This is a genomic window from Streptomyces sp. MK37H, assembly GCF_018035285.1.
Classification (GTDB): domain Bacteria; phylum Actinomycetota; class Actinomycetes; order Streptomycetales; family Streptomycetaceae; genus Streptomyces; species Streptomyces endocoffeicus.
In genome coordinates, this window is record NZ_JAAAYH010000004.1 from 1 (window position 1) to 57,671 (window position 57,671).

Annotated in this window: 46 protein-coding genes and 3 pseudogenes (1 of these 49 running past the window's edge); 32 read left to right on the top strand and 17 right to left on the bottom strand. The window is 68.1% G+C overall.

Annotation, left to right across the window (positions count from 1 at the left end; translation table 11 throughout):
• From GWI24_RS01405 to GWI24_RS01420, 4 genes are all read right to left on the bottom strand, one after another.
• The coding region (locus GWI24_RS01405) for a protein kinase (protein WP_210944041.1) at nt 1-2,620 on the bottom strand (2,620 nt) is incomplete at its 3' end.
• 797 nt (nt 2,621-3,417) lie between these two features.
• Nucleotides 3,418-3,567 carry a hypothetical protein gene (locus GWI24_RS01410; protein ID WP_210944042.1) on the bottom strand — a complete coding sequence of 50 codons (150 nt, stop codon included), beginning with the start codon at nt 3,565-3,567 and terminating at the stop codon, nt 3,418-3,420.
• A 31-nt stretch (nt 3,568-3,598) separates the two neighbouring features.
• On the bottom strand, nt 3,599-4,174 hold the full coding sequence (locus GWI24_RS01415; RefSeq protein ID WP_210944043.1) for a thioredoxin domain-containing protein: 576 nt from the start codon (nt 4,172-4,174) through the stop codon (nt 3,599-3,601).
• A gap of 188 nt (nt 4,175-4,362) precedes the next feature.
• Nucleotides 4,363-4,944, bottom strand: a complete 582-nt coding sequence (locus GWI24_RS01420; RefSeq protein WP_210944044.1) for a hemerythrin domain-containing protein — start codon at nt 4,942-4,944, stop codon at nt 4,363-4,365.
• A gap of 167 nt (nt 4,945-5,111) precedes the next feature.
• Between GWI24_RS01420 and GWI24_RS01425 the strand changes: the two genes are divergently transcribed.
• The 8 genes from GWI24_RS01425 (at nt 5,112) to GWI24_RS46725 (ending at nt 15,295) form a co-directional block, all read left to right on the top strand.
• Complete coding sequence (locus GWI24_RS01425; protein WP_210944045.1) at nt 5,112-5,306, top strand: DUF2795 domain-containing protein; 195 nt, start codon at nt 5,112-5,114, stop codon at nt 5,304-5,306.
• A 1,117-nt stretch (nt 5,307-6,423) separates the two neighbouring features.
• On the top strand, nt 6,424-7,233 hold the full coding sequence (locus tag GWI24_RS01430) for a 2OG-Fe(II) oxygenase (RefSeq protein WP_210944046.1): 810 nt from the start codon (nt 6,424-6,426) through the stop codon (nt 7,231-7,233).
• 53 nt (nt 7,234-7,286) lie between these two features.
• Nucleotides 7,287-11,594 (top strand): non-ribosomal peptide synthetase, encoded by a 4,308-nt coding sequence (locus GWI24_RS01435; RefSeq protein ID WP_210944047.1) that lies wholly within the window; start codon nt 7,287-7,289, stop codon nt 11,592-11,594.
• A 32-nt stretch (nt 11,595-11,626) separates the two neighbouring features.
• A complete protein-coding gene (locus GWI24_RS01440) occupies nt 11,627-12,385 on the top strand; it encodes an SDR family oxidoreductase (RefSeq protein ID WP_210944048.1) in 759 nt (252 codons plus the stop codon).
• A 204-nt stretch (nt 12,386-12,589) separates the two neighbouring features.
• The gene (locus GWI24_RS01445) at nt 12,590-14,173 is read left to right on the top strand and encodes a class I adenylate-forming enzyme family protein (protein ID WP_210944049.1); all 1,584 of its coding nucleotides are present in this window, start codon (nt 12,590-12,592) and stop codon (nt 14,171-14,173) included.
• A gap of 317 nt (nt 14,174-14,490) precedes the next feature.
• On the top strand, nt 14,491-14,730 hold the full coding sequence (locus GWI24_RS01450; protein WP_210944050.1) for a helix-turn-helix transcriptional regulator: 240 nt from the start codon (nt 14,491-14,493) through the stop codon (nt 14,728-14,730).
• Between the two features lie 3 nt (nt 14,731-14,733).
• The gene (locus tag GWI24_RS01455) at nt 14,734-14,913 is read left to right on the top strand and encodes a hypothetical protein (protein WP_210944051.1); all 180 of its coding nucleotides are present in this window, start codon (nt 14,734-14,736) and stop codon (nt 14,911-14,913) included.
• Between the two features lie 97 nt (nt 14,914-15,010).
• Nucleotides 15,011-15,295 (top strand): LuxR C-terminal-related transcriptional regulator, encoded by a 285-nt coding sequence (locus tag GWI24_RS46725; protein ID WP_374103252.1) that lies wholly within the window; start codon nt 15,011-15,013, stop codon nt 15,293-15,295.
• A 64-nt stretch (nt 15,296-15,359) separates the two neighbouring features.
• Here GWI24_RS46725 and ispG read toward each other — a convergent pair whose 3' ends face one another.
• The 3 genes from ispG to ispH all read right to left on the bottom strand — a co-directional run bounded on the left by ispG (nt 15,360) and on the right by ispH (nt 19,535).
• Nucleotides 15,360-16,502: a flavodoxin-dependent (E)-4-hydroxy-3-methylbut-2-enyl-diphosphate synthase gene (ispG, locus tag GWI24_RS01465; protein ID WP_210944053.1), complete on the bottom strand. Its 1,143-nt coding sequence runs from the start codon at nt 16,500-16,502 to the stop codon at nt 15,360-15,362.
• Complete coding sequence (locus GWI24_RS01470) at nt 16,499-18,322, bottom strand: 1-deoxy-D-xylulose-5-phosphate synthase (RefSeq protein ID WP_210944054.1); 1,824 nt, start codon at nt 18,320-18,322, stop codon at nt 16,499-16,501. Before GWI24_RS01470 ends, ispG begins: the two co-directional genes overlap by 4 nt.
• 262 nt (nt 18,323-18,584) lie before the next feature.
• Nucleotides 18,585-19,535: a 4-hydroxy-3-methylbut-2-enyl diphosphate reductase gene (gene ispH, locus GWI24_RS01475; RefSeq protein WP_210944055.1), complete on the bottom strand. Its 951-nt coding sequence runs from the start codon at nt 19,533-19,535 to the stop codon at nt 18,585-18,587.
• Between the two features lie 464 nt (nt 19,536-19,999).
• Between ispH and GWI24_RS01480 the strand changes: the two genes are divergently transcribed.
• Nucleotides 20,000-20,914 (top strand): methyltransferase domain-containing protein, encoded by a 915-nt coding sequence (locus tag GWI24_RS01480; protein WP_308343320.1) that lies wholly within the window; start codon nt 20,000-20,002, stop codon nt 20,912-20,914.
• Nucleotides 20,915-21,032: 118 nt separating this feature from the next.
• A complete protein-coding gene (locus GWI24_RS01485) occupies nt 21,033-22,052 on the top strand; it encodes a methyltransferase domain-containing protein (protein WP_247615716.1) in 1,020 nt (339 codons plus the stop codon).
• A gap of 319 nt (nt 22,053-22,371) precedes the next feature.
• Here the strand turns inward: GWI24_RS01485 and GWI24_RS01490 are convergent, their stop codons facing one another.
• Complete coding sequence (locus GWI24_RS01490; RefSeq protein WP_247615717.1) at nt 22,372-23,619, bottom strand: cytochrome P450; 1,248 nt, start codon at nt 23,617-23,619, stop codon at nt 22,372-22,374.
• Between the two features lie 104 nt (nt 23,620-23,723).
• Complete coding sequence (locus tag GWI24_RS44720; protein ID WP_247615718.1) at nt 23,724-23,933, bottom strand: hypothetical protein; 210 nt, start codon at nt 23,931-23,933, stop codon at nt 23,724-23,726.
• Nucleotides 23,934-24,518: 585 nt separating this feature from the next.
• On the opposite strand from GWI24_RS44720, the gene GWI24_RS01500 reads away from it, so the two are divergent.
• The 8 genes from GWI24_RS01500 (at nt 24,519) to GWI24_RS01535 (ending at nt 33,995) form a co-directional block, all read left to right on the top strand.
• On the top strand, nt 24,519-25,556 hold the full coding sequence (locus GWI24_RS01500; protein ID WP_247615719.1) for a polyprenyl synthetase family protein: 1,038 nt from the start codon (nt 24,519-24,521) through the stop codon (nt 25,554-25,556).
• Nucleotides 25,557-25,751: 195 nt separating this feature from the next.
• Nucleotides 25,752-26,906, top strand: a complete 1,155-nt coding sequence (locus GWI24_RS01505) for a cytochrome P450 (RefSeq protein WP_247615720.1) — start codon at nt 25,752-25,754, stop codon at nt 26,904-26,906.
• Nucleotides 26,907-26,985: 79 nt separating this feature from the next.
• Nucleotides 26,986-27,813 carry a 4-hydroxybenzoate octaprenyltransferase gene (locus GWI24_RS01510; protein ID WP_247615721.1) on the top strand — a complete coding sequence of 276 codons (828 nt, stop codon included), beginning with the start codon at nt 26,986-26,988 and terminating at the stop codon, nt 27,811-27,813.
• A 14-nt stretch (nt 27,814-27,827) separates the two neighbouring features.
• Nucleotides 27,828-28,658, top strand: coding sequence for an arylamine N-acetyltransferase (locus GWI24_RS01515; RefSeq protein WP_210944058.1), 831 nt, complete (start codon nt 27,828-27,830; stop codon nt 28,656-28,658).
• The gene (gene pabB, locus GWI24_RS01520) at nt 28,658-30,778 is read left to right on the top strand and encodes an aminodeoxychorismate synthase component I (protein WP_210944093.1); all 2,121 of its coding nucleotides are present in this window, start codon (nt 28,658-28,660) and stop codon (nt 30,776-30,778) included. The genes GWI24_RS01515 and pabB overlap by 1 nt, the downstream gene beginning before the upstream one ends.
• A gap of 8 nt (nt 30,779-30,786) precedes the next feature.
• Entirely contained in the window at nt 30,787-31,602 is an 816-nt protein-coding gene (locus GWI24_RS01525) for an aminotransferase class IV (RefSeq protein ID WP_210944059.1), read from the top strand.
• A gap of 13 nt (nt 31,603-31,615) precedes the next feature.
• Nucleotides 31,616-32,545 carry a diiron oxygenase gene (locus tag GWI24_RS01530; protein ID WP_210944060.1) on the top strand — a complete coding sequence of 310 codons (930 nt, stop codon included), beginning with the start codon at nt 31,616-31,618 and terminating at the stop codon, nt 32,543-32,545.
• A 40-nt stretch (nt 32,546-32,585) separates the two neighbouring features.
• Nucleotides 32,586-33,995: a class II 3-deoxy-7-phosphoheptulonate synthase gene (locus tag GWI24_RS01535; RefSeq protein ID WP_210944061.1), complete on the top strand. Its 1,410-nt coding sequence runs from the start codon at nt 32,586-32,588 to the stop codon at nt 33,993-33,995.
• 153 nt (nt 33,996-34,148) lie between these two features.
• On the opposite strand, the gene GWI24_RS01540 is transcribed toward GWI24_RS01535, so the two are convergent.
• Genes GWI24_RS01540 through GWI24_RS01550 form a run of 3 tightly spaced genes read right to left on the bottom strand, consistent with a single transcriptional unit; the run spans nt 34,149 to nt 37,857 of the window.
• Nucleotides 34,149-35,159, bottom strand: a complete 1,011-nt coding sequence (locus GWI24_RS01540; RefSeq protein ID WP_210944062.1) for a 1-aminocyclopropane-1-carboxylate deaminase — start codon at nt 35,157-35,159, stop codon at nt 34,149-34,151.
• A 14-nt stretch (nt 35,160-35,173) separates the two neighbouring features.
• The gene (locus GWI24_RS01545; RefSeq protein ID WP_210944063.1) at nt 35,174-36,454 is read right to left on the bottom strand and encodes an MFS transporter; all 1,281 of its coding nucleotides are present in this window, start codon (nt 36,452-36,454) and stop codon (nt 35,174-35,176) included.
• Nucleotides 36,451-37,857: a M20 family metallopeptidase gene (locus GWI24_RS01550; RefSeq protein ID WP_308343325.1), complete on the bottom strand. Its 1,407-nt coding sequence runs from the start codon at nt 37,855-37,857 to the stop codon at nt 36,451-36,453. The genes GWI24_RS01545 and GWI24_RS01550 overlap by 4 nt, the downstream gene beginning before the upstream one ends.
• Before the next feature lie 176 nt (nt 37,858-38,033).
• On the opposite strand from GWI24_RS01550, the gene GWI24_RS01555 reads away from it, so the two are divergent.
• Entirely contained in the window at nt 38,034-38,942 is a 909-nt protein-coding gene (locus tag GWI24_RS01555; protein ID WP_210944065.1) for a LysR substrate-binding domain-containing protein, read from the top strand.
• 147 nt (nt 38,943-39,089) lie between these two features.
• On the opposite strand, the pseudogene GWI24_RS44725 reads toward GWI24_RS01555, so the two are convergent.
• Nucleotides 39,090-39,194 (bottom strand): annotated as a pseudogene (locus GWI24_RS44725) (integrase); the annotation flags it as partial.
• Nucleotides 39,195-39,223: 29 nt separating this feature from the next.
• Entirely contained in the window at nt 39,224-40,288 is a 1,065-nt protein-coding gene (locus tag GWI24_RS01560; protein WP_210944066.1) for an LLM class flavin-dependent oxidoreductase, read from the bottom strand.
• Between the two features lie 21 nt (nt 40,289-40,309).
• Here GWI24_RS01560 and GWI24_RS01565 point away from each other — a divergent pair, with 21 nt between their 5' ends.
• The 7 genes and pseudogenes from GWI24_RS01565 to GWI24_RS01595 all read left to right on the top strand — a co-directional run bounded on the left by GWI24_RS01565 (nt 40,310) and on the right by GWI24_RS01595 (nt 50,545).
• Entirely contained in the window at nt 40,310-40,615 is a 306-nt protein-coding gene (locus GWI24_RS01565) for a hypothetical protein (RefSeq protein ID WP_210944067.1), read from the top strand.
• A gap of 659 nt (nt 40,616-41,274) precedes the next feature.
• Nucleotides 41,275-42,177, top strand: a pseudogene (locus tag GWI24_RS01570) (non-reducing end alpha-L-arabinofuranosidase family hydrolase); the annotation flags it as partial.
• 972 nt (nt 42,178-43,149) lie between these two features.
• A complete protein-coding gene (locus GWI24_RS01575; RefSeq protein WP_210944069.1) occupies nt 43,150-44,043 on the top strand; it encodes a terpene synthase family protein in 894 nt (297 codons plus the stop codon).
• Nucleotides 44,044-44,533: 490 nt separating this feature from the next.
• The gene (locus GWI24_RS46030; RefSeq protein WP_210944070.1) at nt 44,534-45,574 is read left to right on the top strand and encodes a prenyltransferase/squalene oxidase repeat-containing protein; all 1,041 of its coding nucleotides are present in this window, start codon (nt 44,534-44,536) and stop codon (nt 45,572-45,574) included.
• A 149-nt stretch (nt 45,575-45,723) separates the two neighbouring features.
• The gene (locus GWI24_RS01585) at nt 45,724-47,322 is read left to right on the top strand and encodes a wax ester/triacylglycerol synthase domain-containing protein (protein WP_210944071.1); all 1,599 of its coding nucleotides are present in this window, start codon (nt 45,724-45,726) and stop codon (nt 47,320-47,322) included.
• A 35-nt stretch (nt 47,323-47,357) separates the two neighbouring features.
• Nucleotides 47,358-48,449 carry a beta-ketoacyl-ACP synthase III gene (locus tag GWI24_RS01590; RefSeq protein WP_210944072.1) on the top strand — a complete coding sequence of 364 codons (1,092 nt, stop codon included), beginning with the start codon at nt 47,358-47,360 and terminating at the stop codon, nt 48,447-48,449.
• 449 nt (nt 48,450-48,898) lie between these two features.
• The gene (locus tag GWI24_RS01595; RefSeq protein ID WP_210944073.1) at nt 48,899-50,545 is read left to right on the top strand and encodes a GMC family oxidoreductase; all 1,647 of its coding nucleotides are present in this window, start codon (nt 48,899-48,901) and stop codon (nt 50,543-50,545) included.
• A gap of 38 nt (nt 50,546-50,583) precedes the next feature.
• Here the strand turns inward: GWI24_RS01595 and GWI24_RS01600 are convergent, their stop codons facing one another.
• Complete coding sequence (locus tag GWI24_RS01600; RefSeq protein ID WP_210944074.1) at nt 50,584-50,862, bottom strand: hypothetical protein; 279 nt, start codon at nt 50,860-50,862, stop codon at nt 50,584-50,586.
• A gap of 480 nt (nt 50,863-51,342) precedes the next feature.
• Between GWI24_RS01600 and GWI24_RS01605 the strand changes: the two genes are divergently transcribed.
• From GWI24_RS01605 to GWI24_RS44740, 3 genes and pseudogenes are all read left to right on the top strand, one after another.
• Nucleotides 51,343-51,963: a hypothetical protein gene (locus GWI24_RS01605; RefSeq protein ID WP_247615730.1), complete on the top strand. Its 621-nt coding sequence runs from the start codon at nt 51,343-51,345 to the stop codon at nt 51,961-51,963.
• Complete coding sequence (locus GWI24_RS44735) at nt 51,903-52,268, top strand: zinc-binding dehydrogenase (protein ID WP_308343338.1); 366 nt, start codon at nt 51,903-51,905, stop codon at nt 52,266-52,268. The genes GWI24_RS01605 and GWI24_RS44735 overlap by 61 nt, the downstream gene beginning before the upstream one ends.
• A gap of 314 nt (nt 52,269-52,582) precedes the next feature.
• Nucleotides 52,583-52,720 (top strand): annotated as a pseudogene (locus GWI24_RS44740) (integrase); the annotation flags it as partial.
• A gap of 14 nt (nt 52,721-52,734) precedes the next feature.
• Here the strand turns inward: GWI24_RS44740 and GWI24_RS01610 are convergent.
• Nucleotides 52,735-54,078 carry an endonuclease domain-containing protein gene (locus tag GWI24_RS01610; protein ID WP_210944075.1) on the bottom strand — a complete coding sequence of 448 codons (1,344 nt, stop codon included), beginning with the start codon at nt 54,076-54,078 and terminating at the stop codon, nt 52,735-52,737.
• Nucleotides 54,079-54,380: 302 nt separating this feature from the next.
• Nucleotides 54,381-55,334, bottom strand: coding sequence for a LysR family transcriptional regulator (locus tag GWI24_RS01615; protein ID WP_210944076.1), 954 nt, complete (start codon nt 55,332-55,334; stop codon nt 54,381-54,383).
• Nucleotides 55,335-55,465: 131 nt separating this feature from the next.
• Between GWI24_RS01615 and GWI24_RS01620 the strand changes: the two genes are divergently transcribed.
• The 3 genes in view from GWI24_RS01620 to GWI24_RS01630 are tightly spaced (each overlapping or abutting the next) and all read left to right on the top strand, a layout consistent with a single transcriptional unit that may run on beyond the window.
• Nucleotides 55,466-56,377 (top strand): ABC transporter substrate-binding protein, encoded by a 912-nt coding sequence (locus GWI24_RS01620; RefSeq protein ID WP_208522301.1) that lies wholly within the window; start codon nt 55,466-55,468, stop codon nt 56,375-56,377.
• Nucleotides 56,374-57,309 carry an amino acid ABC transporter permease gene (locus GWI24_RS01625; protein WP_210944077.1) on the top strand — a complete coding sequence of 312 codons (936 nt, stop codon included), beginning with the start codon at nt 56,374-56,376 and terminating at the stop codon, nt 57,307-57,309. Before GWI24_RS01620 ends, GWI24_RS01625 begins: the two co-directional genes overlap by 4 nt.
• Nucleotides 57,306-57,671: the 5' portion of an amino acid ABC transporter ATP-binding protein gene (locus GWI24_RS01630; RefSeq protein ID WP_247615722.1), read on the top strand. 399 nt of this gene lie beyond the right edge of the window; the window shows 366 of its 765 coding nt (coding positions 1-366); the start codon lies at nt 57,306-57,308; the stop codon falls past the right edge of the window. Before GWI24_RS01625 ends, GWI24_RS01630 begins: the two co-directional genes overlap by 4 nt.

Sequence of the window (57,671 nt, forward strand, 5' to 3'; positions counted from 1 at the left end):
TCCGTACGGTGCCGTCGCTCTGCCCGCTGACGGCGAGCCGGACACCCGCGGCGACACCGATCGCCGTGATGGCGCCGTAGGAGAGGTGGCCGGCGTCCAGTGGCCGCGACCAGGCGGAGCGCAGCCGTACGTGGCGCGCCGAGCGGCCCAGTTCGTGCCAGGCGGCCAGGACCTGGGGGGCGCGCTCGTATCCGGGTATCTCCCGTGCGCGGGTCAGCAGGGCGAAGGCTGACCGGTGTCGGCCGTTCGACATGGCCTGGCGTGCTTCGGCGAGCAGTTCCTCGGCCAGTCCGCCGAGCCGGCTGACCTCCGCGTACTCGCGCGGCTTGATCAGGTGCGGCTCGGCGGCGTATTCGGTATCGGGCAACCGCCAGCGATGCATGGGCAGTTCGGGATGCCCGCCGATGGAGCAGCCGAACCGGTCGTCGCTGTCGGGGAATCCGACGTGGTGCATTCCGTACGCGTGGGTGGTGAAGGTCCGCAGACACCGGCCGCTGCTCAGCTCCCAGATCTGAACGGTGTGGTCGCCGGTCGTTCCGGACAGCAGCAGCCGCCCACTGTCGGCGAAGGCCAGGTGACTGGCCGCGGCGGTCAGCCCCGTCAACGTACGCATCGTACGGACCTGCCGGCCGTCCCCCACATCCCACAACCGGATCACCCGGTCCTCGCCGGCCACCGCGACCATCCGCCCGTCGGGACTGAAGCACAGCGCATGCGTCGCCGAGCCGGCGGCCAGCACCCGGCACCGGCCATCGGCCACGCTCCACAGCCGCGCCCCGTCCTCCTCGGCGGTGAGCACATGGCGCCCGTCGGCGCTCACCTCGTACTGCGAGCCGTCCAGGTAGTTGCCCTTGAACGCTTCCCCGAGCAACCATTGGCAGGTCCCGGTCCGCGGCTCCCAGACCTGGACGCGTCCGTCCATGCCCTGCCACACACCGATGCGCCCGTCGGCGCTCAACCTGACCGGGCACCCCGTGGCGCGTGCGGCGGAGCGGATGACGCGGGTACACCTGCCCTCCTCAAGATCCCAGAACTGCACCGTGCCGTCGCGGCTCGTGGACAGTGCGTACGAGCCGTCAGGGGTGAGGTCGACGCCGAGCACCTGCGTGCGGTGGCCCTTGACCGCCAACCGCTGTGCGCCGGTCGCCGTGGACCACAGCCGCAGCACGCCGTCCCAGTGGCCGCTCAGCGCGAGGCGTCCGTCGGGAGTGAACCGGATCGGCAGGTAGCCCATCACCTCGTGCCGGGCGAGCAGTTTCACCGGCGCGAACGGCAGCGCGAACGGCTCGCGGAATTCGCGGGTGCCGGTGTGGCGGGCATCGGCCACGGTTCCGGAGGCCGCCACCCGCAGCGCCGCCCGTACGTCGGTGTCGTCGGGCCGTTCGCGTGCGAGGGCGTCGAGCAGGTCGCGTGCCGCCGCGAGGTCGCCGCGTTCGAGGTGGACCCGGGCCAGAAGCAGCCGCACCTGCCAGGAGGACGCGCCGGACCCACGCGGGATCGCCTCCAACCGGGCGACGAGTTCCCCATCGGTGATCGCCCCCGTACGCCACCGGGACAGGCCACCGTTGTACACGGCCCCGACGTGGTGCGGGTCGACCGCGAGCGCCTGGTCGAAGGCCTGCTCGGCGTCGGCGGCCCGGTCCAGGTCGAGGAGCGAGAGGCCACGGTTGTTGAGCTCGTCGGCGCGCAGATCGGCGGCCTGCGACGTGGGACGCGGATACGCCGAGCCGGTCGCCTGCTCGTAGATCCCGGTCAGTACATCCGCGATGTCCGCCATCGAGGCCGGCCGGTGGGCCGGGTGCTGCCGCAGGCAGCGCCGGAGCAGGTGGGCGACTTCCGGTGGCGCCGCGACCGGATTCGAGGGGTCGGCCAGGTATTCCTCCAGCGCGAGACCCGCGACCGAACCAGCCGCCCAATGCACACCGCCGGTGAACATCTCCAGGACCGAGACCGCGAAACTGTAGACATCGCTGCGCCGCCCGACGGGCTCGCCCGCGAGCTGCTCCGGGGACGCGTAGCCGACCGTCATGCCGCCGGACGGCACCAACACGCTGAGACCGGGCGCCACTTGGAGGTCAGCCGGGGCCGTGGCGGCCTTGGACCGGGCGAGACCGAAGTCGGTGATCTTCGCGGCGCCCGTGCCGTCGAGCAGAATGTTGGCCGGCTTCACGTCCTGGTGCACCAGGTCTCTGCTATGGGCGTGCTCGAGCCCACGGGCCGCTTGGACTGCCGTGTCGAGAACACGGGCGAGGGCCTGCCGCGCATCCCCGGCGTGGAGGCGCCCGTCGCCGATCCACTCGGCCAGGCTGCCGCCGTCGACGTACTCGGCGAACACGCGGGGGACACCGTCGATCACCCGCACGTAATGGCAGGCGCAGACGTTCGGATGGAGCCCGAGGGACACCCACGTCTCCGCCTCCCTGACGAACAGCTCCTGATCGCCGGGGCTCCGGAACAGCTCGGGCCGCGAACTCTTCACCGCCATGTCGATGCCCCAGGCGAGATGCCGTACCCGGTGCACGACGCCCATCCCGCCCCGGCCAAGCTCGCCGATCACCCGGTACCGGCCGTCGACGGTCTCGCCGGTCACCCAAACGGTCGGCGACGTAGGTGCGTTCACTGCGATTCCTCATCGTGATTGCGGCAGAAGTCGCTGTCCTGGAAGGCCCGGACGCAGAAGGCCCCGTTGTCAGATTTCGACGAGGGTCAGTATGTGACGTCGTCGATCCTGGTGTCGATGTTTCAGGCTCACCGAGGGGGTACGGGAGCGCGCCGTTCAGTCCTTCGCCGAGATACCCGCCTGCGGGGAGGCCTGAAGGGTGTCATTATTCCGATCAGGTTGCTGAGCTGGGCGTTCTCTGTCGTTGGTGAGGCAATCGGAGAGGCGTGGTTGGTACTCGTCGAGCAGCCCACCGAGCACCTGCTGGCGCCTGAGGGGCGGCCGACACGGTGCGGGTAGGTCCACTTCCGTGTCACCAGACGGCGGTGCCGGCGCAGCAGCGTTCCGGGGGCGACCAGCCGGTGTGCTCGCCTACCGGCCGGTGGCCGAGGGGTGGCGCCGCCGTCTACCGCCGCCCCGGATACCCGCCGATGCACGGCCACGCCGAGCTGGAGGTGCCTCCATTTGGCAAGGCGCCGTTGTCGCCGACCGCTTCGGCATGGCGGGTCGACTCAGGGCGCGCATTTGGACCTGGCGTGCGCACGCGGCGGGCCGCCGGGGTCGCCATGCTGGAGAGACTCCGCCGGTCGTCGTCAGCGGGGGCGACCACCAACAGGGCAACGCCGCCCATGCGGTTGCCCGGCTGCCCTGACCTCAACGGCTCCAAGCGCGACCACCGTCGCTCGGTCCGCGCCTTCCACCTCGTCCCCGACGGACAGGACCCGATCGAGCGGGTCACGGCCAAGCAACCCCTCGGCTCACGCGTGAGCGGGCGTGCCGCCGTCTACCGCGGCGGGGATTCGTACGGCGCCCCGCTCGGGAGAATCACCCTCCGCCGCCACGCCCTGCCCCTTCTCGATCAGCCTCTTCGCGTGGTCGTACGCCTTGTCGTTCAGCTTCACCGTCATGCGTAACCACCTCTCACGCGCTGTCCGCCGGTCACGCCGGGTGGTGGAGGGCGGCCGCCACCGCGGTCCTGATCAGGCCCGGGTGGGGCCTTACGGCGACACCCTCGACGAGTACGGTCGGCGTGGCGCTCACCCCGCGTTCGGCCGCCCTGGCGGTGACGTACGGAGGCCAGTCCAGATGAACACCCTCGCGCACGCACGCGGCGAAGGCGTCGTTCAGCCCGACCCGCAGGCCGAGCGCGATCAGCTCCTCATCACCGAGCCCGGGCCCGCCCTCCGGCGGCTGGTTGGCGAAGAGTGTGCAGAGGTACTCCATGAATGCCCCGCCGTCGGAGGCGCAGCCCGAGGCGGCCGAGGCGCGGGTGGAGTACCGGCTGGTCGACATGGCGTCCAGGAAGGCCATCGGGTGATGGACCAACGTCACCTGCCCCTCGGTGACCATGGCATCGAGCAGTGGCCCCGATGCCTCCTCGAACATCCGGCAGAAGGGGCACTGGAAGTCGATATACGCATCGATGATCACTGGGCCGTTGCCGACGACGATGCCATCGCCTTCCTGAGGCGCGTGAGCCGGCACCCGAGCCGGGAGTGGCATCCGCGGTCGCATATGGGTTCTCCTCGCGGCTGGAAACGGCGGTGGGGGGCCGGACGTCCCGCTCTTCCGCGCCCTCGGAGTACTCGCATTCCAGTACATAAGGCGCAACGGACGCCGAGGGGGCGCGACGGGGCGGGTCGCGACGGGCGACCCGCCCCCCGGCCCGGTGTGCGGCCGGCCTCGCGGTCCGCCGCCCAGGGTCAGCCGGCGGCGCTCTTCAGGAGGTCCTTCGTCCGGTCGACGAGTGAGGCAAACGGCCCCACCGCCCACTGAGCCGCGGGGGACCCGGCCACGCCCGGGTGCGGGTGCGTCGGGGCGATCTTCTCGGTCATCTGCAGCTTCGTTCCCATGCTCCGGCGCTTGTCCTCGGAGCAATCCCGCAGGATCGCGGGGAACTCCTCCCGCTCCTCGTGCTCGGCGTGGTCGATGACCGCCTTCTCGAATCCGGCCAGCCTTCTGTCGAATTCGGCAGTTGAGACGTCCATCTTCTCGAGCTCGACGAGAACCTTGTTCGCTTCCTTCTCCTCCTTGTTGCGGGCGCCGGCCTCCTGCTCACCGGCTGTGTCCTTCGCGACCGGGCGCAGAATCATCTCCTCGCCGGTCTCATGCACCGCGAGGAGGGCTCGCAGCTCGTCAAAAGCCTGCTGCTTGTGCTTGCCCTCGGCGCCCTTCACGTCCGAGAACAGGTCGCGGATGCGTGCGTGCTGCTCGAGCAGAATGGCCACTACATCACCCTTCGGCAGCTTCGCCGCCTCCGCACGTTCGGTCTGCGCAGTGCTCATGACGCTGTCCTCCGCATTTCGATGGATGTCAGCTCATAGGGTGACCAGAATCGGGCGGCGGAAACCGGTGTGCCACCTGATTGGGTCCCTGGGCTACGGGCACTTAAGGCGAGGCACGGCGGAACCGAGCACCGTGCCACTCGAGTCTGTGAAGGGAAGGATCGGCCATGGCGAAGCCCAACCCCACCGACCTGCAGAAGGCCCTCAAGGACGCGAGCTACCCGGCCGACAAGGAGTCACTGGTGGAACGCGCCAAGGACAACGGGGCGGACCGTGAGCTCGTCGACCAGCTGTCCCACCTCAAGAAGGGCCGCTTCGAAGGCCCTGACGAGGTCCAGAAAGCCGTGTTCAAGGGGGAGTGAACGTCGCCGTAACGACACCGCACCCAGTGCTCCGCGTACTCACTGGCGACGAGGCGTAGGTGGCGCTGCCCGGTGATCAGGACGCGGTCGGTTGCCTCGTGGCGGCATGATCCGATCCAGCGTTCCGCGATCGCGTTCATCCGGGGCACCTGGGGCAGTGTCGGAATGACACGCACACCCATCGTGATCGACTCGGCGTGGTCGCCGAGGTCCATGAGGTAGTTGCGTGCCTGTTGGGTGATCCGGGGGCCAGTGGGGTGCCGGGTGATGCCGGCGATATGCACGCGTCGGGTGCTGTGGTCGATGAAGCGCCCTGTCGCTCCAGGAGCACCGAGGTCGAGGCCGGTTGCGTTGCCATCGGAAGGTCTGACAGGCGAGCAGGAAGTTCAGCCCCCCTCCTGGGGTTCAAGTCCGGTGCGTATGAAGTACGAGCATTTGCGGGCGGGTCCGTTCGGTGCCTGTTGAGCATCTGGAAGATCCTCCGTGACCGCCGCCTGAAGGCGACTGCGTCCACCACGCCATGCTCGGCATCGCCCGCCTGTGCAATTTCACGCCCTTCACGCCGGTCAGATGAGGGGCAGTGGCGCCTGTCAATCGGCATGCCGTTGATCATTTGCGTAACAACGCTTACCTATGACCCATCGGGAGAATTCCGGATGGAGAGTTACGTGAAGCTCAAACCGTGCAAGCCAGGGAAAACTTGATCAACTGCAACCGGATATCGAGCAGGTCGAACATCTGCCGGCGGGCCCGGGCGCTGGGCTCGAAAAACATCGCTCCCTATGATTTCCCCTAGTTCCCATTGCCGCGTCGTTGACACGACTGGGAGAGCTCAGCGAGACTCAAATGCCGGTAGCGCGGATTCCGGATTATGCGAAACTCGGGAGCGGCGCGCCGGTGACTTGCGGTGATGCTGACTGCTGCCGGGGGCAACTGGTTAAGAACAAGGGTTTCAACTCGCTGATCTCCGGCCGACCCTGTTGCGGCTGGAAGATTCCGTTCTTCCTGATCCGGGCTGTCTTGCCATTAATGCCGATCCGGATGAGCGCGAAATCGAGTTCCCAGCACGGTCAGCCCTTCGCGCCAGTCCTGCGCCTTTATCGAGAGGAAGCTATCCGTGACCAGCCTGCCCGACGTCGTACGGTCCGCGACAAGCACGGTCGCGTACGAACTCACCACAGAGACGCTGCTCCAGCTGGCCAACCGGGAGATCGCCGCGATCCATGTGCGCGGCTATTACCCGGTCGAGATCGCGGTCGAGGTCGCCGAAAAGGCAATCAATCACCAGGAACTCGGCCATTACCACAAGCAGCACACTAGCAGTGTCGGTCGTGTCTACATGCCCCACATCGATACCAAGTGGGACAAGGAGCTGACGGATAAGTACCACGAGCAGGCGCTCCCGGCGATCGATGACGTCCGCTCGATGTTCCATCCCTACATGGCGCCGGTGGACCGCATCCGGCTGGAGTTGCAGGAGCTGTGGCCGGCAGGCGCCAACCTGCTGCGCCTGCGAGGCCGGACCTGCTTCGTCGGTGCCCTCCGCGTCTTCCAGCCGAACACCTCGGAGTTCTGGCCGCACAGCGACGCGATTGATCAGGAGACCGACGCCCCCGAGATCGAGGGTGTGCTCAACCAGCTCGTTGCCAACATCTACTTGCAGTCCGCGGATGAGGGCGGCGACCTCCAGCTCTGGTTGCGTGAGCCCACTCCGGAAGAGAAGGAGCGGATCCTCGAGGTCGAGGGCCTGGAGCCGGACTCCATCGAGAAGCCGGTGCTTCAGATCCACCCGGAAGCCGGGGACCTCATTCTCGTCAGCCCCCGTCAGCTGCACGCGGTGACGCCGGCCAAGGGCCGACACCGGGTCGGAGCCAGCGCCTTCATCGTCTCCAAGGGCCCGGAGGAACCGCTCCTGTTCTGGAGCTGACGCCCCACCACCAGCCACCCGGCCACGAGTCGACACCTGGAGGACGACAGCAGATGCTCCCGGCTCAGGTCCAAGCGCATGCGAAGGCTCACCCGAACCGCGCGGCTGTTGCCGTGGGTCACGATCGTCTGACCTACGCACAGCTCGACGTCCGGGTCTCTCGCCTGGCCCGCCGTCTGCGCCACCGAGGCGTCGGCCGCGGACACCTCGTCGGTGTGTATCTGGACCGTACGCCTGTGACTGTCGCCGCGCTCCTGGCTGTGCTCTCCGCCGGTGCGGCATACACCGTGGTCGACGTGACCGATCCGGTCTCCGAGGGGGTGGGCCGTCTCGCCGCGGCCCGCCCCGACCTGGTACTCGGTGCGGCACCGTACCTCGACGAACTACGTCGACACGGGCTCGACGTCGTCGACGTCCATGAGAACGTCCCCGGGAACATCGGGGTCATGGGGGGCATCGAGGACATCAGGGACGCCGGGGAGCCTCCCGAGGAGGGCGTGACCACCCCCGCGGTGCAGGACACCGCGTACGTGTTGCACACTTCCGGCTCCACCGGGGTGCCCAAGGGCGTCATGGTCACGCACGCCAACATCAGGCACTACACCGAGTCCTTGCTGGAGCGCCTCGACATCACCGAGCCGCTCCAGTACGCCCACGTCACCACGCTTGCCGCCGACCTCGGCAACACATGCGTCTTCCTCGCCCTGTGGACCGGCGGCACCCTGCATCTGGTGGACGACGCCACACGGCGCGACCCCGCAGGTCTGCTCCACTATCTGCATGCCGAGGGGATCGACGTCCTCAAGACCACGCCCTCGCACTGGAGCGTCCTGTTCCAGGCTTACGGGCTTGACGGCGCCACCCGACCCAGGCTTCGGCATCTGTTGCTCGGCGGCGAGCTCCTGCCCCTGCCGCTGGCCCGCAGAGTCATCGCTTCCGGCGTCACCGCCACACTGGTCAACCACTACGGCCCGACCGAGACGACGGTCGGCGTCTGCGTCCACCTCCTCACCTCCGAGACCGACCTCGACGCCCTGGGCGACGCGGAGTCGGTACCGATCGGCCGCCCGCTCGGTGCGAACCGGCTCTTCGTCCGCACGCCGGACGGGGCCTTCCATGAGCGCGATGCGACCGGCGAGCTGTACGTTGCCGGCCCTTCGGTCGCACTCGGCTACCGCGGCGCCCCGGAGGCCACCGCGGCCGCGTTCACCGAGGAAGTGGCCGCGCGACATCCCGGTCTCGGCGTGGCCTATCGCACCGGCGACCGGGTCCGGGCCGACTCCCACGGTGTGCTGGAGTTCCTCGGCCGCGGCGACCGGCAGGTCAAGGTGCGCGGCCACCGCGTTGAACTCGGCCATGTCGAAGCGGAGTTGCGACGGATGGACGGTGTCACCAACGCCCTCGCGATGGTGCTGCCCGGTGAGCAGGGCCGACTGGTCGCCGTGGTCAGCACACCTGGTACCCGCGAGCCATCGGCCTCGCTCCGAGCCCGAGCCCGGGAAGTGCTGCCTTCGTATATGGTCCCGGACCGGATCGAAGTACTCAACGCCTTCCCCCGGACCGGAAACGGCAAAACCGACCTCGCGGCGCTGCGTCAGTTAGTCGAGGAGAGCCCCACCGAGCGCCGATACACCCATTCCTCGGAGGATCCGCTGCTCGAGGAGGTGCTGACGGCTTGGCGGCGCCAACTCGGTCACGGTGACTTCACCCCGTACGACGACTTCTCGTCGGTCGGCGGCAACTCCATCGATGCCATCCAGGTGATCGCGGACCTTCAGTCCCGCGGCCATCGGGTATCCGCCGCCGCCTTTCTGGCCGAACCCACAGCGGCTGCCCTGGCCACCCGTCTGCGGGCGGGCACCGAGACCACGGAGCGTCCGGTGGTCCCGCTCCTGGCCGAGGACACCGCGCTGTCCCCCGCCCAGGAGTGGTTCTTCCGGCAGCACTTCGCCCAGCCTGACCAGTGGAACCAGGCGTTGTTGCTGGACGCCGACCCGCCGGTCCGACCGGAGATCATGGCTGCCGCGGTGGCCGATGTGGTTCGCCTGCACCCGTTGCTCCGCACCGCTTTCCGCCCCGGACCAGGCGGTGTCCGTCGCGTGCTCACCGAGCCCGGCACTCCGTTCACCAGCTCCACTCTGCCAGTGGACGCCGGAGAGGCTGAACGGCATATCGAGGAGACCGCCACCGCCTGCCAGCAGAGGATCCGGGTCGAGGACGGCACCCTGTTGCAGGCCCACCTGTTCCTCGGCACGGAACGCAGCCATCTGTTGCTGGTGGCCCATCACCTGTGCGTCGACGCCGTCTCCTGGCGCATCGTCACCAGCGACCTGGCCCACTGCTACGCCGAACGGCTGCACGGCAGAGCCCCCTCCCTTGCCTCCGCACCCACCGACTTCGGCGACTGGGCGACCCACCTGCGCGGCCAGGCCCCTGCCCTGGCAGACGACCTCGAGTACTGGGGCGACATCACCACCTCGCCCCCAGCCCCTGCCGCCATCGGCGACAACCGCGAGGGCGACGCCGAGACGGTCTGGTTCCGCTTCTCCCGCTCCCAGACCGACGCGCTGCATCACAGCAGGCTGCCCCCTCATGCTGTCCTGCTCGGCGCCTTCGCCCAAGCACTGGCCACGGCGCGCGGCACCGACGAGGTCGTGGTGGATGTCGAGAGCCATGGACGACTCCCACTTGACGAGGCCCTTGACGTCTCCCGGGTGGTGGGCTGGTTCACCTCCACTTTCCCGGTCCGTATCGCTTCCGTCGCCGACGACATGACGGCTACCGTCAAGGCCACTGAGGCCGCGCTGGCGGATGTGCCCCGACTCGGCGTTGCCTATGGGCTCCACGGCCGGCCACAGCGCACCGACGTGTGCTTCAACTACCTGGGCACGCTTGCCTTCCCTCAGGACGACGAGCTTCGGCTGTCGCCCTCACGGCATCGGCAGGGTCCGGTTCGTGGACCGGAGAATGACCGCGGTTACGCCCTGAAGCTCACCGCGCGCCTGCACGACGGCCAGTTGGTCGTCGACTTGTCCTACCCCTCACGCCTGAACGACTCCGGGCAGCTGATCGATCTGGCACGCGGTACCCGGGCGCATCTGCTGGAGGCGGCCGGACTTCCGCCGGAGGAGGGGCAGTTCGTGGTGGAGCCCGGCTCCTCCACGGGTCTGCTCGTCCAGGTCCCGCGCACGCTGTGCTTCGAGCCGTCGGCCGGTGGCGGCCTCGGAGGGACCGGCGTTCGTGAGTACGGCACCGTGCTCCTCACCGGGTCCACCGGTTTCATCGGCGCCCACCTCCTGCACCTGCTGCTCACCCGTACCAGTGGCACGATCCACTGCCTGGTCCGCGACCGCGACGGCCGCCCGGCCGCCGAGCGGCTGCGCGAGACGCTCGCCTGGTATCTGCCCGATGTTGACTTCGACCGTTACGCCGACCGGCTCACCGTGCTGGCCGGTGACCTCGCCGAGCCCGCGTTCGGCCTGTCCGACCAGGAGTACGAACGGCTGGTCCGCGAGGTCGAGGCCGTCTACCACCTCGCCGCCGATACCCGCTTGTTCGGCGACCGCGAGAGCTTCACCCATCTCAACACCGAACCGGTGCGTGCGGTCGTCGCTCTCGCCTCCACCGGTCGGCCGAAGGATCTGCACTACGTTTCCACTCTCGCGGTCTGCGGCACCGGACCGGAGGGCGAACCGGCGGTCTTCTCCGAGGAAAGCCTCAACATCGGCCAGCGCTTTCTCAACGAGTACGAGCGCAGCAAGTACGAGGCGGAGCGGATCGTCCACGAGTTCGCCGCGGCCGGGGGCGCGGGTTTCGTCTACCGGTCCGGCAACGTCACCGGCCACTCGGTCACCGGCCGCTTCCAGCGCAACGGCGGTGACAGCCGGCTGGTCCAGCTTCTGCGCGCCGCCGTCCAGATCGGCCGTGTGCCCAGGGTCGACGCGCGGACGGTGGCACTCAGCCCGGTGGATGTGGTGGCTGAAGGCATCCTGGCGATCTCGCGGAGCGAACGGGTGTCCGGCGGCACCTTCCATGTCGACACCCACCACGAGGTGCTCTACGCGGACCTGTTCGCCGCCCTGCGCGAGCTCAGGTTCGCCCTGGAGCCTGATGCGGCCGCCGACTTCGCGCCGCTGTTCGCGGACCAACTGGCCGACGGCGACGAACAGATCGCTCTGGCGCATTTCTGGGCGAGCCGTCCGGAGCGCAATGTCCGTTACGACCACAGTCGCACCCGCCGCCTGCTCGCCCGCCTGGACGTGTCGTTTCCGGCACCTGACCGTACCTGGCTGCACGCCTGGTTAACCGGTCTGATCGACCAGGGCGAGCTGCCGCACCGGCCCGTTCCGCCCTCTCCATGAGCCAGCCGATCGATGAATCACAGGGACTCTACGTGACAGACCAACGCATCGCAGTCGTGACCGGGGCCTCGTCGGGGATAGGGCGGGCCGTCGCCCACCACCTCGCCCATCAGGGCGCCTATGTGGTGGCCGCCGGCCGGCGCGCCGAACGACTGACGGAACTGGCCGAAGAGCTGGGTACGGCGCCCGGCCGGGCCGTACCGGTGGCCGGCGATATCGCACAGGCCGGCCACACCGAGGAACTGTTGGCTACGGCTGAGCGGGAGTGGGGACCGGCCGATGTGTTCGTCGCCGCCGCCGGGCAGGGCCTGCCCGGCACCGTGCTGGGCTCCGACCCGGAGCGCTGGCAGCGACTGGTGGAAGTCAACTACCTCGCCATGGTGCGCCAACTCCGGGTGGTCGGCGCCGAGTTCCGCAAGCGGGCGGAGGCCGACGGCGGCGCGCGAGTGCGTGACATCGTGGTCATCGGCTCGACCGTCGGCCGACAGGTGTCGGCGGCGAATCCGGTCTACGGTTCGACCAAGTTCGCGGTGCACTCGCTGGTGGAGGCACTGCGGCAGGAGGTGTGCCTCCACAACATCCGGGTGACCCTGATCGAGCCGGGTTTCGTACGCTCCGGGTTCCAGGAGGCCGCCGGTTACGATACGGCGTGGTTCGAGGCGGTCGCCGAGGAGAACGGGCCGCTGCTGGTCCCGGAGGACGTCGCCGACGTCGTCGGGTATGTGATCGGACGCCCGACCCATGTCCACCTCGACGATATCCGTCTGCGCCCCACGCGCCAGCGGGCCTGACCGGTCGGCCGGCCCGTCGGCCGGCCGCCTGCCCGTCCACCGGCCGACCCGGCCCGGCCTCCGCCTGCGGCGGTCGGCTCATGCTCCTCGCCCACCGGATGACGACGGCCACCGCCTCAGGGGCGTTCTCCGTTCCCGTGGAGGGCGGTTCCGGTGCGCGGGGGATCTACTTCGGCCGTGATGGGCCGGCGAAATGGAGTTCCGATGTCTTCGAACGAGAATTACGTCCGCCGGGTGCTCGAGGCGTTGGCGTCCGATCCCGACCGGATCGCCCTGTGGCGGGAAGGCGAGGAGTTCACCGCGGGCCAGTTCTCCAAGGCGGTTCTGGCGGCGGCGGAACTCCTGCGTCGGCACTTTACGGAACACCCGGCTCCGATGACGGAACACAAGGACCCGGTTGTGGCGGTGCTGACCGTCGCCAACAGCCCGGCGACCATCATCCTCCGCTACGCGGCCAACCTCGCCGGGGCCACCCTGGTCCATCTGCACTCCACGAACGCGGTGGATCCCACCGACCAGATGGCCGCCGCCGCCCGGCAGAAGATCCTCAACAGGACCGGGGCGACCTTCCTCGCCGTCGACAAGGAGAACCTCGACGCGGCCCGCGAGCTATGCGACCGGCTGCCCGAGCCACCGCCTCTCGCCGCGCTCGGCACCCTCGGTCCCGATGTCCTGGACCTCTCAACGGGCGACCCGGACGCCTTCGACCTCGACGCCGCCGAGACCGACCCCGGAAAGCCGGCCGTGGTGATCTGCACCAGCGGTACCAGCGGCAGCCCCAAGGCTGTCACGATGCCGTACCGCGTCCGCAGCCGCTACCTCGACGTGGGCCTCAAAATGGGCTTCGAATCCCCGGAACCCCTCGTGTACCTGTCGACCCTTCCGGTGAGCAACTCCAGCGGCTCCGTCGTCGACCTCGCGCTCGCCTCCGGCGGAACGGTCGTCCTGCACGACGGGTTCGAGGCGGGCGCCGTGCTGCGGGCCGTGGAGCAGCACCGCGTCTCCACGCTGGCCATCACCCCGCCGCAGCTGTACATGCTGGTCGACCACCCCGACATCGCCACCACCGACCGGTCGAGCCTCACGAACATCACCTACGTCGGCTCCCCCGCGGCCCCCGGCCGCCTGTCCGAGGCGCTCGAGGTGTTCGGCCCGGTGCTGCTCGGGATCTACGGGACCACGGAGACCAGCCCTATCAGCATCCTGCCCCCGCCGGACCACTCCGACCCGGAACTCCGCGGGACCGCCGGGCGCCTGGCCGCGGAGGTACGCATCCGCGACCTGGACGACGACCGCGACGTCCCGCTCGGCGAGATCGGCGAGGTGTGCGTGCGGAGCCCGTCCACCATGCTCGGCTACTGGGGCGAACCGGAGCTGACCGCCGCGACCATCCGCGACGGCTGGCTGCACACCGGCGACCTCGGTTCCGTCGACGAGAACGGCTTTCTGCGCTTGCATGGCCGGATGGGCGAGGTGATAAAGACCAACGGCATCAAGGTCCGTCCCACGGATGTGGAGAGCGCGCTGCTGAGCCATCCGGAGGTCGCCCAGGCCGCGGTGTACTGCGTGATCGACGACGACCGCGTGGAGCACATCCACGCCGCCGTGGTGGCGCGGCCGGGCAGCACCGCCGACTCCGGGACGCTGATCGGTCATGTCGCCGCCGAACTGTCCCCGAAGCATGTACCGGCCGTGGTGACGTTCCACGATGCGCTGCCCCTCACCGGTGCCGGCAAGCCGGACAAGCAGACGCTGGCCGCACGGCACAGCGGTGCGCCAGGACACTGACCCCCGCGTACCTGCAACGCTGTAGGCGCCGAGAAGTACGTCCGTGCGGGTCATGCGACGTGGTGGTACTCGTGGACAGCTGCATGCTGACTCAGAACGGCTTGCTACTCCTGAGGTCTGGCAGATCCGAACCAGCAGGTCAGCCCAAACCCACACTACTCCGGCGGGAGAATTCTCCCCGGCGTTATTGTCAATAGCTTTGGTCGGTCCTCACGGTGTCGGAATCGATTTGCCTTTCCTGGCCGGAAGCCCGGCTGATACGCGAACCCCACGAGGTCCGTTCGAGCGATGACGTCCTTTTGTTTTACGGACCTGGCATGGCCCAGGAAGTGAGGCGGTTCTCGATCGAGTCGGGGCACGGCGAAAGCGTACTGTCCCGGCTGTCGCACCGGGAAAAGCGGATTATGGCGCTGCTCGCCTCCGGCTTGGTGACCCGCGAAGCGGCCCTCAATATGTGCCTGACCGAAAAGACCGTCAGGAACTATCTGAGCGGCATCTACAGAAAGCGCCAGGTGCGGGCTTATGAGGCAACCGCACCATTCAGGAAGATGAGGTGAGAAATGACCGAAATGATAGGCGGGTCGTTATCTCCGGTCGAGGCGCTCCGCTCGACGCAGGAGGAGGGCCGGATCGCCGACTTCAGGGCGAAGGTGCGGGCCGCAGGGCAGGAGTGGACCGGTAACGAGCCGGACGAGCTGGTTGAGCTGCTGAAAACAAGGCCGGAATTCCGTAAAATTTAGGGGTTCACCTAGGATCTTTTTCCAGTACTTCTCGCTCTGCATTTCTCCGTTTACGGTGGAATGGATTTCTCCGTTTACGGTGGAATGGATGGGTGTCATGGATAATGATCAGAACGGCTGCGAACTTTCCCAGCCGGTCGGTGGCTGGGTTCTCAGCTCGGTCCAGGCCAGGATCCTGGAGGGTGTTGCGGCTGGTTTCTCCAGCGGGCGACTCTCGAGAGAGTTGTACCTCAGTTCGAAGACCATCGACTATCACGTCCGTGTCATGTCCGACAAGCTGCAGGCGCCGAATCGTGTCGCGTTAGTTTCGAGGGCGTTCGTCCTTCAGATTCTGCGAACAGATTCGTGGCCCCCGCGCATTGTGTGTGAAACTGTGGATTAACTCGGTGGTTCGCGAGATCGTCATGGAAGACCTCTCCTCTCGTCGTCGGACCGGGTGCGGCCGGTCATGCCTCGACGTCCACGCCCATCTCCTCGGCGATGCGTGCGGCCTCGGCCACGAGGGTGTCCACGATCTGTGACTCGGGGACCGTGCGGATCACCTCGCCCTTGACGAAGATCTGGCCCTTGCCGTTGCCGGCGGCGACACCGATGTCGGCCTCGCGCGCCTCGCCAGGCCCGTTGACGACACAGCCCATCACCGCCACCCGCAACGGCACCGGGAACCCCTCGAGTGCCGCGGTGACCCGCTCGGCGAGGGTGTGCACATCGACCTGGGCCCGGCCGCAGGACGGGCACGACACGATCTCCAGTCCCCGTGGCCGCAATCCAAGCGACTCCAGGATCTGCGCGCCGACCTTGACCTCCTCGACCGGTGGTGCGGAGAGCGAGACGCGGATGGTGTCGCCGATGCCCTCCGCGAGCAGCGCGCCGAACGCGGCCGCGGACTTGATAGTGCCCTGGAACCGGGGGCCTGCCTCAGTCACGCCGAGGTGCAGCGGGTAGTCGCACCGGCCGGCGAGCTTGCGGTACGCCTCGATCATCACCACCGGGTCGTGGTGCTTCACCGAGATCTTCAGGTCGGTGTAGCCGTGCTCCTCGAACAACGAGCACTCCCACAACGCCGACTCCACCAGCGCCTCCGGGGTGACGCCGCCGTGCTTGTGCAGCAACCGCTTGTCCAGCGACCCGGCGTTCACGCCGATCCGGATCGGGATGCCCGCGTCCTTGGCCGCACGGGCGATCGCGCCGACCTGGTCGTCGAACTGGCGGATGTTGCCGGGGTTGACCCGTACTGCGGCGCAGCCGGCGTCGATCGCGGCGAATACGTACTTCGGCTGGAAGTGGATGTCAGCGATCACCGGGATGCCCGACTTGCGGGCGATCGCCGGCAGCGCGGCCGCGTCGTCCGCCGACGGCACGGCGACCCGCACGATCTCGCAGCCCGCCGCGGTGAGCTCGGCGATCTGCTGCAGCGTGGCGTCGATATCGGCGGTGGACGTGGTGGTCATCGACTGCACCGACACCGGCGCGACGCCGCCGACCGGCACCGTGCCCACCATGATCTGGCGGGAGGTCCGCCGCGTGGCCACCGAGAGCGGGACCTCGTCCTTGCGTGGCAAGGGCATTCCCAAATCGACGGTCGTCAATGTTCCTCCCCTGAGTGAACCGGCCAGGTGCCGGGGTCGTCGATGCCTGCCGACGCCGGTGCGGCGTCGAGGCCGGTCAGCAGCTCCACCACGACCCTGGTGATGTTCTGCGCGGTCAGCCCGCAGGCGGCGAGCACCTCGGCTCTGGAGCCGTGGCTGAGGAACCGCCTCGGGATGCCGAACTCGCGCAGCGGGGTGTGCACATCGGCGTCCCGCAGCGCCTGCGCGATCGCGGAACCGACACCACCCGCGCGGCTGTTGTCCTCGACCGTGATCGCGAGCCGGTGGCGGCGGGCCAGGTCGGCCAGCGCGGGGTTGACCGGGGTGACCCACCTCGGGTCCACCACCGTCACCCCCAGGCCCTGTGCCCGCACACCGTCGGCGACGGTGAGCGCGAGCCCGGCCAGCGCGCCTACCGCGATGATCAGCACGTCCAGCCGGCCGGAACGGCGCAGCACGTCAATCCCGTTGAACGTGGCGGTGGCGGGCAGGTCCTCACCGGAGGGGCCTTTGGGGAACCGCAGCAGTGTCGGGCCTTCGTGCCACGCCACCGCCTCGGCCAGCAGTTCGGCCAGCCGGGTGCCGTCCCGCGGCGCCGCGATCCGCAGCCCCGGCACCACCTGCAGCACCGACAGGTCCCACATGCCGTTGTGGCTCGGCCCGTCGTCGCCGGTCACCCCGGACCGGTCGAGGACGAACGTCACCGGGCGGCGGTGCAGCGCGACGTCCATGAGCAGTTGGTCGAGCGCGCGGTTGACGAACGTGGAGTAGATGGCCACCACCGGGTGCACGCCGCCCATGGACAGCCCGGCGGCCATCGTGACCGCGTGCTGCTCGGCGATGCCGACGTCGATCACCCGGTGCGGAAACCTGCGCTGCAGCGGCAGGAGCCCGGTCGGCTCGGTCATCGCGGCCGTGATCGCCACGAGGTCGTCGCGCTGCTCGGCCAGTTCGACCAGCTTCTCGCCGAACACCGACGTGAACGACGGGGGCGACGCCTTCAGCGCCTGCCCGGTGTGCGGGTCCATCGGTTTGACGGCGTGGCCGAGGTCGAGGTCGTTGGTCTCGGTGTGCCGGTATCCCTTGCCCTTGGCGGTGATCACATGCACCACCACCGGCCCGCTCAGTGCGACCGCGTGGCGCAGGGAGTCCTGGACGGCGGAGAGGTCGTGACCGTCGACGGGGCCGAGGTAACCGAGCCCGAGTTGTTCGAACACGCCCGGCCCGCGCCCGGCGCGCAGGTCTGCCAGGTGCTCGGCCAGCCCGCCGACGGTCGGCGCGTAGGAGCGCTGGTTGTCGTTGAGCACGATGACGAGCGGCCGCTCCGGCCCGCCCGCGATGTTGTTGAGCGCCTCCCAGGCCATGCCGCCGGTCATCGCGCCGTCGCCGATGACCGCGACGGTCGCCCGGTCGCGTCGGCCGAGGTGGGCGTCCGCCCTGGCCAGCCCGTCCGCATAGGACAGCGCGGTGGACGCGTGCGAATTCTCCACCAGGTCGTGCTCGGACTCCTCCCGGCTCGGGTAGCCGGAGACCCCGCCCGACTTGCGCAGCCGGTCGAACCCGGCCTGGCGGCCCGTGAGGATCTTGTGCACGTAGGACTGGTGCCCGGTGTCCCACAGCAACCGGTCCCGCGGGGACTCGAACACCGTGTGCAACGCGATGGTCAGCTCGACCACACCCAGGTTGGGCCCGAGGTGTCCCCCGGTCGCGGAGACCCGCTCGATCAGGAACGCGCGGATCTCCCCGGCGAGGTCGCGGAGCTCCCCGGCGGTCAGCTCACGCAGCCGCGCCGGGTCGCGCACGGTTTCCAGCAGCGCCATGTCGAACAGTGCTCCTCACCGGGTGTGGTAGGTGGCCGCGGCCGCCCTCTCGGTCAGTTCGGGCCGACTGCCCGGCGCGATGCCGGTTCGGTCGACGGCCTCGTGTGTCGGCTGACGCCTGGAAGGACCCTCATGGCATGTGGTGGCCGCGGCTGGTCGGACAGGTCGGAACGACGGCCGACGCGGCTCACCGCCGACGCGCTCTTGCCAACAGGGTCCTTGCCGGCGCCATCAGCGACAGGGGTCGCCCGGTCTCGATCGGTCACGGCACGTCCGCCACTCCGGTCAGCCGCGCGGGCGGGGAGAACACGATGTCCTCGGTCGCCACCCGTTCCACGGACGTGTCCGCGTAACCCAGTTCGGCGAGCCGGTCGAGCAGCTGGTCGACGAGGATCTCCGGCGCGCTCGCCCCGGCGCTCACGCCGACCGTGCTCACGCCGGACAGCCACGTGGGGTCGAAGCGGGTCACGTCCGGCACCAGTTCGGCCCTGCCGCCGAGCCTGCGCGCCACCTCGACCATCCGGATCGAGTTGCTGGAGTTGGTCGAACCGACCACCAGCACCAGGTCGCACCGGTCCACAATGGCCCTGATGCCGTCCTGGCGGTTCTGGCTGGCGTAACAGATGTCATCGGTGGCGGGCCCGCGCAGGTCGGTGAACCTGCGCTGGAGCACGGCGATGATGTCCCTGGTCTCGTCCACCGAGAGCGTGGTCTGGGTGAGGTAGGCGACCGGTGCGTCGGGGGGAAGGTCCAGTGCCTCCGCGTCGGCGACCGTCTCGACGATGACCGTCTGGTCGGGAGCGTGCCCGTAGGTGCCCTCGACCTCCTCGTGGTCCGCGTGCCCGACCAGCAGCAACGTCCGCCCGTCGCGGGCGAACCGGCGGGCCTCCTGGTGCACCTTGGCCACCAGGGGGCAGGTCGCGTCGAGCACGTCCAGCCCGCGTGCGTCCGCGTTCTGCCGCACCTGCGGGGAGACGCCGTGCGCGGAGAAGACACACACCGCGCCCTCCGGTACCTCCTGCTCGGAGTCGACGAACCGGACTCCCCGGCGCTGGAACTCGCGCACCACGTGGTGGTTGTGCACGATCTCCTTGCGGACGTAGATCGGCGCGCCGTGCTGTTCCAGCGCGAGGTCGATGATGGCTATAGCCCGGCGTACACCGGCACACAAACTCCGTGGCTCGGCCAGCAGGACCTGCTTACCGCCACTCATTCCCACTCCGTTCCGTGCCATGACGTCCGCGTCGGAACGCCTGGCTTGCGTTGCCGAACAGGGCATCCACACCGGTCGGTGGAAACCGAGTCCTTCTCAGGAAGTCTTGTCTGCTGTTGGGTGCCGGCTTAATAGCCGGTCTCGAAGTACGGCCTTGGGTGCCGCCCAGCGGCTACCATTCCGCAGGGTAGTCTAATCCAATCCTTACGCCGTCTTCTTTGGGGTTTTTCCTAAAGTCGAAGACGCTCACCCCGCGTCGTTGACACGACCAGGGCCGTCCCCCAGGATGGAATCCAATAGCTGCCACTCAATTTCGGGGCGACTCAAGATTCCGGGTCGTGATGGTGGCTCTGCGTTTCGCAGTTGAATCACGTATCCTCGCCAAAATCATGACGAGCACAGCGTAACGACCAAAGCGGGTCATTCGCCAACGTCGTCGGCATCCGAGCTCTGGAGGAGTGACCGTGTCAAATCTGGATGAACTTTCAGGTTCGCCTCAAACAGTGCTGGAGCCTCAGGATGAGGTAAAAGTAGTCGGCCAATACTACGACGACAAAACGGCCAGGCTTGTTCGCAAATACGGGCCTGGACCCAGGATTCACTATCATGTAGGTCACTACCCTTCCTCCAAATCGCCACTGGATGCCCACGATGCGACGCCGGATGCTATTCGCGGCAGCATACGGACTCATCAAGAGGGTTTGCTGCGGTATGCGGCCAAGATCTGGGGCGCTGAACACCGGCTGTCGGGGCGGATCCTGGACGTCGGCTGCGGTCTCGGCGGGGGCTCGCTCTTCTGGGCGCAGGAATACGGCGCCGACGTCACGGCGGTCACCAACGCGCAGGAACACGCGCCGATAGTCGACGGGTTCGCGCGGGAATGCGGTTTGGACGGGAAGGTCCGCGCGCTGGTCAGTGACGCAATGCATCTCCCGTTGGACGGCGGCCCCTATGACGCGGCAGTAGCAATCGAGAGCAGCGGGTATTTCAACCGCCCTCAGTGGTTCGAGCGTCTGTCGCACGTGCTTCGTCCAGGCGGGAGTGTGTGCATCGAGGAAGTATTCATCACACGCCCGCACGGGGCCGATGTGTGGGCCGAATACTTCTACACAAAACCGGCTACGGTGCGCGACTACACAGAAGCCGCGCAGGCTGCGGGTTTTGAATTGGTCGATGACGTCGACGCCACGTCGGAAACCTTGCCGTTCTGGGAGGAGAGTGCCGCCTGGACGAAGGCGGTACTGGACAGTGACAGCAGCCTTTCGCCGGTTGACCGCAGGAATCTGAGGATTTCCCTGCTGGCGAACCAGGCGCTCGGCGCTGAATGGGGAGCGGGGGGCTTGCGGCTGGGTTTCCTGCGCTTCGAGCTGAAGAAGTGAGCAGGGAACTCACGACGAGCAGAGAATAGCAGCCACGCAGGCGCTGGGCTGGGGTTGCCCAGCCCAGCGCAGCGGGTTTCCGTCCGCCTTTCGATGTGACTGCCGGGTTCCAGGGCGGTTGAAGGACTACGTCAGCTGTATCCACGTCGCCGACCATCTCCTCGACGCGTTCCCCGGCATGTGGCTCGCGGTCGACCCGCAGGACCTGCGGTGGCGTATCAACACGATCATTCGCGGGCTCACCGCCGGCGGGACTGAACCGCCGCTGGCCTCCCGCCACTTTCACCATGACACGGAGTTCTTCATGACGATCGAGCAGTCTCCCACTCACAGCGACGACGTCCGTAACGTGTACGACGGGTTCGGCCGGGTCTACGGCTCCGTGTGGGGCCCCAATATTCACTACGGCTACTGGGAGAACGACGCCGACGACAGCTCCGTCGAGGTAGCCACCGACCGCCTGACCGACCTGATGATCTCGGGTCTCGACGCGCGGGCCGGCCAGCGGGTCCTGGACATCGGCTGCGGCATCGGCCATCCCGCGCGACGGCTCGTCCGCGCTTCTGATGTGGACGTGGTGGGCATCACCATCAGCCAGATCCAGGCGGCGGAGGCCACGGAACACACGGCCGAGGCTGGGCTCGCCGACCGGGCCACGTTCCAGTTCGCGGACGCGATGGACATGCCCTTCCCCGACGGCTCGTTCGACGCGGCCTGGGCGTTCGAATCGATGTGGCACATGCCCGATCGCGGCCAGGTGCTCTCCGAGGCCGCCCGCGTCCTGCGCCCCGGCGGCCGCCTCGCCGTCGCCGACGTCATCCAGCGCGAGCCGATCAGCCCCGAGGGACGCGTGGTCCTGGACCACATCTGCGAGAACTACGGGGTGAGCTCCTTGGGCACGGTGGACGAGTACCGGACGGCGTTGGCCGCCAACGGTTTCGTCGACGTGGAGATCCGTGACATCACCGACAACGTCATCCGTACCCTCGGGCTCATGGCCGACGCCTTTGAGACTGTCCGCGACAAGCTGGCCGACGTGGTCGGCAAGGAACAGGCCGACTCGCTCATCGACTTCGTGCGTAGGTTCGGGTCCATCCCGGAGAGCGGCTACCTCTACCTGACCGCGGTCCGCGCATGACCGTGGGCGCCGTCCCCGGTTTTCAGCTCGGCGTCTGACGGTATCCGCACGAAGGTACCGGCCTGTTCGCCGCACACATCCATGGCCTGCGCCACGCCCTGGCGCAGGCCAAGTGGGCTGTCCTGACGCACATGGACCCCGACGGGGTGGTGATCTCCGCCGGACGGCCGGCCGAATCACCCGCGCCCGCCACCACAAGCCCGTAACGGCCCGCCAGTTGAACTGGCGGGCCGTTATGAAATGCCGTCAGGCGAGTGAGTTCTGCGGGGTCAACGTGTCGTCCAGATCCCACAGATCCCGACCGCCCGGATGCCCGTCCTCACTGCCGTACCCGCAACTCGGTCAACGCCCGAAGCGGAAACACCGGCCGGTGATGTGGCGGCTGCCCTGGCGCCAGAGTCAGACCCGGCATCCTGGCGGCGATGGCCTGTATCGCGATCTCCAGTTCCGCGCGGGCGAATCCGGCTCCGAGGCAGAAATGGATGCCGTGCCCGAAGGCGAGATGCGTGGCGGACCGGCTGTCCGGACTGAACGCGGCCGGACATGCGTGAGCGCGACTGTCCCGGCCGGCCGCTCCGTACAGCAGCAGCAGCCGGCTCCCCGCGGCGAGGTGGACGTCACCGACCACTACGTCACGGGTCGCGGTCCGGTACATGCCCGCCAGCGGGCTGTCGAACCGCAACCCCTCCTCGACAAGGTCCCGTGTGGAGATCTTCCCCTCGACGACCTCGGCCCAGCCGCCGGGTGACCGGAGCTGCTGGTAGAAGATCGTGCCAAGCGCCTCGGCACAGGTCATGTGTCCCGCGAAGATCAGTGTGGGGACCTGGACGGAAACCTCGTCGGCGGTGAGCGTGCGGCCCGCCTTGCCGTCGTGGAGCAGCTCACTGATCAGGTCGTCCTGCGGTGCGGCCAGCCGCTCCTGTACGAGTGAACGGGCGAACGCTCCGAAGTCCATCAGCCCGCGGGCGTATTCACGCAGCTGGTCAGGATCGGCGTTGCGCTGCGACATCATGAGTTCGATGCGTTGCTCGGACCACGTGCGGCAGCGGTCGAAGTACTCCTCCGGGACCCCAAGGCGCCGGCAGATCACCTCGAGGGCGTACGGAACGGCGAACGCCGAGATGAAATCGAACTCCGTCAAGGCCGCAGTACGCTCGACGAGGTCGGTGGCGATCGCACGGATCGTGGGTTCGAACGCCCTGACCCTGGCCGGCGTGAACCCGGCGTTGAGCACTTCCCTGACCCTGGCGTGCTCGGGAGGGTCGAGTGAGCCGACGGCCACCGCATCAGCGCCGCGCCAGGTGCGGAACATCCGACTCACGTCCTCGGGCAGCGTGACCGCGGGACGAGGATTGTGGTCACGCGCCGAGAAGCTCCGGTCGTCCCGCAGCACGGCAACCATGTCCTCGCGCCGGGTGACGCACCACGCGCCGAGCAAAGGAGCGTAGAACACCGGCTCCGCATCTCCGATGTCGGCCAGGAATGAATACGGGTCGTCGCGATGTGCGCCATATGGGTCGAACGGCCTGCCTTCATGCAATTGACCAGAATCCACCGACGTAGCCATCTCGCCTCTCCAGCTTTCAGTAAACCATTCCCGGCAATGATCAGTGACGTTGCGTGATATCGCTCGGCCTGCCGGGGCCGAGGCAGACCTGCTCGGCCTGAGAGTTATTCGGCAATCTTGGCACAGTCGACCCGGTCAAAGTGTGGCAGTTCCTCGCCGTTCCATTTACGTGGTGCGTCGGGGGGAAGGTCCGGTGCCGCCGCGTCGGCAACCGTCTCGACGATGACCGTCTGGTCGGGAGCGTGTCCGTAGGTGCCCTCGGCCTCCTCGTGGTCCGCGTCCCTGGCCAGCGGCAACGTCCGCCCGCCACTCATTCCCACTCCGTTCCGTGCCATGACGTCCCAGTCGGAACGCGTGGCTTGCGTTGCCGGACAGGGCATCCACGCCGGTCGGTAGAAACCGAGTCCTTCTCAGGAAGTCTTGTCTGCCGTCGAGTGCCGGCTTAATGGACCGGACTCGAAGTACGGCCTTGGTGCCGCCCAGCGGCTACCAATCTTCAGGGTAGTCTAATCCAGTCCTTACGCCGTCTTCTTTGGGGTTTTTCCTAAAGTCGAGGATGCCCACGCCGTGTCGTTGACACGACGGGAGGGGTCGTTCAGGATGGCGGACGGAACGATCACGTGAATTCCGGTGCATCACTCCAGGTTCAGATTGTGCGTAGACGCCGGAGTTGCCTACGTATTGACCTGTTGTGATGTCGGGTGATCATGAGCTTTGCGCAAGCGTTCGTCTATCGACAGTTCGCCGAGGTGTCACCGCGCGGCGAGGTGGGGCAAGGGCTGAGAAGGTATTTACGCAACATATCCAGCACAGTGATTTTCAGTGGTGCAATTCGCGAACCCCATGCGCGTAGGTTCTGACCAGGAATTGGGAAGGCGCGCGACCGGAGGAGAATCCCGATGAGCGCACTCGACACCTCGTCGACCGAACTCCAAGCCTTCCTGTCGCCGAGGATGGTGCAATCCACGGTATCGCCCGTGATGCGGCAGCAGGTTTCCGCACTGGAGCCGACCCTGGCCCGGATCTGCTCTTACCACCTCGGTTTCATCGACGAACACGGTGACCCCGGCAGTGCGGAGGGCGGCAAGCTGACCCGTTCCGCCCTCATGATGCTGGCGGCTGTTGGAGTCGGCCTGCCGCCGGAGGACGTGCGGTGCCAGGCGGCGGCACTGGAGTTGCTGCACAACTCGACCCTGATCCACGACGACATCATCGACGCGGACGAGCTGCGTCGCGGCCGCCCGGCCGCGTGGAAGGTGTTCGGCGCCAGTCTGGCCATCCTGGCCGGGGACGCGTTGCAGGCTCTTGGGCTGCAAATGGTCGTCGACGACCCCGGTCCCGGCCGTGCGGAAATCTCCAGCGTGTTCGCCGAAGCCATCGGTCTGGTTCTCGCGGGCCAGGCTCGCGAGCTCACCGTCCGGCTGGGTCCGGGCACCGGCATCGCGGAGTACGACCGCATCGTGGAGGAGAAAACGTCCGCGCTGCTGGAGTGCGCACTGGTGACGCCCGCACTGCGGGCGGGTAAACCCGAGCACGTCCTGGCTGCCCTGCGCGGCGCGGGCAGGCATTTGGGCCTCGCTTTTCAGATCTTCAACGATGTCGAGGACATCTGGGGCGACCCCACAGTGACCGGCAAGCCCGTCCGGAGCGACATCCTGCGGCGCAACCCGACTTTTCCGGTGCTGGCGGCCTTGTCCGTCGACAGCCCGGCCGGCGAACGACTGCGCCGGCTGTGGCACGCCGACGGCACCACGGAGGCGCACCTCCAGGAGATGGCCGACCTCGTCGAGGAATCCGGTGGCCGGCACACGGCCGAGCAGCTGTCCCGCAGCCATCTGGACTCGGCTCTGGAGTACCTCGGACGAGCCGAGCTGTCCCCGGCCGCGTCCACGGAACTGACCGCCTTGTTCGACCGCATCGTCAATCGCACGCCATGACCCGTAACTCCCGACAGGGACGGCATCTGGATCGGAGTACATGATCATGGCCAGCACCCACGACAGCCCGGCCCCGCCCGTCATCCGCGGTCGAAGCACACCGGGGCGACGAGTTCCAGTACATCGTGATCGTCCTCGACCAGGTGGTCTGAACCTCGATTCCGGCGGAGGCCGTCAGTGAGTACCCCAGCTCAATTGCCTTTCGAGCAGACGAATGTGCTGCAACTCGCGCCAGGGCTGCGCACGCTCCAATCCCAGGGCGCGGTCCATCGGGTTCGTACTGCCGAGGGCGACGAGGCGTGGCTGGTCACCGGTCATGCCCAGGTGGCGCAGTTGCTCGACGATGACCGGCTCGGCCGCTCCAATCCCGATCCGGAGGCCGCGGCGAAGGACAGCGGGTCGGCGCTTCTCGCCAGCCTGCTGGGCGACTTCGCCACCGACCACGCTCGGTTGCGTGCGCTGCTGGAGCCGCACTTCTCACCCGAGCGGATGCTGGCGCTGCGGCCCCACGTCGAAAAACTGACCGGGCGACTCCTGGACGAACTGGCCGGGCAGAAGCCACCGGTGGACCTGCGCCAGACGTTGGCGCTGCCGCTGCCGATTCAGGTGATGTGCGAGTGGTTGGGCGTGCCCCAGGAGGACAAGGACCAGTTCGGCAGCTGGACCCAGGACGCCGCCAACGTCGGGGACCCGGTCAGGTCCAAGCAGGGACTGGGCGAGTTGTTCGGCTATTGCAGGCGACTCGTCGCGGACAAGCGGCAAAATCCTGGCGATGACGTGATCTCCAGGATCTGCGCGACCGAGGGGATCACCGACAACGAGGTCCTCGGGCTGACGGCGTTGTTGCTGTTCGGTGGCTATGAGACCACGGTGGCCCGGATCGGCACCTGTGTGTCGCTGTTGTTGGCCAACCCCGAGCAGTGGCAGGCGTTGCTGGACGACCCGGGCCTCGTCCCCGGCGCGGTCGAGGAAACCCTGCGGATGTCGATGCCGAACCCGCACAACGGTGGCATGCCCCGTTATGCGCTGACGGACTTCGAGATCGACGGAGTCACCATCCGGACCGGCGACTTCGTGATGCTGAACATCATCGCGGCCAACCACGACGAGACGACCTTCGCCGACCCCGGCCGGATCGATGTCGCTCGCGACACCACGGGCAGCCTCGTATTCGGGCGCGGCGCGTACTCCTGCGTCGGCGCGATGATGGCCCGGATGCAGCTACAGGTGGTGCTCACCCAGCTCGTCGCGCGATTCCCCACCATGCGTCTGGCTGTCGGTGTAGAGGAGTTGGGGCTGCGCCACAACACGCTGATCGGCGGGTTGATCCAACTTCCGGTGACATGGTGATTGGATCCTGATGCTGCATAAAATATCTACCGGCGTCGTCACGAAGAGCCCGGATTCAGCCCGCGCGTATCTCCTGTTGATGCGGCTGGACAGGCCTACGGGGTACGTGCTCTACCTGCTTCCAGGGCTGTGGGCTGTCGTCCTCGCCTCCGGGCGACGACCAGACCTGCTGACGGTGGTGGTTGTCGCTGTCGCCGCGGTGCTGGTGCGCGGCTTCGCCTGCGCGGTCAACGATGTGGTCGACAAGGACATCGACGCCCGAGTCGCCCGCACCGTGTCGCGTCCTGTCGCGTCGGGGACGATCAGCGTCGGGAACGCACTCCTGTTCGCCGCCGCACAGGCCGTGGTCGCACTGCTGGTCCTGGCGGTGGCGAACGTGGAGACAGCCCTGGTCGCCGCGGCCTCGTACCCGTTGATCGTCGCGTACCCCTTCATGAAGCGCATCTTCTTCTGGCCCACGGCGTTCCTGGCGCTGGTGATGAGCTTCTACGTGTACGTCGGCTGGACGGCGGCGACCGGGAGCGCCGACTACCCGCTCGAGGCGTACGGCCTGTACGCCGGCGGGGCCTTCTGGACCCTGATTCACGACGCGATCTACTCCCATCAGGACAAGGAGTACGACCGGAAGATCGGTGTCAAGTCTTCCGCTCTGCTGTTCGGCCAGGCCACCAAGGCGTGGCTGGCGGTTTTCGGCGTGCTCAGCGTCGGCGGCGTGCTGTGGGCCGGTTCCCAGACGTCGATCGGGTGGGCGTTCTACCTGATCGTCGTGGGCGCGGCAATCTTTCTGTCCTATCTGGTCGTACGTGTGGACCTGGACGATCCGAAATCGTGCTGGGACGCCTTTGTCGCCAACACCTACTTCGGTTGGATCATTCTCGCGGCCGTGGTCGCCGGGCAGTTCACATGAAGGATGAGCTACGGGTGACAGATTCGATGTGGCAGGGGAGTGGCGTCGACCTGGACGCCTATCTGACCCGCGTGGGCTACCAGGGCGACGTGGCTCCGGACCTCTCCACGCTGCGGGGTCTGCACGCCGCCCACGTCGACGCGATCGCCTTCGACAACCTCGACGCGGTGCTTGGGCGGCCGACGGTGCCGTTGGACCTGGACAGCGTCCAGGAGAAGATCGTGCGACAGGGCCGCGGCGGCTGGTGCCTGGAACAGGTCGTCCTGGTGGCGGCGGTGCTGGACCGGATCGGCTTCACGTTCTCGGCGTTCGCGGGCAGAACACGGATCCGCACCGGGAATAAATTCGGTCCCGCACTCCACGTCGCCCTGTGCGTGCAGCTCGACGACGAACGCTGGCTCTTCGACGTGAGTTTCGGTGCATACGGGCCGCACGTCCCCATCCGCCTCGCCGAGAACTCGCGGCTGGACGGCGATTGGCCCTTTGACCTGGTGCGGGAACCGAATGGTGAATATGTGCTGCGGTTCCTGCGGCCGGAGGGACCGGCAGAGCTCTACGGTTTCACCACCGACGCGCGCTATCCGTCGGACTTCGAGCTCCTCAACCATTTCTGCCTGACTCACCCGCGCTCGCCGTTCAACCACCGGATGGTCCTCCAGCGCACACAGCCCGAAGTGAGGCACCTCCTCGCCGGCAGCACTCTCACGGAAATACGTCCCGGGGAGCCGGCGATCTTCCGGGAACTCGACAAGGACGAGACGCTTTCCGCTCCCGAGGAGATCTTCGGGATCACCTTGGAACCGGGTGACGTCCAGGCGCTCAGGAAAATCTTGGACGGTCCGTGATGCGTACCTTGCTGCTGGACAACTATGACTCGTACACCTTCAACCTGTACCAGTTGATCGCCGACATCAACGGCCAGGAGCCCGTCGTCATGGTCAACGACGATCCGAAGTTGTCCAGCCTGCGGCTGGAGGACTTCGACAACATCGTCGTCTCACCCGGCCCTGGACGGCCGCAGAACCCCCGCGACGTCGGCCTCCTCGGTGACCTGCTGCGCCGCACCACGCTGCCCGTGCTGGGCGTCTGCTTCGGCCATCAGATGATCGCGCACCTGGCCGGAGCGTCGGTGGTCGCCGCGCCCGAACCGAGACACGGGCACCTCGCCAAGGTCTCCCACGAGGGAGATCCGCTGTTCGCCGGAATTCCGAGTGAATTCGTCGCGGTTCGCTATCACTCGCTGTGCGTGCGGGAGCCCCTGCCCGAGGAACTCGTCGCCACCGCCTGGGCGGACGACGGTGTGCTCATGGCGCTGCGTCACCGTGATCTGCCGCAGTGGGGCGTGCAGTTCCACCCCGAGTCGATCGCTTCCCAGTACGGGCGTGAGATCCTGCAGAATTTCGCCCAACTGACCCAACTGAACCAACTGACCCGCCGGACGCAGCACGGACAACGGCCGTCCGTCACCGACACCACCGCCGTCACCGCGCCGGCCGACGACACGCCCGGCGCGGTCGAGGAACTGGGAATCATCAGCACGGTCGTGCCGACCGCTGCCGATTCCGAGGCCATTTTCCTCAAGCTCTTCGACAACACCCCGTACTGCTTCTGGCTGGACAGCAGCCGGGTGGAGGAAGGCCTGTCCCGGTTCTCGTTCCTCGGTGACACATCAGGCCCGCTCAGCGAGATCCTGACCTACCGCACCGGCAGCGGGACAGTGGAAGTGCGCGATGCGAAGGGCGTCGACATCGTCCCCGGCAGCGTGTTCGACGTCCTCGAACAGCGGTTGCGCGAACGGCGCATACCCGACTCGGACCTGCCGTTCGACCTGACCGGCGGCTACGTCGGCTACTTCGGCTACGAACTCAAGGCCGAATGCGGGGCCACGGCCCGCCACACCGCCGAAACGCCGGACGCCATGTGGATGTTCGCCGATCGCGTCATCGCGGTCGACCACCAGGAGGGACTGACCTACCTGGTGGCCGTCCACGACGAGAAGACCCGGCGCGACGCGCAGGAGTGGGTGGAACGGACGTCCGCGCTCCTGATAGGCCTGAAACCGGCCGACGCCGAGCCGCCGCGCGAACCTGCCGCCGGCCCGCCCCCGAATGCCGAGAAGTACCTCGGCCGCGGCCGGAGCCAGTACCTGGCGGACATCACGGAGTGCCGACGGCAGCTGAACCTGGGCGAGAGCTACGAGATCTGCCTGACCAACCAGTTGCACATGCCGTTCCATGACGACGACACCTCCTTCTACCTGAGGCTGCGCCGGGCGAACCCGGCACCGTACGCCGCGCTCCTACGCCTCGGCGACGTCACGGTCTTCAGCTCCTCGCCGGAGCGGTTCCTGCGCGTTGAGAGAGACCGCACGGTCACCAGCAAGCCGATCAAGGGCACAGCTCCTCGCGACGCCGACCCGGTGCGCGACGCCGAACTGGCCGCCACCCTCGCCACGAGCGCCAAGACGCAGGCCGAGAACCTGATGATCGTCGACCTGTTGCGCAACGACCTGGGCCGGGTGTGTGAGGTGGGCAGCATCGAGGTCGACCCGTACCTGGCCGTCGAGAGCTACGAGACCGTGCACCAACTGGTCTCCACCGTTCGTGGACGGCTCGCCGACGGGGCCAGCGCGATGGACTGCGCCCGGCAGTGCTTCCCGGGCGGGTCGATGACCGGGGCGCCGAAGCTGCGCACCATGGAGATCATCGACCGCTTGGAGACGGAGGCCCGGGGTGTCTACTCCGGCGCCCTCGGCTACTTCGGCCTCTCCGGCGGCACGGACCTGAACATCGTGATCCGCACCGCGGTCCGCGTCGGTGACCGGTTGACCATCGGAGCCGGCGGGGCCATCGTCCTCGACTCCGACCCGCATGAAGAGTACGAGGAGATGCTGCTCAAGGCGGCAGCGTCGCTTCGTGCCTGGCGTGTGCCGACGGTGTCGGACGTGGGCGGCTCCCCACGATGAACACGGCGATGAACACAGCGACAGACCAGGGCGTCCGCCGGTGGTGGGACCCCGATGGCGGATGGTCGACGGCCGACGCCGCCGGGACGGTGCTGGTCATCGACTCCTGGCTCGTGGACGAGGGGCGGGTGCGGGGACTCGACCGGCACGCCGAACGCTTCGGAACGGCCTGCGACCGGTTCTCCGAACCGGGAGCGGAACAGACGAACCGGTTCCTGCGGGCGGTCGCCGAGTCGTTGCCCGCGCGAGGCCGATGGTTTCCTCGCGTCGAACTCGTGGAGATCGGGTCGGGAACGCGGCTGCGGATGTGGCTGCGCCCCGCGCCACCGCGCACCGCGACCGTCCGGTTGTGGACCGCGGCGGGACCCGACCGTCGTCGACTGCCGGCCGCCAAGGGCGCCGACCTGGACCACCTGGCTTCCCTGCGCGCTGCCGCGGCCACGGCGGGAGCTGACGAGGCGCTGCTGGTCTCGGCGGAAGGGCATGTGCTCGAAGGGGCGTCCACGAGCATCGTCTGGTGGCGGGGCGACACGCTGTGCGGGCCACCACCCGGCCCCGGCCTGCTCCCCGGGATCACCCGCGCCCTGCTCGGCGAGCTGGCCGGTACGGCAGGGCACCAGGTCGTCACCGAGCAGGCCACCGCGCCGGATCTCGCCGGCGTGCCCGTCTGGACGCTGAACGCCCTGCACGGCATCCGGCCGGTCACCGAGGGGCTGGGCCGGTTCCAGGACACGGACGCCGCGGCGGCCGAGCGCTGGCAGTCGCGCCTGGCCGCGCTCGCCGTTCCGGCCGGCGCCTCCCTGATTCCTGTGGTGAACCCATGAAGGAGGTTTCCCGATGACCGCGGCACGTGAAGAAGCCGAGTACGAGCGCGACTTGCTGGTGCAGCTGACGCGCCGCTGGGGGAAGCGAGTGGCCGTCAAGAAGGACGAGCTCGACCTCGACGGACACTTCGACACGGCGCTGCCGGACTTCCCCGAACACCTCGTCCCGGTGCTGGGCCTGCCGGGCGCCGACCGGCTCGACCGGGACGCTCGCGAGCGCATCCTGTCCGCGGCGTGGATCGCCTACAATGCCAAGACCGCGGCCATCGAGGACGAGATCATCCTGCCGGCCTGCCGACTGATGCTGCAGGAACGGATCCCCGTCCGCCGCGACGACGTCGCCGTCGACGCGCTGCACCAGACGATCATCGATGAGCATTACCACATCCTGATGTGCCACAACGCCGTCGGCGTCACCCGCAGGCGGCGCGGCCTGGAGGACGTGCGGTTCGCGCCGGGCGTCTGGTCGGTCGTCCAGGGACTGGACGCGGTCCGCGTCGGGCTGTCCGGGTTCGACCGCGACATCGTCGACATCGCGTTCTCCCTGGCCGCCGAGACGACGATCAGCGGTTTCCTCTCCACACTCGCCACCGCCCAGGAGATCCAGCCGATGAACCGGATCACCACCGATCTGCACCGGCGGGACGAGAGCGGACACGCGGTGGTGTTCCGCGAGTTGTGCGGCTCGCTCTACCGGAACCTGGACGGCGCACAGCGGCGGATGTTCCGCGAAGCGCTCGTCACCGGGCTGACCGCGTTCCGCTCCGCGGACCTGGACCCCTGGGTGACCGTGGCGGCCCAGGGCGGCTTCGAGATCGACACCAGTCAGTTGAGCGAGTGGGCCGCGTCACGTCCCGCGCCCGCGCGGGACACCGGACCGTTGCAGCTGCTGCTCGACGACCTGGGCATCAGCCACGACCTCGTCGAGATGGTCCAGCGCTGACCGCCCCGCACCGCCCAGCCATGAGAAGCGGACGGAGATCATGTTGACCCTCACCGGCGAAGCCGCCGCGCACTGGCGGACACTCGTCGCCCATCAGCGGCCGGAGTGGCCCAGCCTGGCTGAGCTCGGCGACGTGGCGGATCACCTGGCAGCCTCGCTCCCGTTGGTCACGCCACAGGAGTGCGACACGCTCACCGCACAACTCGCCCAGGCGGCGCAGGGCAAAGCGTTCCTGCTGCAGGGTGGCGACTGCGCCGAACGCTTCGACCGCCTCTCGACGCAGGCGATTCACAGCAAACTGCGCCTCTTGCAGCAGATGGCCGTGATCCTGACGTACGCGTCGGCGGTGCCGGTGGTCAAGGTGGGCCGGATGGCCGGGCAGTACGCGAAGCCCCGATCCCGGCCGACCGAGACCGTCGACGGGCGCACGCTGCCGGTCTACCGGGGCGACGCGGTGAACGGCATCGGCTTCAGCCAGGCCGAACGACGGCCGGACCCGGCCCGGCTACTTCGGATGTACGACGCTTCGCGCTACACCCTGGACGTCATGCGCGCATTCGCCCGTGGCGGCACCGACCTACGCCAACTGCACAAGGAGAACCAGGACTTCGTCTCACGCTCGCCTGCCGGTGAACGCTACGACGAACTCGCCAGTCGAATCGGCCAGGCACTGTCCTTCACGGAAGCGTGCGGCGGCGATCCGTCGCGCACCACGGAGTTGTTCGCCAGCCACGAGGGACTGCTGCTCGACTACGAGGCCGCGCTGACCCGCTACAACCCGCGTTCCGGCCGAAGGTATGCGGGCAGCGGCCACATGTTGTGGATCGGCGACCGCACCAGACAGCCCGACGGCGCCCACGTCGCCTACTTCGCGACCATCGACAACCCGATCGCGGTGAAGCTGGGCCCCGCCACCACGCCCGCGCAGGCGCTGGCCCTGATCGACCGCCTCGACCCCGACCGGCGGCCCGGCCGGCTGACGTTCATCGTGCGCATGGGGGCACACCGCGTGCGGTACCTGCTGCCGGAGCTCGTGGAGAAGGTCACGGCTTCCGGCGCGCCAGTGGTGTGGGTATGCGATCCGATGCACGGCAACACCTTCGAGGCGCCCAGCGGGCACAAGACCAGGCGGTTCGACGACATCCTCGCCGAGGTCGCCGGCTTCTTCGAGGTGCACGAGGCGCTCGGCACCCACGTCGGCGGACTGCACGTGGAGCTGACCGGCGAGGACGTGACCGAGTGCGTCGGCGGAGGCGCCGATCTGGGTTTCGACGACCTGCACCGCAGGTACGAGTCGGCGTGCGACCCGCGCCTCAACGGAGGCCAGGCGCTTGACCTGGCCTTCCTGGTAGCCGAGATGTTCAACCCGGGAGCGACCGGCGCCGTGGCGCCGGACGCAGCGGTGAATGCCGCGGCCTGGGGCGCAAGTCACAGCAATTCTCCCTCCTAGTCCGGCGCCCGGGGCTGAGGGGCGGCTTCGGGGCCGGCGGATCGGGCCTCATGTCCTCCATGATCGTGTCCTTCCAGATCAATGTCCGGTCCAGGAGCTCGCGGCGGCAGGTCCAGGACGGGTAGACCTCACCGACCACTCGCCGGTTGACGTCTACCCGAGCAGGGCGCTGTAGCCGTTCAGCGCCGGCTGCCCGCCGAGGTGGGCGTAGAGCACCTTGGCGTCCTTGGCGATCTCGCCTCGGGTGACGAGGTCGATGAGGCCCGCCATGGATTTGCCCTCGTACACCGGGTCGGTGATCATGCCCTCGGTCCGCGCGGCCAGCCGCATCGCGTCCATGGTGGACTCGTCCGGGATGCCGTAGGTGCCCGCGTGGTAGCGCTCGTCGAGCAGGATCTCGTCGTGGGCGAGCTCCCGGTCCAGGCCGATGAGCGACGCGGTCCCGCGGGCGATCCGCGCCACCTGGTCCCAGGTCTCCTTCGGCTTGGCCGAGGCGTCGATGCCGAGGATCCGCCGCGGCCGCCCGCCCAGCGCGGCGAATCCGGCGATCATGCCGGCCTGGGTGCTGCCGGTGACCGCGCACACCACGATGGTGTCGAAGAAGACCCCGAGCTGCTGTTCCTGCTCCGCCACCTCGAACGCCCAGTTCGCGAAGCCCAGCCCGCCGAGCCGGTGGTCCGAGGCGCCGGCGGGGATCGCGTAGGGCTTGCCGCCCGCCGCCTCGATCTCCGCGATCGCCTGCTCCCAGCTCTCCTTGAACCCGATGCCGAACCCGGCCTTCACCAGCCGCACGTCCGCTCCGGCGAGCCGGGACAGCAGGATGTTGCCGACCTTGTCGTACACCGCGTCCGGCCAGTCGACCCAGCTTTCCTGGATCAGCACGCACTTGAGCCCCGCCCGGGCCGCGACCGCCGCGACCTGGCGTGTGTGGTTGGACTGCACGCCGCCGATCGATACGAGCGTGTCGCAGTCCTGCGCCAGGGCATCGGCCACGAGGTACTCCAGCTTGCGGGTCTTGTTGCCGCCGTAGGCGATGCCGGAGTTGCAGTCTTCGCGCTTGGCCCAGATCTCCGCGCCGCCCAGGTGCGTGGTCAGGCGCTCCAGGCGGTGCACCGGCGACGGGCCGAACAGCAGCGGGTAGCGGTCGAAGTCGTTGAGAGACAAGAGGATTTCTCCGATCAGTGAACGCCGAGCCTGCGCCGCGCGAACACCACGCAGAACAGGCTGAGCACGGCCAGGAACATCAGGTAGAAGGTGGGCGCGAGCTTGGTGCCGGTCACGTCGACGAGCCAGACGATCACCAGCGGCGTTGTGCCACCGAACAGCATCACGGCGATGTTGTAGCTCACCGCCAGGCCGGTAGCCCGGTTGGTGACGGGGAACAGCTCCGCCATCATCGCGGGCAGCGGCGCGAAGTAGCCGGCCTTCAACACGCCGACCAGGAACATGACGCCGAGTATCACCGCGAAGCCCGGGGCGGCGACCAAGAACGCGAGGCTCGGGTACACCAGCGCGAGGATCAGCGTCGCGAAGATCAGCATGATGCGGGTGCGGCCGAACCGGTCCGACAGGTGACCCACCACAGGAGTCAGGCCGGTCAGCACGACCCCGGTGACCAAAGTGGACGCGAATCCGGTCGACGCCGGCAGGTCCAGCTCCTTCACCGCGAAAGTGGGCATGTAGGTGATGAAGTAGCTGATCGCGGTGGACACGGCGAGCGCGCCCATGGCCACGAGGATGCGGTCCTTCTGGGTGCGGAACGTCTCCTTCACCGGCGCGCGCTCCTGGTCCGCGGTCTCGACGAACTCACCGGCCTCGCCGACGTAACGCCGGATGTAGTAGCCGACCGGGCCGATCAGCAGACCGAAGAAGAACGGGATGCGCCAACCCCACGACTCCAGCTGCGCGTCGGACAGCGTGGCCGTGAGCACCGTGCCGAACGCCGACGCGAGCAGCGTCGCGAACCCCTGGCTCGCGAACTGCCAGCTGGCCATGAAGCCGCGCTTCTCGGGCATGTGCTCGACGAGGAACGCGGTGGCGCTGCCGAACTCCCCGCCCGCGGAGAAGCCCTGGACGAGCCGGGCGAGCAGGATCGCGATCGGCGCGACGAGCCCGATCTTCGCGTACGGCGGCGTGATCGCGATGAGCAGCGTCGCGACCATCATGAGCCGGATCGACACCATGAGCGCACGCTTGCGCCCGGCACGGTCGGCATATCTGCCGAGCACGAGTGCCCCGATTGGACGGACCACATAGGCCACCGCGAACGTGCCGAGCGTCAGCAGCAGCGACACGGTCTCGTCGGCGGTGGGGAAGAACTGTTTCGAGATCGTCGCGGCGAAGAAGCCGTAGACGAGGATGTCGAACCATTCCAGTGCGTTCCCGATGGACGCGGCGACGATGACGCGGTGCACCTTCACCGGTGCTTCGGGGGCGACTGTCTGTGTGGGTGCGGTCATGGGTGACTCCTCACGGGAGAGTCCTCGCCGAGGTCCCAGAACAGGCCGGCCATGATGCGCAGGCTCTCCCGCGCCACGGGGGCCAGCAGGTGCTCGTCCGGGGCGTGCTGGGCGCAGGCGGGGTAGGAGTGCGGGATCCAGAGCGTGCACAACCCGAGCTCGCCTGCGAAGGCGTCGTTGGGAAGGCTGCCGCCGAGGTTCGGCAGCAGCGCGGGTTCCGTGCCGGTGGTGCGGCTGATCGAGCCGAGCGCCCAGCGCACCCAGGGGTCGTCCGGATCTGTCCGGGTCGGCGGCATGGTCGGGCCGACCTCGATGTCGACCATGGGAAATCCGTGCTCGTCCAGGTGCTCACGGAGGACGACGCCGAGCTTGTCGACTTCGGTGCCGACCACGGACCGGAGCTGGCAGTGCGCGTGTGCGCTGCCGGGAATGGCGTTGACCGGGTTGTCCGGGTTGCCGGCGGCGAGCGAGAGCACCTCGATGCTGTTCCAGCCGACGAGGCGCTCGGCCGGGGTGAGACCGGGTTCGCCCCAGCCGTCGTCGATGGGCGGATCGTCCGGTCCGCCGCCGACCGCGATGTCGCGCAAGGCTTCCCGGACGTTCTCGGGGATCTCCCGCGGCCGCAGACCGGAGACGAGTATGCGGCCCCGCGCGTCGACGATGGTGGCGAGCGCGCCCGCCAGCACGGTCGCCGGGTTGCGCAGCAGACCGCCCCAGTTGCCGGAGTGGTAGGAGCCCTCGCGCAGGTCGACCCGCAGCGTGAACGGGGTGGAGCCGCGTGAACCGAGGAACAGCGTCGGCCGCTCCGCGGCCACGCGCGGCCCGTCGGACGCGATCAGCACGTCGGCGGCGAGCTCGTCCCGCAACTGGGCGCAGACCGTGCGCAGGCCCGGCGAGCCGGACTCCTCCCCGGTCTCGACCAGCACCTTGAGGTTGAAGCCGAGCCGGCCGCGCACGCGGAGCACTTGCTCGAGTGCCGCGAAGTTGATTGTGTGCTGGCCCTTGTTGTCGGCCGTGCCGCGGCCGTACCAGCGGTCGCCCTCGACCACGACCTGCCACGGATCGAGGCCGGGCCGCCACCGTTCCGGCTCGCCGAGGACGACGTCGCCGTGGCCGTAGACCAGCACCGTGGGCATCTCACCGTCCTCGTGCCGGGTCGCCACGAGCAGCGGGTAGTCGCCGGCGGGGTTGTCGAGGACGCGCGCCTCGCAGCCCAGTCGGCTGGTGAGCGCCGGGGCCAGTTCGTCGGTGAGGTAGGAACGCAGCACCCGCGCCCGCGCCTGGTCCTGGCTTTCGGTCGCGAACGCGACCCGGCGGCCGAGGTCGGCGAGGAATTCTCCGGAATCGTAGTATTCGGTGGCACGATCGATCACGGCAGCACGGGTCATCATTACCCTTAACATCGGAAACGTGCAATTTACAATGCGTCCGGCCAGTGCGTCGAGTTTATGGAGCGACGATAGCGGGGACAATTGCACGTTTTCGAAAGGTGTATTGCCCTGGCGGCAACGGCTACGGCCGGCCGCTTCCCGATCATCACCCTCAGCGGACGCGCCTCGCGCTGCAGTACATTCTCAGAATGCATCTCCTGCCCACGTCGCTGCGCTACTTCCTCGAGGTCGCGCGCACCGGTTCGATCAGCGAGGCCTCGGAGTGCCTGCACGTGGCCACGTCGGCGATCAGTCGGCAGATCGCGAAGCTGGAGCAGGACGTCGGGGCGCCGCTGTTCGAGCGCCAGCCGCGGGGGATGGTGCTGTCGGAGGCGGGCGAGATTCTCACCGCCTACGCCCGGCGCAGCGCGCTCGAGGCCGAACAGGTGCTCGCCGACGTGCACGGCGTCGATGCCCTGCACCGCAGTACCGTCAAACTCGCGAGCTCCGAGGGTTTCGCTCGCGATTTCCTGCCGACGGCTATCACATCATTTCGGCAAAAGTATCCGGGGGTGCGGTTCCGGCTGAATGTCACCGGCCCAGCGGCGGCGACGCGGCAGGTGATAGACGGCACGGTGGACTTGGCCGTCACCTATAGCCTCGGACCGGAAGGGGGAATCAAGGTCGAGTATTCGCAGCAGCAGCCGATCTACGCGCTGATGCCCGACGATCATCCGCTGGCGTACCGGGAGTACGTCGAGCTCGCGGACCTTCTGGAGTACCCGCTCGCGCTGATGGACGAGGGGACCACGATCCGGCAGCTCTTCGACGTCTGCGTCGCGCTGGAAGGGCTGAGCTTCGAGCCCGCGCTCGTAAGCAACTACTCGGGTGCGCTGCAGAGTTTCGCGCAGCTACGCGGTGGGGTCACCCTGGTCGGTCCGCTGACGGTGCGGCGGCGGCTCGGTGTCGACCGCCTGGCGATCGTTCCCATCCGCAACCCGGAGCTGAGCCGCCGGAGCATGCAGATCCAGTCGATGGCGCGGCGCGCGTTGCCCGCGGCGGTGCGGGCCTTCCTCGCGCACCTGATCGAGCAGATCGGTGATGACCTTCTCATGTAGACGGATCCTTGGTGGCGACCCAGGCCGATGGGCGAAACTCCCGGCAACAGCGACGCGGCGTCCTGACAGCTCTGCGACGATGCCTTTCGCTCAGGCAGCCTGGCGGTACTCGTTGATCAGTCCGCCGAGGACGGGCCGCCGTTGGATTCGGTGGGCGGGATCGATGCCGGTCGCGTGCAGGATCTCCCAGACCGTGGACGGGGTGATCGGGTAGCCGAGGCGTGCGAGTTCGCCCTGTATGCGGCGGTGGCCTCATGTGGACGTGCGGCGGGCGGGTCCGCTCAGGTGAGGAGTTTCGCGAGCCGGGCCATCTCGGTGGGCGGGTCGATCACCGGCTGGATGAGGAGTTCGTCGATGCCGGCCTGTTCCAGGGCGGTGATGCGGGTGAGGAGGTCGTCGCGGGTGCCGACCAGGGCCAGGGTGTTCATCAACGAGGGCAGGACCAGGTCGCGGTCCTGCGGTGCGATGTGTCCGAGGTAGTTGGGGTAGAGCTTGGTGTGCCGGTCCGGTGCGGTGGAGGTGGTGCCGCGCCGGTCAAGGAGCCGCCGCACCGCCTCGCCTTCCTCAGGGCCGAGTTGCTCGGCGAAGGCGGGTGTGTCGGCGGCGAAGGCCAGTAGCGACATGACGAGGTGGCCTGTGGCGTCCCGGGCCGGGTCGCCGTGGGGGTCCTCGTCCTCGTCGAGGAGGTGGAGCGAGGTGACCACGTAGGAGTCCGCCCGGGAGTCCGTGTGGGAGTCGGGGTCATGGGGTGTGGCCTGGGCGGCGTGGCGGCGGGCGTCGTGCAGCGCGTGCCAGGCGGTGGGGTCCAGCAGGCCGAAGGAGATGAGGCCGGTGCCGCGGCGGCCGGCGACGGCGACGGCCTTCGGCCCGAGCGCGGCCACGACGAACTCGATCGGGTCGGCGGTGTTCACGTGTGTCCCGGTGTGCAGGAACCGGATGTCGCGGACCCGGTCACCTTCGCGATACTCCGTCGAACGTCCGGCGCACAGGTCCTGCAGTGCGGCGGTGAAGTTCTCCAGTCTGGCCGCCGTGGTCGGCCGCATGCCCAGGGTGCGACGGGCGGTGTTTCCGGTGCCGACCCCGCAGATGATCCGGCCCGGTGCCAGGGCGTTGAGGCTGGCCAGCCCGCTCGCGGCGGCCGGGGCCGAGCGCAGCGCCGGTGAGGTCACGCCGATGCCGAGCCTGATGCGGCTGGTGGCCTTCGCACACAGGCTCAAGGCGACGAAGGGGTCACCGTGGACCATCGGGGTGTCGTAGACCCAGAAGCTGTGCAAGCCCAACTCCTCGGCCCGCACGGCGAGGTCCTCCACGCCGGGGTGCGCGGCGACAATGACGCCCGTACGCATCAAGACCTCCAAGGTGTGCGGATGGAACCGAACGTGCTCAGCGTGGCAGTTCATGGCGCAGGGCCCGTAGCGCTTCACCTGTGCTTCATCGGTTGTGAGCTGGGGCTTTTCCTATGGTCAGCTGGCCCGGTGGTACTCGTTGAGGAGGCTGGCGACGGCTTGTCGGCGTTTGATCCGGACTGCGGGCAGGGGGACGACGTTCGGGTTGTCCTTGGGCGCGAGTTGGTCTCGGCCTTGGTGGGGCCGGTGGCTATTGAAGTGGCGTGGGAACGCTACGCCCTCACGGGTCTGCAGGTCGTCGATCTGCGTGCGGATCGATCGGCTTGACCTGCGGCGTCATCCATAAAGCGCTGTGAAATATTTCGGTGTTGCTCGCGAACCTTGCGAGAGGTATTGACGCCGCTCGCTGGTCCCCTAGCATCCAGGTTGCTCGATACTTCGACCCTTGTTCGATATCGCGAACACGCTAGAGCCTGCTCCACTCGCCCAGCAGGGCACCTCCGTAACGCCCACCGAAACGGCCGAGCCGTAAGGGGCACGCCGATCATGCATATGTCATGGCCTCATCAGCCCTGCTCCTGTCGTCGCGCGCCGGCGGCCGCCACCGGCCGCATCCAGGGCCCCACCTCAACCTGCGGCGGGCTTGCGCCACAACGATCAACTTCCGACGCGGGCCGGTGCGTTGCGCCGCGGCCCGAAGGCGCCGGTCGCCACCGGCCGGTGTGTCAGAAGGTCTTGCAGGGCCGGAAGCCGCAAGGGATCGGCCCCGGTGCCCACGGACCGCTACGAACCGCACCACATCGACAGTCCGGACAGCCTCTGACGGGGTCAACCGGAACCGCTTACTCAAGAATCAAGAGGTCCTCATGCGCAGAGGAAGTTTCAGCCGCAAACGTCTGTCCGTGGTGATCGCCGCCGCGGTCGCGGCCCTGGTCTCGTTGGCGGCGACGCCCGTCGCCAACCCGGCTCAGGCGGCCACCAGCGCGTGTTCTCTTCCGTCGACGTACCGGTGGACGTCGTCGGGTGTGTTGGCGCAGCCGGCGAACGGGTGGGTCTCGCTGAAGGACTTCACCAGCGTGGTGTACAACGGCAAACACCTGGTCTACGCGTCGAACGTGTCGGGATCGTCTTACGGCTCGATGAGGTTCAGTCCCTTCACGAACTGGTCGGACATGGCGTCGGCCGGTCAGACCGGGATGAGCCAGGCCGCGGTGGCGCCCACGCTGTTCTACTTCGCGCCTAAGAACATCTGGGTGCTGGCGTACCAGTGGGGCGCGTGGCCCTTCATCTACCGCACGTCGAGCGACCCCACCAACCCCAACGGCTGGTCCTCGCCGCAGCCGCTGTTCACCGGTAGCATCTCCGGCTCCGGCACCGGCCCGATCGACCAGACCCTGATCGGTGACGGCCAGAACATGTACCTGTTCTTCGCCGGTGACAACGGCAAGATCTACCGAGCGAGCATGCCGATCGGGAACTTCCCGGGCAGCTTCGGCTCGTCGTACACGACGGTCATGAGCGACTCGACGAACAACCTGTTCGAGGGGGTGCAGGTCTACAAGCTTCAGGGCCAGAACCAGTACCTCATGATCGTTGAGGCAATCGGTGCGAATGGGCGCTATTTCCGCTCGTTCACGGCCTCCAGCCTGAGCGGTTCGTGGACCCCACAGGCCAGCAGCGAAAGCAACCCCTTCGCGGGCAAGGCCAACAGCGGTGCCACCTGGACCAACGACATCAGCCACGGTGACCTGGTCCGCAACAACCCCGACCAGACCATGACCATCGACCCCTGCAACCTGCAGTTCCTCTACCAGGGCAAGTCCCCCTCCGCGGGCGGCCCCTACGACCAACTGCCCTGGCGGCCGGGTGTCCTTACCCTGCAGCGCTGACCTGCCTGATCCACGGTGATCGCGATTTGGCGCGGTCTACCGGCGCGTAGACGAGCGGTTTACGGCGTGGGCAACTTCCACCTGCTGACCGATACGCACCGCCTCGAGGGAACCCCAGTCGTGCGTCGGCTGGGGTTCCTCTCCTGTGTGAAGGGGCCGCCACGACCATCCCCCTGACACAACCCTCACCCAGAAACGGACATCACCGTACGAACCGCCCACTTAGGCAAGGCCGGGGGTGAAGCGGAAGGGGCCTACTCGGTAGGCAGCGGGCCCACATCGGGGCGGTGCTGGAATGCGAGGACGGCGAATTCGATCGGTTTGGGGCAGTGGCTGCGGCCCCGGTGCACTCCTATGGGTGGTTTCTCCACGTAGCAGTCAGATATGGGTGACGTGGAGAGAAGGCGACACGTCATGATGTTGGTTCGTCGAGGAAGGGCCTTTCATGCGCCATCGTGCTGTGTCTATCGCGGCCGTGGTCTGCGTGTGGTCTTCGACCGCGGCCGTGTCCATTGCCGTAGCTGCGGACGTTCAGGTTCCCGTCGGGGGCCAGGCCAGGTGGTGTCTGTCTTCCGCCGCGGCACAGGAGTTCGCGGCGGCCGGAAACGCGCTGTCCGCTGTTGCTCCAGCGGCCCGGAACAGGTTCGGGCAAACGCCCTGCGTGCGCTGGCCGATGCGAGGAAAGATCAGTCTCGGTCTTTCATCCGGCGCGTGGCCTTTGGACGGTGGGGCCTCCTTCACCCGGTCGGGGGACAGTCAAGTCCTGCAATTCACCAACGTGCACGGTGAGCTTGCAGACCGCAGGGTGGCGGCGTGGGCAGCTGTCAGCGGGGAAGCCCCCTCGTGACCGGCGGTCCGTCCTTCCCCGAGCCCCCTGAAGGTGGCCGACCGAGCTGTGTGAGGCGGCTCCTGCTCTGGGCGCAAGAGATAGGGCTGGCGTGCGGCGCTTCGGAACAGCGGCGACTGGCGGCCATGGGGCTGGATGTGCTCGCCGAGCGGATGGTGCCGACAGCAGACGAGACGGATGTGGCGTTGACAGCGCAGTGGTCTGCGTTCATCTGCCTGGTCGACGACTACTTCGACCGTGACCTGCGGGGAACGTCGGCTTCGCGGGCCGAGTCCGTTCTGCCGTGCTTGCTCAGCGTACTCGCGGGGGAGGAGCCGCGGCCGGACAGCACAGGTCCCGAGGTGGCGTTGGCCGACCTCTGGCGACGTACAGCTCCGCGGATGTCGCCAGGGTGGCGTGATCGGTTCATCGCCGACTACACCGACTTCAGCCGGGCCACGTGCGAGGAAGCCGTCCACCGCGAGCGGCGTCATCAGCTGCCCCTGGATACTTACGTGGCACTGCGCCGGCGGACCATCACGGTACTTCCGATGACGGACATCGTGGAGTGCACGGCCGCAGCTTCTCTGCCTGATTCACCTGAACTGCTCGAGCAGTGTGCTGAAGGAGCGGGTCTGTGGGCGTTGCGGTGCGCCGGCGCCGATGTCGTCGGCTGGACCAACGATCTGGCTTCCGCCGAGGCTGACCGCAGACGGGGTCAGAACAACCTGCTGACAGTGCTGGAACGCGAGCGGGGATGCTCCTTTGCCGAGTCGCGTACGGGGGTTGTGAGCATGCGAGACGCCAGGCTGCGGGACTTCCGCAGCCTCGCCCTGAGGCTTTCAGCCGGGCTGGGCGTGCCCTCGGCGGCACGCGCTTCCGTAGCCGCCTACACCGCGGCCATCTGCGACGTGGTGAACGCTTCTTTGTACTGGCTCGACCGAACCGGGCGGTTCGACGCCCAATGGCTTCCACCGCACGCTGTGTCATCCCAGCCCGGAGCTGAAGAGGGACGGCGGGCGTCACATGAGACCTCCTGAAGTCGGACACGTCCTGCCCGACTGGCCGGCCAGGCTGTTCCCACCCGGTCTCGGCATCGCCCGGGCTCGTCTGACGGATCGTCTGCTCCGGCGCATCGGGCTGGACGGTGCCCTGCGCGAGCCCTGCGAGAGCCGAGTACTCGAATCCGCCTTACTCCTTGCTCTTTTGGACCGGACCGGACGGTCCCGCGACTTTCGATCAGCGCGCAGCGGACTCGTGTGCTACCTGCATCAGTCGCACCGTCATGGCAGTTCGTGGGACGAGGCATTCACCGCGATCGTATTGAGGAAGCGGACGCGGGCCGCATCCGCCCATCGAGCTGCTGATGATTTCGCAGCGCGAGCACCGCGGTTCACCGGGCCGCGAAAGCGCCTGGTGTTCCAGGCCATTCTCGTCATGCTGGGCTCCGAACCTCCATCTGATGGATGTGAGCCGCTCCCGCCCCACGGTCTGCATCCGTGGGCATCGATACAGGTCACCGCGGCCAAGGTGGTCCTCGCCGACGCAGCGGCCCGATCGGACATGATCGGCAGCGAGGACGTAGCCCTGTTGCTGTCCACGCAGCGTCCCGGTGAGGTGTGGGAGGGCAACCTGCTCATCCACCTCCTTGTCCTGCACGCGCTGTCTCGTCTGCCGGGCAACGCCACCATCGTGAGGGACGGCATCCGAACCGCGCTGCTGCATCAGCGTGATGATGGCGGCGTCCCGTTCGTCACGGACACCGACACATGGACCGCCGTAACCGCTGGCCTTGCTCTGCGTACCGCCGGCGCCCCGTGTGACTCCCTTGATCGGATCGCTCAGCACGTGCAGCGGCTACAGCACCCGGGCGGGGGCTGGTCCTATACGGATCACGCCCGGCTGGCCGATACCGATTGCACCACGGTGGCCCTGGAATTCCTGCACGCGTCGGATCCGCACGCCTACCGCAACCCAGTCCAGTCCGGCATCAAGGCCCTGCTCTCCGTGCGCGGAGGGGACGGCGGGTTCCCCACCTACGCCGGCACTCCTTCAGAAGCGTGCATGACCGCCGCAGTGATCAACGTTCTGGCGACGCAGGGCTCCCGGTACCAGCACGTCATTGACGAGGCCATGGCGTTCCTTGCCGGCAGTCAGAAGCCTGACGGTTCCTTCCCTCCGGGCTGGAGCGACAGCCGGCTTCACACGCTCTTCCGCGCCCATCTGGCTACCAGGCCCTTCACCACGGGCAGGGCCCCGGTTGTGCGTGAACGAATCGTCCGGCTGGTGCGCTCGATCCAGAACGAGGACGGCGGCTGGGGAAAGGGGGACGGCGCACCGAGCGACGCCATCAGCACCGCCTACGGACTGATCGTGGCAGCCGGTCTGCCCGACCATCTTCCCGCCGTCCGGGCTGCGGAGTATCTGCTCTCGCAGCAGTATTCCGACGGCAGGATCGATGCCCCGCCTGACATGGTCGGGCCCAGGCCGCTCCCCTACCACGTTCCCGTGCTCTCCGACGCCTTCCTCCTCCTCTCGTGGGCGCACCTCACCCGTCGCGTCACTCCTTGAGGAGCCTGTCGTTCCAGGGCAGCACCGCAGTTCCTCCCACCTCGGAAGGACCACATGACCTCGCTCTTCCACCGCAGGCGGCCTCGGCATCCCCGGCGGGGACCGCTGATCCGGCCTGTCGACGCCTTCCACTCTGACCCCGCGCCTGCTTGGAGAACACCGTGCCTTCACGCCCCACGCCGGTAGACCTGACCATGCATCACATGGCCCAAGTCCATCCAACGATCGCTCAGACCATCGGAGTCGTGCTGCACCTCGAAGGCACGCCCCCGCCTCTCAAGGAACTCCTCGGCCACCTTCAGGCGAACCTGCACCGTTTGCCCCGCCTCACGCATTACCTCCACGGCCCAGGGCTCAAGGCCCGATGGCAGCACGATCCTGCTCCCGACCTGCACACACGCGTCATGGAACGCGTCATCCGGCCCGGTGAGGAAACCCTCGACGCGGTCCTTCAGGCACTGGTGACCCAGCCGCTGCCCACTCATGGCCCGCTGTGGGACGTTTCACTGATCACCGGCTACTCACCCGGCCGCTACGCCATCTGCTGTCGCGCACACCACAGCACCCAGGACGGCATGGGCCTCTTCCACACCCTCCAGACCCTGTTCGGCACAGCCCCTGCACTCACCGCCGAACCCGAACCCGAACCCGCCCCCGAACCCGAACCGCGCCCCGAAGCCCGCACCTACCTGGGCGCCATGCGCGACACACTGGCCGCCTGCGCCGCCAACGGCATCTGGAACGATCCCACGCATCCCCTCATGGGCAAGCGCGTCACCAGTTGGTCACACGTACCCACCCAGCGGCTGCGCACCGCGGCCATCCCCCGCGGCGGTGACACCAACGACGCCTTCCTCACCGCCCTGAGCGGAGCCCTGCGCACCTGGTGCTCCGAACACTGGCCACGGGGCGTCGGTAAACCGCTGCCGGCCATCACGATGGTCAATCTGCGCCGACCGGCGGAGCACGACCGACCCGGCAATCTGTTCACGTTCGCGCCCGCACCTCTGCCCTGCCACGAGTCAGCGGTCGACACGCGCCTCAAGCACGTTGTCGCCGCCACCAGAGCCGTCAAAAACCCTTCACGGCGAGCCGCCATGCGCGTGCTGATGGACCGCACCCCAGCGCGGATCTTTCACTCCCTGGCCACCCGGCTCACCACTCCCGACAGGGCGGCCATCAGCACCTCTTACGTCGCCCTTCACCGGCCACTGGCCTACCGGGACGACCCCGTCACCCGTATCCAGCCGTTCAACTGGCTCCCGCGTAACCAGCCCGCATCCATCGTCGCCTGTAGTTACAACGGCACCACCAGCGTCTGTTTCATCACCGACGCGGCCGCCCCCGGCCTGCACCAACTCCCCTCCCTGTTCGAAGAGGCAGTGCAGGAGCTCTCCACGCAGCCGGGAGGCGGGCAAACCCACCTCCCTCCAGAACAACCGACGGCACCCGGCAACGACGAAGTCCCGACCTCACCCACCGCGGCTGACGGCGGACCCCCCGTCGCCATCGACTTCACCTACATCAAGAACATCCTCGTCGATCAGGCCGCTCTGCCCCCGACGCCCATCACTCCTGAGGCGACACAGGTCCAGGCGGGCATCGACTCCATGGCCATCACCGTGCTCTCCATGACACTCGAGGACCGCCTCGGCCTTGTCATCGCCGAACGTGAGCTCGCTCAAAGGCCAACCGTCACCGCACTCGTAGATTTCGTCGCCCAACGCGCCGCCCCGCACGTCCGCTGAGCGCCGGCGGACCGCGCAACGGAGAGGACGCACATATGACGTATGACGGAACAAACTCCGTACCCACTCGACGCGACAGCCCATCGTCACCTGTAGGGGCGCGACTGATTGGGCTGGGGTCCTGGCTGCCATCCCGCGTCATCACCAATGCCGACCTCTCCCTCTCCCTGGACACCTCGGACGAGTGGATCCGAACGCGTATCGGCATTGCCACCCGACGTATGGCCGACCGTGACACAGCCACCAGCGACATGGCCGTAGAGGCCGGATCTCTTGCGATGAAATCCGCGGAAGCGGCCCATGCCGACGCCGTGGTGCTGGCCACCGCCACGCCCGATCACCCTGTGCCCAGTACCGCGCCGGTTGTGGCCCACCGCCTTGGCCTGCCCTGCGTCCCGGCCTTCGACGTCGGCGCCGGCTGTTCCGGTTTCCTCTACGCAACCACGGTCGCCGCAGGACTCATCCACTCCGGCACTGCCCGAACCGTCTTGGTCATCGGTGCCGAAAAGATGTCAGCCATCACCAACCCCACCGACAGAACCACGGCACCGATCTTCGGCGATGGCGCGGGAGCGGTCGTTCTGACGGCGGGCCGGGCAGAGGATGCGGGGACACTGGGACCGGTCGCATGGGGCAGCGACGGAGCGCACACCGAAGCGCTCTGCATCCCGGACGGAGGCTCGCGTCATCCCTCACCCGGACCGACAGCCAACGCCAATGGGCGGTACGTCCACATGCGAGGCAATGAAGTGTTTCGCCACGCGGTGCGCCGTATGAGTCAGGTGGCAAAGGAGGCGGCCTCGGCCACCGGATGGCGCCCCGAAGACATCGACCGGCTCATCGTCCACCAAGCCAACGCACGTATCGGCGCAGCGGTGGCCAACACCCTGGGCATTCCACCGGATCGTGTGCCGTCCAACATCAGCCACGTCGCCAACACCTCCGCGGCTTCCATCCCCCTGCTGCTCACACACGCCGCGGCCCAAGGGCAACTGACGGCAGGAAACCGAGTCCTCATGGCCTGCTTCGGCGCCGGGTTCACCTGGGCGGCCTCCACCCTGACGTGGCCGAAGAACCTCGAACCCCTCGCTGGAAACGGCGCCGCCCCCGGCTGTGCCATCGCGTAGCCCGCGCGGGAATGACGGGTGGTCCGTGGTGGCGACAAGTGCGGCAGCCGTGCGTGCGCGAGGTCGACATGTTTTTCGCGCGTCGAGCGGGTGGTCGCACGCGTCATGTCGATGTCCGTCATGAGCCTTGCCGCTCTTCCACCCAGGGCAGTACGCTCCCCACAGAATTGAAGTTAGTTCAACCTCCGTCTTTCATGCGCGATCCGGCGCCCGGGTCGCCGTGGGACGACGACCCTCACGGCTGTCCGATCCGACCGACCACGTGCAGCATCGCGCCAAGGGGAGCCGCACATGTCCACCCAGTTGACGGATCCTTCGCTGTACCGCCTGTCCGAGTCCGCAGCGAGGCGTCTACGACGGCCGCTCTTCGGCCACGTCATCAATAGTGAGACCGTCGCCTCGCTCGACGAGGCGACGATGTCCCGCGTGTGGATGGAGGTGGGGGCACCATGACGCCGACAGTGGAAGCCGACTGGGTGGTCGTCGGTGGTGGCAGTGCCGGGAGCGTGCTGGCGGCGCGTCTGAGCGAGGATCCGGCCAGCGAGGTCGTGCTGCTGGAGGCCGGGTGCGACTGGCGGTCCGCCGACGCTCCACCGCAGTTGCGCAGTATGAACGGCTGGCGGGCGTTGGACGAGACGGCCTGCGCGGAGTTCCAGTGGCCAGGTCTTACGTCACGGCGCAGCCGCGCCCAGGCGCCGCGGCCGCATGTGCGCGGACGGGGCCTCGGCGGTTCGTCGTCGGTCAACGGCATGATCGCCATCCGGGCCATGCCGGACGACTACGACCGGTGGGCGGCGTACGGCTGTCCCGGCTGGTCGTACGCGGACATGCTGCCGTACCTGCGACGCATGGAGAGCGACGCGGACTTCGGCGACCGCCCTCACCACGGCGATCACGGACCCATACCGGTGCAGCGGCTCGGCCGCGAGGACTGGGGCCCTGCCGACCACGCGCTCGCCGAGGCCGCGCTGGGACGTGGCCATGCCTGGTGCGACGACCACAACGGGCCGACGGGGACCGGCGTCTCGCCGTACGCCATCAGCTCCCGCGACGGTGCGCGGGTCACGACCAACGACGGATACCTCGAGCCGGCCCGACAGCGCCCCAACCTGCGGGTGTTCGGCTGCGCAACGGTGGACACGGTGCTCGTCGAGGGCGGCAGGGCCGTTGGGGTGCGGCTGCGCCGGGGGAACGAATGGACGGAAGTTCGTGCCCAGCACGTTGTCCTATGCGCCGGAGCGGTGCACTCTCCGGCGATCCTGCTGCGGTCCGGCATCGGGCCGGACGGCCCGGTGGCGGCGCTCCCGGTCGGTGAGGGGATGCAGGAACATCCTCTGGCGCTGTTCTGGCTGTACGCCCGGCCCGGGATCCATCCCGACGTCGATGCCCGGCAGACCAACTGCTGTCTGCGCTACTCCTCCGGACTGGAGGGAGCGGGTGAGAACGACATGATGATCGCCTCGATCAACCAGACGCTCGCCCTGCCGGACCCCGGCGACTCGCATCTCGTTGCGGAAGCCACCGGCGGAACCTGGGGCGGCGCAGGCGGCGGCCATACGGCGGGCGGTCCTGGCCTGCTCTGTCTGTGGGCGAACCAGCAGTTCTCGCGCGGTGTGCTGCGCCTGGCCTCCGCGGACCCCGACGTGCATCCGGTGATGGACCAGGATCTGCTGAGCCACCGCTCGGACCTTGTCCGGATGCGCGACGGCGTCAGGCACTGCGTGGAGTTGCTGCGCAGCGGACCGTTCGACACCGCCTTCGAGCACATCGCCATCGACATCACCGGCCGGGGCCTCGAGGCGCTGTCCGACGACGCGACGGTCGACCGCTGGCTGATGGAGACCATCGGCGACACCGGCCACATCTGCGGAACCTGCCGCATGGGCGCGCCCGACGACCCCCGTGCGGTGGTCGATCCGTCCGGCCGCGTCCTCGGCGTCGACGGGCTCTGGGTCGCCGACGCCTCCGTGTTCCCGGAGGTGCCGCGGGCCAACACGAACCTGCCGACCATCGCCGCCGCGGAACGGCTGTCGGACCTCATCCGCGGACGCCTCGTCGGCCCCATCGCGGGCGAGAGCGCCGTCACCCCAGCGTAGTCACGATCACGACCGATGCCGGAGGGCTCACGGCCGCATCACACTTTCCACTGGCCGCTGCGCCGCTGGTCATCGGTTCGTCGACGCTGCGGAACCGGCTGGTCGCCACGGCCCACGCCAGCGGTTTCGTACGGGACGGGCTGCCGGTTGGCGGCGACGCCGAGTACTGGGGCCGTCTGGCGGCCGGTGGTGCGGCGCTGCTGGTCTGCGGCGGTACGACGGTGGCGCCGGAGTCCGCGCCGCGGCAGGGGAACATCGTTCAGATCCATCGTCCGGAGGCGGTCGAGCCGCTGCGCGGGGATGGCGAGGGCACTCATCGCCGACCCGGACCTGCCGCGCCGCTGAATCGCACCTCCGGAGGGACCACCACTGTGCCCGCGGACCGGGTCGTCGTGGTGGGGGAGCGCCGCCCGCGGGGCGCCCTGGACTGCACCGCCCTGGACTGCGCCGCCTCCCTGGTACTGACGGTTGGCGACGCCGTGGTTCCGCGACGTGTGGCGCACGCGATCGCCGAGGGGCGGGAGGCCGCGGTCAGAGTCGCCACCGCTGTGCGACACCGTATGCCGCACAGACGTGCTTAACCATTGCGCCCGATCAAACCAAATTGATATTGGTTCAATATAGTTCAACCCATGGAGCGATGTTGAAGAACGAGGGCTCCTGCCACCTCAGCGTCGGCTCGTTTCGCTTGAGTACTACGCACCGAAGCCGACACCGACCTGCTACTGGCGGGAAGCGAGCGGGCACTCTGCAACTGGATTACGCCTCATGACGCTCGTCACGGTGGTGCCGGCATGATGCGGACAGGACGGGAGGTCCGGGTCAGGACGTACCCGGCCGGCAGCGTCAGCCTGGACGACTTCGAGGTGGTCGAGGTCCCTGTGCCCCGGCCCGGGCCGGGGCAGGTGCTCGTACGCAACACGTGGACATCGGTGGACCCCGGCCTTCGGCTGCGGCTACGTCCCGACGCGCCCTCCGGCTATTTCGCCGCCTTCGCTCTCGGCCGCGCCATGGACGGCATCATGACAGTGGGGGAGGTGGTGGAGTCCCGGGCCGAGGGCTTCGCCCCGGGTGACGTGGTGTGGCACGCCCAGGGCTGGCGCGAGTACGCCGCCGTGGACGCGGTAGCCGAGCAGCTCAGCGGACTCGGCACCCCATACGGTCTGGGTCTCGGCTGCTGCGGGGGCGGTGGGCAGCTTGGCCGTGCAGATCGTACGGCTCATGGGCAACCGGGTAGTGGCCAGCGCGGGCACCGACGACAAGGTCGACTGGCTGCGCGACCGCTTGGGCGCCGACGCCTTCAACTACCGGGTGGGGGAACGTCGAGGCGAGGCTGGGCGATATCGCGCCCGACGGAATCGACGTCTATTTCGACTCCGTCGGGGGGATCCATCTCGAGGCCGCCCTGTCACACGTGAGGAGGGGTGGGCGCGTAGCGATGTGTGGCTCGATCTCGGAGTACGAGTCCGGCTCGGCTGGGCCGCGGAACCTGTTCCTCGCGGTGTCCAAGGACCTGACCCTTCGTGGGTTCCGCGGGAGCGGCAACCTGCATCTCATGGGGCAGATGCGACGCCGGATGACCGGGTGGCTTCGCAGCGGCGAGCTGGATTATCGCGAGACGGTTTTCGCGGGTCTGGAGTCCGCTCCGCATGCGCTGACGGAGATGATCGCCGGCCGAACGGCTGGAAAGACGCTCGTCAGCCTCGGCCGACTCGATGGATGAGGTGTGCTGTGCCAGCGGTAGACGAACGCATCAGGAAACGCATCAGGAACAAGGTCGTGTGCGTGACCGGCGCCACCGGGGGACTGGGCACGGCCGCGGCCGCCAGACTCGCGGAGGAGGGCGTGCGCCGTTCAGAAATGCGTCGCTGCAGGTCGTAGGCGGCCTGGCGGGATCTGTGGGCGCGCTGGGTCCATGTCCAGGTGATCGTGTCACTGGTGTATCTGGTCACGCGGAAGCTTCTCGGTCTCAGGGGTGTCCAGCGCAGCGATAGCGGAAGATGTGAAGGAGTTAGTGCTGCGGCTGGCAGGGGAGCCTTCCTCGAGCACGGCACACGCCGCCTCCACATCGTCGGCGTAACAGCGCATCCGACCGCACAGTGGACGGCCCGGCAGGCCCGCAGCCTCGCTCTTGAGGTGGGCGTGTGCCTCGAATCGTTGCGCTTCGTGATCCGCCTCCCGGTGCTCGCTCAGAACAGTGCCAGGCCCTCGCCGCTGGTGTCCGCGATGACTGGCCGGAACTGGGCGGGGAGGTCGTCCACGCGGTCGGGACCGGCCGCGGCGGCCACGGCAGGGGCCGTCTCGGCCAACCAGACACCAAACCGCTCGGCCGCTTCGCGGTAGGGGACTCGCGCCAGGACGCGGTGCTCGCCGGAGGGGCAGAAGTCGACTGCGACAGTGAGCAGGCAGGAACGGGGCGCGTTCTGACTGCCCGTCCAGGACACGCGCAGGACACCGCAGGGCTCGCGCCCGCGGGGGGCGCGGTGGGTCGGGCGCAGCGATCGGCAGGCTATGTGGGCGGTCCATGCGGCGAGGTGTGGCAGGGGCAGGGTGGTGCGTGCGCGGCAGCCGGTGCAGCGGTGCCAGTGGCGAAGCCAGTGGTCGGTGTCGGTGTGGAAGAGGCGTGTGTAGCGGTTCGCCACGCGGATGTCGTTGCTGTACAGGTGGTCGGGACGTTCCTGTGTGTTGCAGGACTGGCATACGGGCGCGCGGACGTAGCCGTGTTCGTGGCAGTGGTCGAGGACGGCGGCGGGCGCGGTGCGGCAGACGGCGCACGCCCACCCGGCCATCCTGCGGGAGGTACCGGGCTTCCTGCTGAGCACCGAGTACAGCTGGCCTTCCAGCTCTCCGTTGTACAGACGCAGTGAGGCGGTGGGGCCCTCGGGGCTCGTCGTCTGCCGATCGTCGGCGTCTCGGGCCTGCCGAGGGCGGATGGGCGGCTCGGTGGCGGCTGCGCTTGCCTGGCGGGTCCGCACGGCGTGCACCCACTGCGTTTCGGCGTGCTCGGTCGCATCGAGCAGCCTGACCACGGCGCGCGGCAGCCACCACGTCCGCTGCGTCCCGTCGCGGGTCCGCTCCACGAGTATCTGTCGCCAGTCGATCCCCGCCAGATGGTACGGCCGGCCGACTTCACCTCGTGCTGCCCGCTCGGGGCCGCCCAGCTCCCGCAGTTCCCCCGTGATGCGCTGGCGCCAACGCAGCGGCGTTTCCTCGTTGCGCTCCTGACTCGGCGCCACACGAAACGGACCGATACGGACCAAGTCCTGCCGATCCATCCCCACCGCGTTCAGTTCCGCGGCCGCCCGGCGCACCTCAACCTCCGGAACACTCCACCGACCGCCGCTCGCCCTCACCGTCGTCACCACATGGCTGCCGAGCAGGACGTACCCCACCTGGGCATGGGCAGGAGAGCAGGTGAATGCCCCAGAAGCCGTCGGCACAGCACTGTCGGCCGTCAAATCGACCCACAGAGCGTCCGCGGCACCCAGGGTGATCAGGCCGTCCGCGCGACCGGGCATGACACGCTCTGACATACCGACAGGCTAACGGCCTGCAACGCCGCAACGGGTCCCGCCGTGGGCGGTCGATGACATGTCGTCCCAGGCCTGGCCCACGGCGGGCCACCCCATCCAGCCGCTGTCCGTTGTCCGGTGGTCAGAGGTGGTCAGAGGTGGTCAGAGGTGGTCAGAGGTGGTCGGCGGGGTCGCCGCCGGGGGTGGGCCGAACTGCGTCCTGGCCTCGTTCAGCCAGGCCCTGGCGTGCCGGGCGATGTCGCCCGGCACGCCGGCACGGAGTCCGGCTACCGCGGAACGTATCGCCGCCGACGCACCGCTGTTCAGCCGGTGACCACGGGACACTCGCCTTCGCCCCGCTCGGGCAGGGCGGCCGCGGCGCTGTGCAGGAGGGCGATGGCTTGGGGGAGGAAGGGGTTGGGGTCGGTGGTACGCCGGGTGGCATAGACCCGACGGGTGTGGGTGGAGTCGGTGAGCCGGACGAGGCGGGTGCCGGATGCGTCGGGTGAGGTGGAGGTGTCCACGACGGCGAGTTCCGGTGCGATCGCCACCCCCAGGCCCTGCCGGACCAGTTCGTAGGGCAGGTTGTAGTCATTCGTACGGAAGAGCACCTCGGGCAGGAAGCCGCCGGCCGCGCAGATGTGGCGCAGGCAGTGAGCGGCGTCGGTGTCCTCGTGGTAGCTGATCCAGCGCTCGTCCCGCAGCTCGGCGAGGCGGATGTGCAGCCGTCCGGCGAGGGGGTGTTCCGCGGGGAGGAGGAGGTAGAGCGGCTCTTCCCGTACCAGCGTGTGTTCCAGGCCCTCGGGCCAGCTGTGCGGTACCACGCCGTACTCGAAGATCACGGCGAGATCCAGCCGCCCCTCCAGCACCGCGGGCACGGTGACCTGCGGGTCGCCTTCCTCGTAGCGGACGTCGACCTCGGGCCGATCGCGGAGGAACCCCGTCAGCACCGTCGGCACCAGCCGGAACCCCGCGGACCAGAAGCTGCCCAGCCGCAGTCGCCCTCGCTCGGCTGCGGCGTAGGCGCGCATCTCGTTCTCCGTCGCCGACAGGTCGGCCAGCAGCCGTCCCGCGCGCAGGGCGAGCTGGAGCCCGGCCGCAGTGGGGCGCACGCTGCGCGGTGAGCGCTCGAAGAGCGGGACGCCCAGGGCGCGCTCGACGGTGGAGATCTGCTGGGAGACGGCGGAGGGGGTGTAGCCGAGGCGCTGGGCGGCCGTACGGAACGAGCCTGCGGCGACCACCTCGCATATCGCCTGAAGCTGCGGCGGAGTCAGCATCAAATGAACTTAACACTCCGCATGGAAACGTTCATTCTCCCTGTTCTTGCCCGGGCCGCCGCCATCCCGCAGATTGGGCGTTCACCAGCCCCGCGCCGGTCCTCTGACCAGCGGCCCAGAAGGGAGGCCCCGTGCCCGGAAGGCATGCGCGAGCCCGCGCCACCGCACTTCCCCTCGCGCTCGCGACGCTGCTCACGTTGACCGTGACGGCCTGTGGCGGCACCGCGACAGTCAATCAGTCCAAAGTGCCCGAGCAGCGCGTCGACCCCGCACTCCGCGCCCTGCTCCCTCGGGACATTCGCGACAAAGGGTCCATCACTTCGGCTGTCGGCAACGACTACCCGCCGCTGTCCCTCCTGGACATCGACAACAAGACCGTCATCGGCGCCGAACCCGACCTCATTCACGCGGTCGGCCAAATCCTCGGCGTCCGCGTGCACCTGGTGCAGGCGAACTTCGACAGCATCATCGGCGGTGTCCGGTCCCAACGCTACGACGTGGCGATCCAGGCCATGCTCGACAAGAAGGAGCGCCAGTCGCAGGTCACGTTCGTCGATTACATGAAAACCAGCAGCTCGATCCTCGCCTCCGGGAAGGCCGCCGGGAACATCCGCTCCCTCACCAGCCTGTGCGGCAGCCAGGTGGCCGTCGAGCAGGGCACCTCGCAGGTGGACGATGTGGCGGCGCAGGCCGAGAAGTGTGCGGCAAACGGCAAGCCGGAGCTGGAGAAACTGGTCTTCCCCGACTCCGTCGGCTGCTTCCAGGCGCTGTCCACGGGCCGCGCCGACGCGTTCGTCGGCGGCACCCCCACCGTCGTCTACCAGGCGGAGATGTCGCACGGCAGGTTCCGCACGGCCGGTGAGCCGTACCGCTTCCTGCCCTACGGAATCCTGATCAACAAGGAGGAGCCGACCTTGGTACGGGCTGTCCGCGGTGCCCTGCAGAAACTTATCGACAATGGCACCTACGCGAAGATCCTCAAGCAGTGGAACATCAGGTCCGGAGCCCTGAAGAGCGCCACGGTGAACGGGGGCGCGGCATGACCGAGACCCTCATCCGGGCGGACTCCGGCGACGCCGCCGAGTCCCCGCGCCCCGTCCCGCCGCGCCGTCCGGGGCAGCGCGTCGCCGCGGTCGTCGTGGCCTTCCTGCTGGTCTTCCTCCTGGAGGGCTGGATCACCAATCCCCGTATGCAGTGGGGGACCGTCGGTGAGTTCCTCTTCTCGCCGGTGATCATGGAGGGGCTGCGGACCACGCTGCTGCTGACGTTCCTCGCCATGGCACTCGGCATCGTCGGCGGTGTCGTCCTCGCCATCCTGCGGATGTCCGCCAACCCGATACTCTCCCGGCTCAGCTGGTGCTACATCTGGCTCTTCCGCGGCACCCCGCTGCTGGTCCAACTCCTCTTCTGGTATTTCCTCTCCGCGGTCGTCCCCACCATCGGCCTCGGCATCCCCTGGGGGCCGACGTTCGTGCAGGCCGACACGAACGACCTCATCACCCAGCTCACCGCCGCCGTCCTCGGCCTCGGGCTGCACGAGGCGGCGTACATGGCCGAGATCGTCCGCGCGGGCATCACCTCCGTCGACGACGGCCAGAACGAGGCCGCCCAGGCGCTGGGCATGTCCCGCGGGCAGACCCTGCGCCGCATCGTGCTACCGCAGGCACTGCGCATCATCATCCCGCCCACCGGCAATCAGGTGATCTCCATGCTGAAGACCACCTCGCTGGTCTTCGCCATCGCCGTGCCCGAACTGCTGACCTCCATCCAGGGCATCTACTCACGCAACTTCCAGCAGGTTCCGCTGCTGGTCGTCGCCTGCTTCTGGTACCTCGTGGCGACCTCCGTGCTGGGCGTCGGCCAGTACTACCTGGAACGGCGCTTCGGCCGCGGCACCAGCCGCGACCTGCCGCCCACCCCGCTCCAGCGGTTGCGCGCCACGGCCCGGAACCACCGTAAGGAGAGCGCACGTTGACACCAGCCGTGATCAGAGCCGAGAGCGTGCACAAGAGCTTCGGCCGCACCGACGTACTCAAGGGCATCGACCTGACCGTCGCCCCCGGGGAGGTGATGTGTCTGGTGGGCCCCTCCGGGTCCGGCAAGTCCACCTTCCTGCGCTGCGTCAACCATCTGGAGACCATCGACCGGGGACGCCTGTACGTCCGTGACGAACTCGTCGGCTACGAAGAGCGGGACGGCAAGCTCCACGAGCTGAGCGAGAAGGCCGTCTCACGACGCCGCCAGGGCATCGGCATGGTCTTCCAGCGCTTCAACCTCTTTCCGCACATGACCGCGCTGGAAAACGTCATCGAGGCCCCCGTCCAGGTCAGGAAGGTG

Excerpts from the sequence above, each read along its gene's own strand:
- GWI24_RS01425 (WP_210944045.1), top strand. The coding sequence starts at position 5,112 with ATGGCGAAGCCCAACCCCACCGACCTGCAGAAGGCCCTCAAGGACGCG.
- GWI24_RS01455 (WP_210944051.1), top strand. The coding sequence starts at position 14,734 with ATGACCGAAATGATAGGCGGGTCGTTATCTCCGGTCGAGGCGCTCCGC.
- GWI24_RS01435 (WP_210944047.1), top strand. The coding sequence starts at position 7,287 with ATGCTCCCGGCTCAGGTCCAAGCGCATGCGAAGGCTCACCCGAACCGC.
- GWI24_RS46725 (WP_374103252.1), top strand. The coding sequence starts at position 15,011 with ATGGATAATGATCAGAACGGCTGCGAACTTTCCCAGCCGGTCGGTGGC.
- GWI24_RS01490 (WP_247615717.1), bottom strand. The coding sequence starts at position 23,619 with ATGGCTACGTCGGTGGATTCTGGTCAATTGCATGAAGGCAGGCCGTTC.
- ispH (WP_210944055.1), bottom strand. The coding sequence starts at position 19,535 with ATGAGTGGCGGTAAGCAGGTCCTGCTGGCCGAGCCACGGAGTTTGTGT.
- GWI24_RS01610 (WP_210944075.1), bottom strand. The coding sequence starts at position 54,078 with ATGTCAGAGCGTGTCATGCCCGGTCGCGCGGACGGCCTGATCACCCTG.
- GWI24_RS01470 (WP_210944054.1), bottom strand. The coding sequence starts at position 18,322 with ATGGCGCTGCTGGAAACCGTGCGCGACCCGGCGCGGCTGCGTGAGCTG.
- pabB (WP_210944093.1), top strand. The coding sequence starts at position 28,658 with ATGCGTACCTTGCTGCTGGACAACTATGACTCGTACACCTTCAACCTG.
- GWI24_RS01625 (WP_210944077.1), top strand. The coding sequence starts at position 56,374 with ATGACCGAGACCCTCATCCGGGCGGACTCCGGCGACGCCGCCGAGTCC.
- GWI24_RS01595 (WP_210944073.1), top strand. The coding sequence starts at position 48,899 with ATGACGCCGACAGTGGAAGCCGACTGGGTGGTCGTCGGTGGTGGCAGT.
- GWI24_RS01565 (WP_210944067.1), top strand. The coding sequence starts at position 40,310 with ATGGAACCGAACGTGCTCAGCGTGGCAGTTCATGGCGCAGGGCCCGTA.
- GWI24_RS01600 (WP_210944074.1), bottom strand. The coding sequence starts at position 50,862 with ATGAGTGCCCTCGCCATCCCCGCGCAGCGGCTCGACCGCCTCCGGACG.
- GWI24_RS01545 (WP_210944063.1), bottom strand. The coding sequence starts at position 36,454 with ATGACCGCACCCACACAGACAGTCGCCCCCGAAGCACCGGTGAAGGTG.
- GWI24_RS01450 (WP_210944050.1), top strand. The coding sequence starts at position 14,491 with ATGGCCCAGGAAGTGAGGCGGTTCTCGATCGAGTCGGGGCACGGCGAA.
- GWI24_RS01500 (WP_247615719.1), top strand. The coding sequence starts at position 24,519 with ATGAGCGCACTCGACACCTCGTCGACCGAACTCCAAGCCTTCCTGTCG.
- GWI24_RS01560 (WP_210944066.1), bottom strand. The coding sequence starts at position 40,288 with ATGCGTACGGGCGTCATTGTCGCCGCGCACCCCGGCGTGGAGGACCTC.
- GWI24_RS01550 (WP_308343325.1), bottom strand. The coding sequence starts at position 37,857 with ATGTTAAGGGTAATGATGACCCGTGCTGCCGTGATCGATCGTGCCACC.
- GWI24_RS01530 (WP_210944060.1), top strand. The coding sequence starts at position 31,616 with ATGACCGCGGCACGTGAAGAAGCCGAGTACGAGCGCGACTTGCTGGTG.
- GWI24_RS01605 (WP_247615730.1), top strand. The coding sequence starts at position 51,343 with ATGCGGACAGGACGGGAGGTCCGGGTCAGGACGTACCCGGCCGGCAGC.
- GWI24_RS01410 (WP_210944042.1), bottom strand. The coding sequence starts at position 3,567 with ATGACGGTGAAGCTGAACGACAAGGCGTACGACCACGCGAAGAGGCTG.
- GWI24_RS01415 (WP_210944043.1), bottom strand. The coding sequence starts at position 4,174 with ATGCGACCGCGGATGCCACTCCCGGCTCGGGTGCCGGCTCACGCGCCT.
- GWI24_RS01615 (WP_210944076.1), bottom strand. The coding sequence starts at position 55,334 with ATGCTGACTCCGCCGCAGCTTCAGGCGATATGCGAGGTGGTCGCCGCA.
- GWI24_RS01535 (WP_210944061.1), top strand. The coding sequence starts at position 32,586 with ATGTTGACCCTCACCGGCGAAGCCGCCGCGCACTGGCGGACACTCGTC.
- GWI24_RS01575 (WP_210944069.1), top strand. The coding sequence starts at position 43,150 with ATGGGGCTGGATGTGCTCGCCGAGCGGATGGTGCCGACAGCAGACGAG.
- GWI24_RS01525 (WP_210944059.1), top strand. The coding sequence starts at position 30,787 with ATGAACACAGCGACAGACCAGGGCGTCCGCCGGTGGTGGGACCCCGAT.
- GWI24_RS01510 (WP_247615721.1), top strand. The coding sequence starts at position 26,986 with ATGCGGCTGGACAGGCCTACGGGGTACGTGCTCTACCTGCTTCCAGGG.
- GWI24_RS01555 (WP_210944065.1), top strand. The coding sequence starts at position 38,034 with ATGCATCTCCTGCCCACGTCGCTGCGCTACTTCCTCGAGGTCGCGCGC.
- GWI24_RS01445 (WP_210944049.1), top strand. The coding sequence starts at position 12,590 with ATGTCTTCGAACGAGAATTACGTCCGCCGGGTGCTCGAGGCGTTGGCG.
- GWI24_RS01590 (WP_210944072.1), top strand. The coding sequence starts at position 47,358 with ATGACGTATGACGGAACAAACTCCGTACCCACTCGACGCGACAGCCCA.
- GWI24_RS01420 (WP_210944044.1), bottom strand. The coding sequence starts at position 4,944 with ATGAGCACTGCGCAGACCGAACGTGCGGAGGCGGCGAAGCTGCCGAAG.
- GWI24_RS44720 (WP_247615718.1), bottom strand. The coding sequence starts at position 23,933 with ATGAGTGGCGGGCGGACGTTGCCGCTGGCCAGGGACGCGGACCACGAG.